At 68.0% G+C, this 57671-nt stretch carries 51 protein-coding genes and 1 pseudogene (1 of these 52 running past the window's edge); 23 read left to right on the plus strand and 29 right to left on the minus strand.

Going from position 1 to position 57671, the window contains the following annotated elements; all coding sequences use genetic code 11:
• A pseudogene (locus ACWEKS_RS32430) lies at positions 1-422 on the minus strand (hypothetical protein); the annotation flags it as partial.
• Positions 423-852: 430 nt separating this feature from the next.
• Between ACWEKS_RS32430 and ACWEKS_RS32435 the strand changes: the two are divergent.
• Positions 853-1380 (plus strand): nuclear transport factor 2 family protein, encoded by a 528-nt coding sequence (locus ACWEKS_RS32435; RefSeq protein ID WP_452343615.1) that lies wholly within the window; start codon positions 853-855, stop codon positions 1378-1380.
• Positions 1377-1973: a TetR/AcrR family transcriptional regulator gene (locus ACWEKS_RS32440; protein ID WP_452343616.1), complete on the plus strand. Its 597-nt coding sequence runs from the start codon at positions 1377-1379 to the stop codon at positions 1971-1973. The genes ACWEKS_RS32435 and ACWEKS_RS32440 overlap by 4 nt, the downstream gene beginning before the upstream one ends.
• A 455-nt stretch (positions 1974-2428) precedes the next feature.
• Here the strand turns inward: ACWEKS_RS32440 and ACWEKS_RS32445 are convergent, their stop codons facing one another.
• Positions 2429-3814, minus strand: coding sequence for an FAD-binding protein (locus tag ACWEKS_RS32445; protein WP_452343617.1), 1386 nt, complete (start codon positions 3812-3814; stop codon positions 2429-2431).
• Positions 3815-3973: 159 nt separating this feature from the next.
• Positions 3974-5008: a MerR family transcriptional regulator gene (locus ACWEKS_RS32450; protein WP_452343688.1), complete on the minus strand. Its 1035-nt coding sequence runs from the start codon at positions 5006-5008 to the stop codon at positions 3974-3976.
• 306 nt (positions 5009-5314) lie between these two features.
• On the opposite strand from ACWEKS_RS32450, the gene ACWEKS_RS32455 reads away from it, so the two are divergent.
• Positions 5315-5620, plus strand: a complete 306-nt coding sequence (locus ACWEKS_RS32455) for a hypothetical protein (protein ID WP_452343618.1) — start codon at positions 5315-5317, stop codon at positions 5618-5620.
• A gap of 73 nt (positions 5621-5693) precedes the next feature.
• Here the strand turns inward: ACWEKS_RS32455 and mraY are convergent, their stop codons facing one another.
• Positions 5694-6770, minus strand: a complete 1077-nt coding sequence (gene mraY, locus ACWEKS_RS32460; RefSeq protein ID WP_452343619.1) for a phospho-N-acetylmuramoyl-pentapeptide-transferase — start codon at positions 6768-6770, stop codon at positions 5694-5696.
• A gap of 337 nt (positions 6771-7107) precedes the next feature.
• On the opposite strand from mraY, the gene ACWEKS_RS32465 reads away from it, so the two are divergent.
• Complete coding sequence (locus ACWEKS_RS32465; protein ID WP_452343620.1) at positions 7108-7725, plus strand: hypothetical protein; 618 nt, start codon at positions 7108-7110, stop codon at positions 7723-7725.
• 179 nt (positions 7726-7904) lie between these two features.
• Here the strand turns inward: ACWEKS_RS32465 and ACWEKS_RS32470 are convergent, their stop codons facing one another.
• The 7 genes from ACWEKS_RS32470 to ACWEKS_RS32500 form a co-directional block, all read right to left on the minus strand.
• A complete protein-coding gene (locus tag ACWEKS_RS32470) occupies positions 7905-9350 on the minus strand; it encodes an amino acid permease (RefSeq protein WP_452343621.1) in 1446 nt (481 codons plus the stop codon).
• Between the two features lie 63 nt (positions 9351-9413).
• Positions 9414-10415: a proline racemase family protein gene (locus ACWEKS_RS32475; RefSeq protein WP_452343622.1), complete on the minus strand. Its 1002-nt coding sequence runs from the start codon at positions 10413-10415 to the stop codon at positions 9414-9416.
• Complete coding sequence (locus ACWEKS_RS32480) at positions 10415-11887, minus strand: FAD-dependent oxidoreductase (protein WP_452343623.1); 1473 nt, start codon at positions 11885-11887, stop codon at positions 10415-10417. The genes ACWEKS_RS32475 and ACWEKS_RS32480 overlap by 1 nt, the downstream gene beginning before the upstream one ends.
• A complete protein-coding gene (locus ACWEKS_RS32485) occupies positions 11884-12198 on the minus strand; it encodes a (2Fe-2S)-binding protein (protein WP_379394043.1) in 315 nt (104 codons plus the stop codon). The genes ACWEKS_RS32480 and ACWEKS_RS32485 overlap by 4 nt, the downstream gene beginning before the upstream one ends.
• Positions 12195-13385, minus strand: coding sequence for an NAD(P)/FAD-dependent oxidoreductase (locus tag ACWEKS_RS32490; protein WP_452343624.1), 1191 nt, complete (start codon positions 13383-13385; stop codon positions 12195-12197). Before ACWEKS_RS32490 ends, ACWEKS_RS32485 begins: the two co-directional genes overlap by 4 nt.
• Before the next feature lie 26 nt (positions 13386-13411).
• Positions 13412-14875 carry an aldehyde dehydrogenase family protein gene (locus ACWEKS_RS32495; protein WP_452343625.1) on the minus strand — a complete coding sequence of 488 codons (1464 nt, stop codon included), beginning with the start codon at positions 14873-14875 and terminating at the stop codon, positions 13412-13414.
• 42 nt (positions 14876-14917) lie between these two features.
• Positions 14918-15829, minus strand: coding sequence for a dihydrodipicolinate synthase family protein (locus tag ACWEKS_RS32500; RefSeq protein ID WP_452343626.1), 912 nt, complete (start codon positions 15827-15829; stop codon positions 14918-14920).
• A 171-nt stretch (positions 15830-16000) separates the two neighbouring features.
• Here ACWEKS_RS32500 and ACWEKS_RS32505 point away from each other — a divergent pair, with 171 nt between their 5' ends.
• The 3 genes from ACWEKS_RS32505 to ACWEKS_RS32515 all read left to right on the plus strand — a co-directional run bounded on the left by ACWEKS_RS32505 (position 16001) and on the right by ACWEKS_RS32515 (position 20977).
• Complete coding sequence (locus ACWEKS_RS32505; protein WP_452343627.1) at positions 16001-17362, plus strand: MFS transporter; 1362 nt, start codon at positions 16001-16003, stop codon at positions 17360-17362.
• 117 nt (positions 17363-17479) lie between these two features.
• Positions 17480-18142 (plus strand): GntR family transcriptional regulator, encoded by a 663-nt coding sequence (locus ACWEKS_RS32510; protein ID WP_452343628.1) that lies wholly within the window; start codon positions 17480-17482, stop codon positions 18140-18142.
• Between the two features lie 438 nt (positions 18143-18580).
• Positions 18581-20977, plus strand: coding sequence for an ATP-binding protein (locus ACWEKS_RS32515; protein ID WP_452343629.1), 2397 nt, complete (start codon positions 18581-18583; stop codon positions 20975-20977).
• A 207-nt stretch (positions 20978-21184) separates the two neighbouring features.
• On the opposite strand, the gene ACWEKS_RS32520 is transcribed toward ACWEKS_RS32515, so the two are convergent.
• Positions 21185-21829: a TetR/AcrR family transcriptional regulator gene (locus tag ACWEKS_RS32520; protein ID WP_452343630.1), complete on the minus strand. Its 645-nt coding sequence runs from the start codon at positions 21827-21829 to the stop codon at positions 21185-21187.
• Positions 21830-22071: 242 nt separating this feature from the next.
• On the opposite strand from ACWEKS_RS32520, the gene ACWEKS_RS32525 reads away from it, so the two are divergent.
• Positions 22072-22458, plus strand: coding sequence for a cupin (locus tag ACWEKS_RS32525; protein WP_452343631.1), 387 nt, complete (start codon positions 22072-22074; stop codon positions 22456-22458).
• A gap of 63 nt (positions 22459-22521) precedes the next feature.
• Here ACWEKS_RS32525 and ACWEKS_RS32530 read toward each other — a convergent pair whose 3' ends face one another.
• Entirely contained in the window at positions 22522-23658 is a 1137-nt protein-coding gene (locus ACWEKS_RS32530) for an NAD(P)/FAD-dependent oxidoreductase (RefSeq protein WP_452343632.1), read from the minus strand.
• Positions 23659-24170: 512 nt separating this feature from the next.
• Entirely contained in the window at positions 24171-24644 is a 474-nt protein-coding gene (locus ACWEKS_RS32535) for a hypothetical protein (protein ID WP_452343633.1), read from the minus strand.
• Between the two features lie 362 nt (positions 24645-25006).
• Here ACWEKS_RS32535 and ACWEKS_RS32540 point away from each other — a divergent pair, with 362 nt between their 5' ends.
• Positions 25007-25888 (plus strand): helix-turn-helix domain-containing protein, encoded by an 882-nt coding sequence (locus tag ACWEKS_RS32540; RefSeq protein WP_364607189.1) that lies wholly within the window; start codon positions 25007-25009, stop codon positions 25886-25888.
• Positions 25885-26097 (plus strand): DUF397 domain-containing protein, encoded by a 213-nt coding sequence (locus ACWEKS_RS32545; RefSeq protein WP_452343634.1) that lies wholly within the window; start codon positions 25885-25887, stop codon positions 26095-26097. The genes ACWEKS_RS32540 and ACWEKS_RS32545 overlap by 4 nt, the downstream gene beginning before the upstream one ends.
• A 69-nt stretch (positions 26098-26166) precedes the next feature.
• On the opposite strand, the gene ACWEKS_RS32550 is transcribed toward ACWEKS_RS32545, so the two are convergent.
• The 8 genes from ACWEKS_RS32550 to ACWEKS_RS32585 all read right to left on the minus strand — a co-directional run bounded on the left by ACWEKS_RS32550 (position 26167) and on the right by ACWEKS_RS32585 (position 32666).
• Positions 26167-26499: a hemophore-related protein gene (locus tag ACWEKS_RS32550; RefSeq protein ID WP_452343635.1), complete on the minus strand. Its 333-nt coding sequence runs from the start codon at positions 26497-26499 to the stop codon at positions 26167-26169.
• A 128-nt stretch (positions 26500-26627) separates the two neighbouring features.
• Complete coding sequence (locus ACWEKS_RS32555) at positions 26628-27989, minus strand: sensor histidine kinase (RefSeq protein ID WP_452343636.1); 1362 nt, start codon at positions 27987-27989, stop codon at positions 26628-26630.
• The gene (locus ACWEKS_RS32560; protein WP_364607201.1) at positions 27986-28657 is read right to left on the minus strand and encodes a response regulator transcription factor; all 672 of its coding nucleotides are present in this window, start codon (positions 28655-28657) and stop codon (positions 27986-27988) included. The genes ACWEKS_RS32555 and ACWEKS_RS32560 overlap by 4 nt, the downstream gene beginning before the upstream one ends.
• 59 nt (positions 28658-28716) lie before the next feature.
• Complete coding sequence (locus tag ACWEKS_RS32565; protein WP_364607204.1) at positions 28717-29139, minus strand: CBS domain-containing protein; 423 nt, start codon at positions 29137-29139, stop codon at positions 28717-28719.
• 50 nt (positions 29140-29189) lie between these two features.
• Positions 29190-29900 carry an ABC transporter permease gene (locus ACWEKS_RS32570; RefSeq protein ID WP_452343637.1) on the minus strand — a complete coding sequence of 237 codons (711 nt, stop codon included), beginning with the start codon at positions 29898-29900 and terminating at the stop codon, positions 29190-29192.
• A gap of 70 nt (positions 29901-29970) precedes the next feature.
• On the minus strand, positions 29971-30612 hold the full coding sequence (locus tag ACWEKS_RS32575; RefSeq protein WP_452343638.1) for an ABC transporter permease: 642 nt from the start codon (positions 30610-30612) through the stop codon (positions 29971-29973).
• On the minus strand, positions 30609-31754 hold the full coding sequence (locus ACWEKS_RS32580) for an ABC transporter ATP-binding protein (protein WP_452343639.1): 1146 nt from the start codon (positions 31752-31754) through the stop codon (positions 30609-30611). Before ACWEKS_RS32580 ends, ACWEKS_RS32575 begins: the two co-directional genes overlap by 4 nt.
• Before the next feature lie 15 nt (positions 31755-31769).
• The gene (locus tag ACWEKS_RS32585) at positions 31770-32666 is read right to left on the minus strand and encodes an ABC transporter substrate-binding protein (protein WP_452343689.1); all 897 of its coding nucleotides are present in this window, start codon (positions 32664-32666) and stop codon (positions 31770-31772) included.
• 356 nt (positions 32667-33022) lie between these two features.
• Here ACWEKS_RS32585 and ACWEKS_RS32590 point away from each other — a divergent pair, with 356 nt between their 5' ends.
• The 3 genes from ACWEKS_RS32590 (at position 33023) to ACWEKS_RS32600 (ending at position 35111) form a co-directional block, all read left to right on the plus strand.
• Positions 33023-33997 (plus strand): glycine betaine ABC transporter substrate-binding protein, encoded by a 975-nt coding sequence (locus ACWEKS_RS32590; RefSeq protein WP_452343640.1) that lies wholly within the window; start codon positions 33023-33025, stop codon positions 33995-33997.
• A 175-nt stretch (positions 33998-34172) separates the two neighbouring features.
• Entirely contained in the window at positions 34173-34835 is a 663-nt protein-coding gene (locus tag ACWEKS_RS32595) for a Crp/Fnr family transcriptional regulator (RefSeq protein ID WP_379394083.1), read from the plus strand.
• A 117-nt stretch (positions 34836-34952) separates the two neighbouring features.
• On the plus strand, positions 34953-35111 hold the full coding sequence (locus ACWEKS_RS32600) for a hypothetical protein (RefSeq protein ID WP_452343641.1): 159 nt from the start codon (positions 34953-34955) through the stop codon (positions 35109-35111).
• A gap of 17 nt (positions 35112-35128) precedes the next feature.
• Here the strand turns inward: ACWEKS_RS32600 and ACWEKS_RS32605 are convergent, their stop codons facing one another.
• Positions 35129-35755, minus strand: coding sequence for a TetR/AcrR family transcriptional regulator (locus ACWEKS_RS32605; RefSeq protein WP_452343642.1), 627 nt, complete (start codon positions 35753-35755; stop codon positions 35129-35131).
• A gap of 114 nt (positions 35756-35869) precedes the next feature.
• Here ACWEKS_RS32605 and ACWEKS_RS32610 point away from each other — a divergent pair, with 114 nt between their 5' ends.
• The 5 genes from ACWEKS_RS32610 (at position 35870) to ACWEKS_RS32630 (ending at position 42872) form a co-directional block, all read left to right on the plus strand.
• Positions 35870-37390, plus strand: a complete 1521-nt coding sequence (locus ACWEKS_RS32610; RefSeq protein ID WP_452343643.1) for a flavin-containing monooxygenase — start codon at positions 35870-35872, stop codon at positions 37388-37390.
• 32 nt (positions 37391-37422) lie between these two features.
• Entirely contained in the window at positions 37423-38253 is an 831-nt protein-coding gene (locus ACWEKS_RS32615; RefSeq protein ID WP_452343644.1) for an SDR family NAD(P)-dependent oxidoreductase, read from the plus strand.
• Between the two features lie 28 nt (positions 38254-38281).
• Complete coding sequence (locus ACWEKS_RS32620) at positions 38282-39196, plus strand: alpha/beta hydrolase (RefSeq protein ID WP_452343645.1); 915 nt, start codon at positions 38282-38284, stop codon at positions 39194-39196.
• Between the two features lie 112 nt (positions 39197-39308).
• Entirely contained in the window at positions 39309-41105 is a 1797-nt protein-coding gene (locus tag ACWEKS_RS32625; RefSeq protein WP_452343646.1) for an AMP-dependent synthetase/ligase, read from the plus strand.
• 300 nt (positions 41106-41405) lie between these two features.
• Positions 41406-42872: an MFS transporter gene (locus ACWEKS_RS32630; protein ID WP_452343647.1), complete on the plus strand. Its 1467-nt coding sequence runs from the start codon at positions 41406-41408 to the stop codon at positions 42870-42872.
• A gap of 75 nt (positions 42873-42947) precedes the next feature.
• Here ACWEKS_RS32630 and ACWEKS_RS32635 read toward each other — a convergent pair whose 3' ends face one another.
• A complete protein-coding gene (locus ACWEKS_RS32635) occupies positions 42948-43847 on the minus strand; it encodes an alpha/beta fold hydrolase (protein ID WP_452343648.1) in 900 nt (299 codons plus the stop codon).
• A gap of 88 nt (positions 43848-43935) precedes the next feature.
• Here ACWEKS_RS32635 and ACWEKS_RS32640 point away from each other — a divergent pair, with 88 nt between their 5' ends.
• Together ACWEKS_RS32640 and ACWEKS_RS32645 are read left to right on the plus strand one after the other, a co-directional pair.
• Positions 43936-44496, plus strand: coding sequence for a CGNR zinc finger domain-containing protein (locus ACWEKS_RS32640; protein ID WP_452343649.1), 561 nt, complete (start codon positions 43936-43938; stop codon positions 44494-44496).
• 48 nt (positions 44497-44544) lie between these two features.
• Entirely contained in the window at positions 44545-44823 is a 279-nt protein-coding gene (locus tag ACWEKS_RS32645; RefSeq protein WP_452343650.1) for a hypothetical protein, read from the plus strand.
• Between the two features lies 1 nt (position 44824).
• On the opposite strand, the gene ACWEKS_RS32650 is transcribed toward ACWEKS_RS32645, so the two are convergent.
• Positions 44825-45718, minus strand: a complete 894-nt coding sequence (locus ACWEKS_RS32650) for a LysR family transcriptional regulator (RefSeq protein WP_452343651.1) — start codon at positions 45716-45718, stop codon at positions 44825-44827.
• A 78-nt stretch (positions 45719-45796) separates the two neighbouring features.
• Between ACWEKS_RS32650 and ACWEKS_RS32655 the strand changes: the two genes are divergently transcribed.
• Complete coding sequence (locus tag ACWEKS_RS32655; RefSeq protein ID WP_452343652.1) at positions 45797-47194, plus strand: MFS transporter; 1398 nt, start codon at positions 45797-45799, stop codon at positions 47192-47194.
• 70 nt (positions 47195-47264) lie between these two features.
• A complete protein-coding gene (locus tag ACWEKS_RS32660) occupies positions 47265-48839 on the plus strand; it encodes a molybdopterin-dependent oxidoreductase (protein WP_452343653.1) in 1575 nt (524 codons plus the stop codon).
• A gap of 99 nt (positions 48840-48938) precedes the next feature.
• Here ACWEKS_RS32660 and ACWEKS_RS32665 read toward each other — a convergent pair whose 3' ends face one another.
• Entirely contained in the window at positions 48939-50432 is a 1494-nt protein-coding gene (locus ACWEKS_RS32665) for a DHA2 family efflux MFS transporter permease subunit (protein ID WP_452343654.1), read from the minus strand.
• 12 nt (positions 50433-50444) lie between these two features.
• Positions 50445-51071, minus strand: coding sequence for a PadR family transcriptional regulator (locus tag ACWEKS_RS32670; protein WP_452343655.1), 627 nt, complete (start codon positions 51069-51071; stop codon positions 50445-50447).
• Between the two features lie 247 nt (positions 51072-51318).
• Here ACWEKS_RS32670 and ACWEKS_RS32675 point away from each other — a divergent pair, with 247 nt between their 5' ends.
• Positions 51319-51441: a hypothetical protein gene (locus ACWEKS_RS32675; RefSeq protein ID WP_452343656.1), complete on the plus strand. Its 123-nt coding sequence runs from the start codon at positions 51319-51321 to the stop codon at positions 51439-51441.
• A 176-nt stretch (positions 51442-51617) separates the two neighbouring features.
• Here ACWEKS_RS32675 and ACWEKS_RS32680 read toward each other — a convergent pair whose 3' ends face one another.
• Positions 51618-55409 carry a multifunctional oxoglutarate decarboxylase/oxoglutarate dehydrogenase thiamine pyrophosphate-binding subunit/dihydrolipoyllysine-residue succinyltransferase subunit gene (locus ACWEKS_RS32680; protein ID WP_452343657.1) on the minus strand — a complete coding sequence of 1264 codons (3792 nt, stop codon included), beginning with the start codon at positions 55407-55409 and terminating at the stop codon, positions 51618-51620.
• Positions 55410-55521: 112 nt separating this feature from the next.
• Positions 55522-57671 carry the 3' portion of an ABC transporter ATP-binding protein gene (locus ACWEKS_RS32685; protein WP_452343658.1) on the minus strand. 1573 nt of this gene lie beyond the right edge of the window, so 2150 of the gene's 3723 nt are visible here — the last part of the coding sequence; the start codon falls outside the window, past its right edge; it ends in the stop codon at positions 55522-55524.

Below are 57671 nucleotides of genomic sequence, written 5' to 3' on the forward strand. Positions count from 1 at the left end.
GGGTCATTGCTCGCCGACGGATTGCCCCATCCGCCGTTCGCGGTCGGGGCGAGACTCTTGATCGCCGAGTTGGCGAGCCCGGAATTGAGGTCGAAACACAGCCCGTGGCCGCTGCCGTTGGGTGCCGGATTCGTGGTCACCGGCACGATCGTGGGCTGCGGCGTGTCGGTCGCGGCACTGGTGGCAGGTGCGGGCTGCGGCGAATTGGCGTCGCCCGCAGACGGATTGCCGTCCCGGCCGCCCGGGGCCTGGGCGGGCGGCGGCGCCGACTGGTTGCCCTGCGCCGGCACCGTCGTCGCTTGGGATGCGGCGACTGTCGTGCTCGCTGTTCCCGCCTGGGTCGACGAGCTGCCCGAGCATCCGCTCGCGGCGGCCACGAGGGCGGTGGCGAACGCGGCGAACAGCACTGGTCTGGCCTTCATATTTCTCCTCGCATCGATACGCCATCCCCGACTTCCATCCAAACGGAAGGACAAACTGGTCATCGGGTCCAGTCAGGCAGGCGTTATCGGAGCGCTTGTGGGCGGGATGCCCCAAAAACCAGGGGCGCGAACACAATTCACCCAGACGGCTGGTCCGGGTCCACCCTCCGGCCGCGATAACCGGCCGGGTTGGCCAACGCGAGTGCGGTGAAGGCTCCGATGTCGTCGCGCGCCAGGTGGATGTGGAACGAACCGAGATCGCCATGGGTCACCTGGTTCGTCGAACGCGACCTCACTTGGAGAGACAGCCGAACAACGACCTTCCGGCTGTTGCGGTCATCGCTCGACGTGGGGTGGACGGTTGACCTCTTCAGCCCATGGACTATATATTATGCCATATAACATAATACGTTGGACCGGAGGGGTTCTCGTGAAATCCACACCTGTCGACCATCGGCCCTTTCCTGATCGGGTGCGCGACCCGGGGCACTGGGTAGAGCTGTTCACCGCGGCCTTCGCCGCCGGTCGTTTCGATGCGGTGGCCGACCTGGCCCTGGTGACGCATCCGGATTACGTTGCGGTGCAGCCGGGAACTCCACCGGCGGTGGGGCCGGCGGGGCTGCTCGACTTCTTCGCGCGGGTCTACGCGTTGGCTCCGGACATGCGTGGAGAGGTCCTCGCGGCCAATGTGTTCGACGGCGGCGTGTACATCGAGGTGCGGCTCACCGGGACCGTCGGTGGCAGGCCGTTGACGTGGGATGCCTGCGACCGCTTCTGGTTCGAGGACGGTCTGGTGCGCGGCCGGGTGACCTACCTGGATCCTCTGCCTCTCTTCGCCGCGATCGCGTTGCGACCCCGGGGCTGGGGCCGCTGGTGGAGGTCGGGGCTCGGCTTTCCCGCGCGCGGCATCTCCGCACAGCTCGATCCCCGCCGGACCCTGACCACACGGCAGCGATGAGTCCACGCCGTTCCGATGCGCGCGAACGCATGCTGACCAGCGCCATCGCCCTGATCCGCCGCGCCGGTGCGTCGGGCACCAGTCTCGATGAGATCCTCGCCCACAGCGGCGCACCACGTGGCTCGCTGTACCACCACTTCCCTGGCGGACGTGACCAACTCATCGAGGAGGCGGTCGATATCGCCGGTGGCGGTATCGACCGAATCCTCGGCGATGTCGGCGAACGCAGCATGGTCGAGGTCTTCGATTCTTTCGCCGGCTCCTGGCGCGAAAGCCTGATCTCCGGCGAATTCCGTTCGGGCTGCCCCATATTGGCGGCCGCCATCGAATCCGCCGACCGCACACCGGGTGTGGTCGACGCAGCCGGCCGGGCCTTCACAGCCTGGCGCACCGCCTTGGAGTCGGTGCTGCGCGACCACGGCGCGGCACCGGCCACAGCCCGACGCTTGTCGAACCTAGCGGTGGCAGCGATCGAAGGCGCAGTGGTGCTCAGTCGCGTCGATGGGTCGATCGACCCGGTCGACGACGTGATCCACTCCCTACGCCCCCTGTTCATCGATGTAACCGAGCCCGACCAGCCGGGCCCGCGCTGACCGCGTGCTACCCGTCCAGGCCGTCGTCATCTGCTGGCGCCCGAATCGTCAAGCCCCGCACCGACCTTCCGCCAGGGTCGGTGGTCGTGATCGACGAACCCGGCGGCGCGACGTTGGCGCTGTGGCAGCGACAGAGGTGAGGCGGTCCCAGTCACTGCCCCGGCTCGCGCTCGGGTGAAGGAGCCGCGGGACCTTCTCGCCGGGTTGCCGCAGCCTCATGTCGCGTCCGATCGCCCTGCGCACAGTTCGGTAGCAAGCCAGCAGCTGCAGACCGCAGGAGTTGCGTCCGCACATCGGCATGATCGCGCACTGCCGGCGGGTCGTACGACGCTGTGCCCGTTGATCTCCGACACCACGCGCTGGCCGGTTCGGTCAGCGCGTCATGCGGTAGAAGAGGGCGTTTGGGCTAGGCGTTGCCTACCCGTATTTTCCTGGTGGGCAACACTTGCCGGTGATCAGTGGCCGGTGTGGGCGAGGTTGTCGTCGATGAGGTGCAGGCGGCGGGCGAGGTCGGAGACGAAGATCCGTTCGGGGTCGATACTGTCGCGGATACGCCGCCATTCCTCGAGCCGCGGGTACATCGCGCGGACCATTTCCGGGGTGGTGCGGGAGTCTTTGGCGAAGTACAAGCGTCCGCCTGCGTCGAGGACCCGCTGGTCGAGTTCGGCACAGAATTCGCCGAGTCCGGGTTTGAGTGGGAAGTCCAGGCTGAGCATGAACCCTGGGTGCGGCCACGACAGTGGGGCCGGGTTGGCGGCGCCCATGCGCTTGAACACGTTCAGGAACGACCGGTGGCCGGAGTGCGCGATCGCGCGCACCGCGGCCGCGAGCTGTGGTTCGGCGCCGAAGGGCATGGAGAACTGATATTGCAGGAACCCGCGGCGGCCGTAGGCGCGGTTCCATTCACCCAGCAGATCCAGGGGGTGATAGAACTGCGTGAGGTTCTGGATGCGCCCGCGCGCCTGCCTCGGATACACCCGGTGCGCGGCTTCGGCGGCGATGCGGATGGTGAGGTTGTTGACCATGCCGTTGGGAAAGACGTCGGGCACCGTGAGCAGTTGGGGTGCATCGAATTTCAGCGGGTCGCGGCGCAATTTGGGCGGGAGCTGATCCAGAGTGGCCAGGGAGCCGCGGCTGAAGCCCGCGCGGCCGAGTTTCGGGCCGGTGCTGATGGTGTCAGGGACCGACATCGAGTATTCGTAACCGTCGTCGGAGCCGCCGGTGAGCAGTTCCATGGTCTGTTCGAGATTGTCGGTGCGGTCGTTGTCGACGAGGAAGTACGCGGTTTCGGTGCGTTTCATCCGTACCCGGGCGCGCACGACGATGCCGGTCAGCCCCATGCCACCGACGGTGGCCCAGAACAGATCCGCGTCGGCTCCTGCGGGAGTGAGGGTGCGTAGCGTGCCGTCCGCGGTGAGCAGTTCCATCGAGAGGACATGGTTGCCGAAACTGCCATGGGAGTGATGGTTCTTGCCGTGGATGTCGGAGGCGATCGCGCCGCCCACGGTGACTTGACGGGTGCCGGGGAGGACCGGAACCCACAGGCCCTGGGGCAGAGCCGCTTTCATGAGGGTGTCGAGATTGACGCCGGCGTCGATGTCGACCACGCCGGTGTCGCGATCGATGTCGTGGATGCGGTCGAAGGCGGTCATGTCGACGACCAGGCCGCCGCCGTTCTGGGCGGGATCGCCGTAACTGCGACCGAGCCCCCGGGCGATGACCCCGCGCGGTCCGGCAGCGCCGACGGCTTTGGCGACCCTGTCGAGGTCGGGAGTGCAAAGTACCTGCGCCACAGACGATGCGGTACGGCCCCACCCCGACAGCGGGCGTTGATCGATCATCAGTCCCCCTTGGATGAAATTCACCTCGCCACGGTAGCCGCGTGGCGAACGATGCTGCCAACACCACTGATCGGCCACCGCTTGGACCGCTGGGGATCGAGCCGTAAGCGGCACGATAGTTGCGCTCGTCCTCGTGGCGAGTCGAGATGCGGGCTGGTGCTACAGCAGGTGTCGGAGCAGTTCGGCCCGTCGGCCGGCGCGACGTCGTGCGCTGTCGGGCTCGTTGCCGGAACCGCTCAGATCACCTGAGACAAGTGTGGATTGCCAAGCTGTTGGCCCGTTCACTGGGTCGGTGCAGCTGCTCAGGGCGTCGAACAGCCAGTGGTGGGCCTGCCCGACAGTGACGCGAGTTCCGAGGAATTGACCGGTGAGGGCCCAGTACCGTCGAATCCGACGGTCGCTGTCGGTCGCGTCGATCAGCAATTGCTCTCGGAAACGCGGAGTGTCGCGTTCACCGCGTGCACCGGCGTGAGCGCCGACGAATCGGTCGAGTTCACTGCCGCCGTGTGGCCGCACTCCTTCCATGACCAGTGACACCACATCCACCAGAATGTCGCCCACATCGGTGTACAAGCCGCGACGGTCACGGATCAGCTCCGGTTGGCCTCGCCAGAGTTGCTGTCGCACAACGCTGTCCATCGCGGGATCGCTGACGAGGGCCGCCAACTCGGCATACGCGACAACCTCCTCGACAGAGGGATCGTCCGGCGGTTCCGGGACATTCCAGTACATGTAGATATCGAAGTCGCGTTGCGGTATCGGTGCGAGGACACGCCGCCAGAATCGGAGGAGGTAGTCGTGTGCCGTATCGCCATCCTCTGCGGCGGCCAGCAATGCCATTCGCTGCGCCAGCTGCGTCGGTCCGGCTGCGCCCAGGGCCCGCAGCGATGCGCGCCGCCAGGCCAACGACCTGAATTCGGCATCGACTCGCGCGCTTTCGGCAGCGATCGCCTCAGCGATCGACCGCCGTGCGTGGAGCACATCGGAGATCGAACCCAGGCCGAGACCGAGCGCGCGCAGCCGTCGAACCAGCAGCAGCCGCTCAGTCGCGATCTGCGCATCGAACATCCGATGCCCACCTGAACTGCGGCACGATTCCAGAATGCCCTCGTCGCAATAGAACCGGATCGTGCGCACCGCAATCCCGGTCCTGCGTGCCAACTCCCCGATACTCACCACCATGCGCGGCTGCATACCGTCTCTCACGACGTGCTGAACCTCCACCCCGGTCGAGCATCCAGCGTAGCGTCCGGTCGTGGTTCGGCTCGGTCAAGTGACCCACCGCTGCTGCGGCTTCGGCCTAGAGGAAAGGGCCGTCATCTCAACGGGACCCGGTGTGGATCCCGGCGGACGTTCTCGAGCCACTACTGGGTCTCGTAGACGGCCGGTTGGCGCTAGCCGGTACAGCCCGCGCGGGACACGGTAGATGAGTGCGCTCGGGGTACCTTCGCTCCCAATACCCGGTTGATCTCGGCAAAGCTCGTCGTCGAGGATGGCTCGATGCTGGATATGCGGTTCGTGCGGCGGGTGGATGGGGTGACCTATGAGTTCGTCCGGGACGGGGACGCGTACGGATTTCCGTCGTACAAGCGGGTCGACCTCGACATCTGGTGTCGGCGGCTTCCCGATTTCGGATGGGTGGTGTGCACTGCGGAGGCGGCAGTGTCGAGTCGTCCATTCGATGATGCCGGGCGGGGTGACCTTCCGCCCGAAGGAGTGTGGGTGAGCTGCAAGGGCGATCGGTCGTACGTCTACGACCTGGTCCACACCGATGCTCCGGCAGTGGCGGATTCCGAACCTTCGTAGGGCAGCCGGTTCCGCATTGTGCCGGCGCCGTCGCAATGTCAGCTCACCCGTGGCCGGTCCGAACAGGTTTTCACTATCGGGTCGCCGCCAGGTGTTCTCCGTAGAACAGCATCAGGCCGGTAGCCGCGGAAATTGCTGTGAGCAGCCAGAATCGGATGGATACCGTGGTCTCGGGCCAGCTGCTGAGTTCGAAGTGGTGGTGCATCGGGGCTATGCGGAACAGCCGCCGGCGGGTGGTCCGGAAGACGACGATCTGCAACAGAACCGAGAGGATCTCGGCGCAGAACAATGCACCGATCACGACCATGAGCAGTTCGGTGCGGGTCGTGATGGACAGCCCGGCCAGCAGCCCACCCAACGCCAGCGATCCGGTATCGCCCATGAAGATCTTCGCCGGTGCCGCGTTCCACCAGAGGAAACCGACGCAGGCCCCGCCCGCCGCCGCGCTGACCAGGGCCAGATCGAGCGGGTCGCGAACCGTGTAGCACCCCACCCCGGGACGGGTGGTGCACGCGTTGGTGAACTGCCAGAACGTGATCAGCACATAGGCACCTAGAGTCAGGCCCATCGATCCCGCGGCCAGACCGTCGAGCCCGTCGGTGATGTTCACGGCATTCGACCACGCGACCACCATGATGCACACCGCCAGCAGGAACAACGCCGGGACGAACGACAGCCAGCCGACATCGCGCAGGATCGACAGGTGCCTGCTGGCCGGGGTCAGGCCGGTGCTATCGGGGAAACGCAGTGCCAGCACGCCGAAAATGATCGCGGCACCGAATTGGCCGACGTACTTGCCGCGGGCGGTCAGCCCGAGATTGCGCCGCTTGTAGAGTTTGATGAAATCGTCGAGAAATCCGACCAGGCCCAGCGCGGTAGCCAGACCCAGAACCAGCAGTCCGGAGGCCGTGACTCCGGATGCGTGATAGCGCAGGCCGATCAGATGCGAGCCCAAGTATCCCGCCCACATACCGATCACGATCGCGATCCCGCCCATGGTGGGCGTTCCGCGCTTGGCTTGGTGGCTGCTGGGTCCTTCGGCGCGGATCTCCTGACCGAGTTTCTTCCGGGTGAACAACCGGATCAACAGCGGCGTCAACGTGATCGACACTGCCAGAGCGATCATCGCCGCGAACAAGATCTGCCTCATCTGCCCCCCTGCGAGTCTTTCCATCGCGACCCGCCGCATCGACACAACGCGAACGGTCAGATGTTAGCCAAGCACACGACCGAGAGTGATCGCTGCCTGCGTGGCGGACGGCATTCGGCAGAAAGAGGATGTCGTGGGGCGCATTTGGTCTCGCTGCCGGTCGCGTCCGCTCTGTCCGATTCGGGCCGCGCGGAATGCGGCTTTTCGGCCGGTCGCATGGGAAATGGGAGTGCGGCGACTTCGAACTGCGTGTGGCGTACCACACACCATTGAATTCGACGTCTAAGGTTCTGACTCGGTCCGCCCATCAGGGGTAGCTGAGTGGAGGGTTCGACGAATGACGTTCGAGAAAATCACCGCTGCCGTTTTCATGGCAATCTCGGCCGTGGGTATCAGTGCGGCAACCGCCCATGCGGAGCCGGCCCTAACAGAACAGCCGACCGCGGTGACTGCGGAGGACACGACTTCCGGTGTGGATCATGGAATCAATTACCAGATCACCGTTTCGCCGGTCGACAGGGCAGTTGTCGCCACGGTCGAGAATGGCAAGTTCGAGGTCGCGCAGAATGGTGCGGTGGTGCTCGAGTCCGGCGACGGAGCGGCGGTGACCGAAGTGCCGCAATGGCTCGCCGTCGACGGGCGTTCGATCGCGATGGCACAGCAGATCGGTGCGGACGGCCGCACCCTGACGCTGACGCCGACTCCGACGGCGGAAGATATTGCGCAACTGAAGGACATCACCTCCTACGACCGGCTCAAGGAGCAGGTCAACAAGAACCTGCCCGGCATCGCCGTCGGCGCCATCGTGGGCGGCATCCTCGGGGCGATGATTCCCCTGATTTGGGGTCTCAGCATCCCCGTGGGTGCGCTGATCGGTGCGACCGTCGGCGGATACGTCATGGGCGGCCCGGACTTCATCGAGGCCGTACAGGGGTGGGTCACCAACCAGCCGTGATCACGGGCAGGTGAAATAGCGGCCGACTGGTCGATTCGGGCAGCCGCGGCCCCGAAGCGCTGGACGAACCCCCTCTGAGACATGTTGTCCCACAGGGAAATTCCACTGCGCGGAGTGGGCGGATCCACGAGTCGCCCACGGGCAGTTGTCCCGTGGGCGACGCTGTGCTGTGGCGGGGCTCAGTCCTCGATCGGCACAGGGGCGGTGCCGATCCCGGTTCGGTTCAGCGTCGAGTTGCGGTAGCCGAAGGTGGCGTAGAGGGCGAGACCGAGGAGCAGCCAGACGACGAAGCGGATCCAGGTGACGATGTCGAGGTGGCTGATGAGCCAGATCGAGAAGCCGATGCCGATGAGGGGGACGACCGGCACCCAGGGGGTGCGGAAGGTGCGGTCGGCGTCGGGGCGGGTGCGGCGCAGGCGCATGACGCCGAGCGCCACCACGATGAAGGCCATCAGGATGCCGACGTTGGTGAGTTCGGCGGCCTCGCGGATCGGGAGGAAGCCGGCGATGAGCGCGGAGACGATGCCGACCGGCCAGATGACGCGGGTGGGTACCTTGCGTTCGCTGGTCTTGCCGAAGTAGTTGGGCAGCAGGCCGTCTCGGCTCATGGCGAAGCCGACGCGGGTGACAGCGAGCATATTGGCGAACGCGGAGGTGGTGACGCCGACGACCGCGCCGACCGCGATGACCAGGCCCAGGATGCCCATGCCCACGGTGTCGAAGGCGCTGGAGAACGGCGCGGCCACATCGATTTCGGTGTAGTTCACCATGCCGACGATGACCAGGCACACCAGCAGGTAGACGACCGAGGCGATGCCGAGACTGATCAGGATGGCCTTGGGCAGCAGCTTCTTGCCGTCCTTGGATTCCTCGGCGGCCGCGCTCATGGCGTCGTAACCGTAGACCGCGAAGAACGCCAGTGCCGCACCGGAGACCGCGCCGCCGACCCCGAACGGGAAGAACGGCGTGTAGTTGCCGGCCTTGATGTGGAATGCGCCGGCGACGACGACAATGGCCACGATCAACACCTTCACCGCCACCAATCCCGTTTGCACACGGGCGGATTCACGGGTGCCACGCGAGAGCAGATAGGCCAGCAACAGGCAGAGAACGACCGCGAACAGGTCGATCTTGTGGCCCTCGCCGGTGCCGGGCGCGCCGAGCGCCCAGGTCGGCAGATCGAATCCGATGTAGTGGGTGATGTAGTTCAGGTAGCCCGAGACCGCGATCGCCACCACCGACACGATGGCGGTGTACTCGAGCAGCAGATCCCAGCCGATCATGAATCCGATGATCTCGCCCAGCGCCACATACGAATACGTGTAGGCCGAACCGGCTTTCGGCACCATGCCCGCGAATTCGGCGTAGCAGAGTCCCGCCGCGCCGGAGGCCACGACCGCGATGGCGAAGGAGATCAGCACGGCCGGACCCGCCACCTGGTTGGCCACCACACCGGCCAGGGAGAACACTCCCGCGCCGACCAGGCCGCCCAGGCTCAGCGCGACCAGTTGCCACAGGCCCATGCTCTTGGTGAAATCGCCGGAATCGGCATCGGTGACAGGCATTCGCCGCATGACTCCGGCGAGGGTGATGGGCGGGCGTGGGCGGCGGGTGACGACAGACATTGTCGCGCCTTTCAGGTGGTGATTCTTCAACTAGGGGTGGTGGACGGCGGGGAGTCGAGAGCCTCAGAAGACGAAACCCTCGGGGAACGGATCAGCCGGGTCGAGCAGGTAATTGGCCGTGCCGGTCAACCACGCACGACCGGTGATCTCCGGCACCACGGCGGGATGTCCGGCGACGTCGACGGTCTCGATCGCGCGGGCGTGGAAGGTGGTGCCGATGAACGAGTCATTGCGCAGCACTTGTCCATCGGAGAGCAGACCGCGGGCGTGCTGGCGGGCCAGCAGCGCGGAGGTGCCGGTGCCGCAGGGCGAGCGGTCGAACCAGCCCGGGTGGATGGCCATGGCATTGCGGGTGTGCGCGGGTTCGGAGGCCGGATCCAGGAACAGGACGTGTTTGCATCCGCCGATCCGCTCGTCCTCCAGATGCACCGGACGCTGGAATTCATTGACGGCGGCCATGATTCGCAGCCCCGCGTCGAGGATCCGATCCTGTTGGGTGCGGTCGAACGGTATCCCGAGCTTGCCGAGATCGACGATGGCGTAGAAGTTTCCACCGTAGGCCATGTCGTAGCGGACGGTGCCGATCCCGGGTACCTGCACCTCGTTGTCGAGGCTGTCGCAGTAGGCCGGGACATTACGCAGCGCCACCGAATCGGCGTGGCCCGCAGTGATGTTCACGGTCGCGACGACGCGTCCGGCGGGAGTGTCCAGGCGGATCTCCGTGACCGGTTCGGTCACCGCCACCATGCCGGCCTCCACCAGCGCGGTCGCCACGCCGATGGTCCCGTGCCCGCACATCGGCAGCAGCCCGCTCACCTCGATGAACAGCACCCCGTAGTGCCCGTCGGCGGTGGTGGCCGGTTGCAGGATGGCCCCGCTCATAGACGCGTGCCCGCGCGGCTCGTTGACCAGGAATTTCCGCAGGCCGTCCAGATTCTCGAGGAAGTAGTCGCGCCGATCGGCCATCGTGTCACCCGGAATCGGACGGACCCCGCCGGTGACCACCCGGGTGGGCATACCCTCGGTGTGAGTGTCGATGGCGGAGATGATTCTGCTGCTGTGCATCAGGATTGCCCTTCGGTGTCGAGTTCGGCGAGTTCGCGCAATCGCACGACGGCGGCCAGCGGACGCCGGGCGGAGGTGGGGGCGGCCAGGCCGAGGGGAGCGAGATCCGCTGTGCCGTAGCGGCATTGGCCGTCAGCGTCCGCGTCGTCGGCACCGGCGGACTGTGCGGCGCGCAGGGCGGCGACGGCGGTCCCGCAGATGCGGCCCTGGCACGGCCCGAGCCCGGCGCGGGTGGCCAGTTTGGCGGCCCGGTAGCTCTCGCCCGCAGCGCCCGCCCAGGCCGTGGTCAGCTCCTCCCGGGTGGTGTTCTCGCACCGGCAGATCACGGTGTCGGGGCGGGACCAGGCCACCGCCTCGGTGCCGATCGGGTGCGCGGCGGCGAGCCGGGCGATGAACCGCCGGGCGGTGCGGTGGCGGGTGCGCAGGCCGCGCTCGGCGCTCGGATCGCCACCCGCGGCCACGATCCCGGCGACGACGCCCTCGACCGCCGCGACCTGCGCCCCACCGATTCCGGTGAGTTCACCTGCCGCCCAGACCATGTCGGCGCTCGTCCGCTGATCCCGGTCGACGCTGACGAACCCGTCGGGCGTCAGGCGCGCGCCCGCGGCCACCGCGAGTTCGTGCTGCGGGGTGAAGCCGTGCGAGACCGCGACCGCGTCCACCGCGATGGTCGTATGGCTGCCCGGCACCGGTGCCCAGTGTTCGTCGAGCCGGGCCACGGTCGCCTCTTCGACCCGGCCGTCGCCCGCGACCGCGACCACCGCGGTCGAGGTGCGCACCGGAATTCGATGGCGCAGACCGGAACCCGCGTACTCGATCAGTTCGGCCGCCTTGCCGGCACTGTGCCGCAGCTCCCACGGCCGGGCGACCCAGTGCCGCAGGATCGCCCGGGCCGGATTGGCCTCGAGCACCGCCCGGACCCGCGCGCCGCCATCGGCCAGGGAGTGAGCGACCGGGAGCAGGAACGGCCCGGTGCCCGACACCAGCACGGACCGCCCGATGAGCAGCCGCTGGGTTTTCGCGAGGGTCTGCGCGGCCCCGCCGGTGTAGACGCCGGGCAGATCCCAGCCGGGGAAGGGGCACACGCGGTCGTAGGCTCCGGTCGCGATGATCAGCGCGTCCCCGCGCACCGCCCGATGCGTACGGCGATCACCCTCGACGCCGATGAGCAATCGCACTGTGGGACAACCGCCCTCGGGGTGCCGTTCGAGGTGGTACACCGCCGCCCGCGCCAGATACTCGCAGCCCGGATGCTCGGCCAGGAGCCGGGCCCGGCGCTCGGCGGCCGCGTACCCGTGCCCGATGGCCAGCGGCCGGCGGACTCCGTAGGCCGCCGGTATGCGGCGGTGGTACTGGCCGCCGAGCGCCTCGTTGGAGTCGATCAGCGTCACCGACGCGCCGTGCCGCAGCGCCGCTTCCGCGGCCGCCGTGCCCGCCGGACCACCACCGATGACCACCACATGCCGGTTCATCGCTCGCTCCCGCCCGCTCGGCTCTGACTGGTGACGGTGTCGCCGTCGCGCGCCGGGCGGCGGCACAGGCGCACGTCCGGCACGCCGTTGACGGTCGCCACGCAGTCGAAGCAGACGCCGATACCGCAGAACACGCCGCGGCCACCGCCGTCGCGCGCGGTGCGCCAGTGTGTGCGCCCGGCGGCGAGCAGCACGGTGGCCAGGGTCTGACCGTGCACACCCGCCACCTCGACGCCGTCGGCGCGGATGGTCAGCGGCCGGTCGGCACGGCCGAGGCGGTCGCGGTCCGGGGGAATCAGATTGGGGCTCATGGTGAGACGTACTCCGTGCTCGAGGTGATGACCGCCGGTCGGTCGACGGTGAAGGCCGCGATGTCGACCTCGCCGGGCCGGCCGGTGAGGGCGGCGGCGACCAGCTGCGCGGTGCCGAGCGCGAGCCCGATGCCCGCGCCCTCGTGGCCGGTCGCGTGCCACAGTCCGGGCAGGCGCGGATCCGGGCCGATCACCGGGAGGTGGTCGTCGACGTAGGGACGGAAACCGCCGTAGGCGCGCATGATCGCGACGTCCGCGAGCATCGGGAACAGGCGCAGTGCCTTGCGTGCGATGGCGGCGAGACTGTCGGGGCGGATCCGGTCGTCGAATCCGGCCTGCCGCCGCGACGATCCGATCAGCAGCGGGCCACCCCGGGTGGACTCCACCACGGCCGAGGATTGCAGCGCGGTATCCGAACTGCCCACCGCGCCGACGTAATCCGCGTCGTAGACCTTGTGGAAGACGGTCGGCGGGAGCGGAGCGGTGATCAGCACATCGCCGCGGCGCGGTTTGACCGCGATCGGCGCGCCCAGCACCGCCGCCACCGGACCCGACCACGGCCCGGCGGCATTGATCACCACATCGGCGAACCGGTCGCCGCGCGTGGTCCGCACGCCCAGCAGCCGATCGCCGTTGACGATCGGACCGGTGACAGTGCACCGGGTTTCGACGATCGCCCCGCCCGCGGTCGCGGCGGCGAGCAGTGCCGAGGCCGCGCCGGCCGGCTGGACCTGCGCGTCGTCGGGGTAGTGGACCGCGCCGCTCACCTCGGTGGTGAGGGCCGGCTCGGCCGCCGCGAGTGCGGCCGCGTCGAGATCGGCGCAGTACACACCGACCGCGCGCTGGCTGCCGGCGAAGGCGGCGAGTGCCGACGCACCCGCGTCGGTGGTCGCAACGACGATGCCACCCTTGGGTTCCCACTCGACGGCCGCGACCGCACCGGGCAGCCGTTCGGCGATGCGCGCGAGCGTCTCGGGCCACAGCCGCCGCGACAGTCGCGCCAGCTCCAGCTCCGGACCGGGGCCCTTGTCCGAGACCAGCACGTTGCCCTCGCCGTGCGCCGTGGTCCCGGACGCCACCTCGCCCGCCTCACAGATCCGCACCGACAGGCCCGCCACGGCGAGCCCGTCGGCGAGCGCGCAGCCGATCATGCCGCCGCCGATGATCAGCACATCGGTCCCCCTCACGGACGATGTGCCGGACGTGTCGAATGTCATTGCGCCCGTGCCCCGTTCACCGACCGAGGCACACCCAGCGGATTGTCGTCGCGCAATTCCGGCGGCAACAGCTCCGGCGGCACCGACTGGAACACCACCGGACGCAGGAACCGGGCGACCGAGGCGGTGCCCACCGAGGTCGCCGCGGGCGCGGTGGTCGCCGGATATGGACCGCCGTGCTGCTGCGCGTAGGTCACCGACAGGCCGGTGGGCCAGCTGTTCCACAACACCCGGCCCGCCGCGCCCGCCGCCTCGGCGAGCAGGGCGCGAGCGGTGCCGTCGGCCTGGACGCCGAAGACCGAGACCGTCAGCTGCCCGCTCACCGCGCGGGCCAGCTCGAGCAGTTCGGCGGTCTCCCGATAGGTCACCACCAGTGCTGCGGGGCCGAACATCTCGTGTATCAGCGTGTCCGGATCGGTGAGCACGTCCTGGGCGGTGGTGGTCAGCAGCAGGGTGCGCCCCGCCGCGCCGCCGCTCAGGATCCGCACCCGCGGGTGCGTGCGCAATTGTTCGACGGCCCCGACGAATCCGGCCTCGATTGCGGCATTGAGCATGTCACCGGTCGGCTCGGGTGCCGACCGGGCCAGTTCGGCGAGCAGCGGCGACCCGTCCGGGACCGCGATGATCCCCGGCTTGGTGCACAGCTGCCCGGCACTGGCCGACAGTGTGCCCAGCAGTCCGGCCGCGATCTCAGCGGCCTGTGATTCCGCGGCCGCAGCGGTGACGAAAACCGGGTTGACGGAACCCAATTCACCGTAGAAGGGAATCGGCACCGGTCGCGCGGCCGCGATGTCGAACAGTGCGCGCCCGCCCCGGGTGGAGCCGGTGAACGCGGCCGCGGCGACGGCGGTATGGGTCAGCACCCGCACACCCGCGTCGACACCGAACACCAGGCCGAAAGTTCCGCTCGGAGAGTGGTTTTCGGTCAGCGCCTCGGTGACGATCGCGCCGACCGCGCGTGAGAGCAATGGATGGCCCGGGCTGGCCTTGACGATGACCGGGCACCCGGCGGCCAGCGCGGCGGCCGTATCGCCACCCGCGACGGAGAAGGCGAAGGGGAAATTGCTCGCCGCGAAATTGACGACCGGGCCGAGCGGAATATTCATCCGGCGCAGATCCGGGCGCGGCGCACCCATCGGCCACTCGTTGTCGGCGGTGTCGATGCGTACGTCGAGGTAGCCGCCGTCGCGCACGGTCTCGGCGAACAGGCGCAGCTGAAACGTGGTGCGCCGCAACTCGCCGGTCAGCCGCGCCTCGGTCAACCGGGTTTCGTTCCGCGCCATGGCGATGAGCTCCGCGGCGCGGCTGTCGAGCCGGTCGGCGAGGTCGGTCAGCGCCCGGGCGCGACCGGCCGCACCCAGCGCCGCCCACGCCGGGGCGGCCGCGGCCGCGGCGGCGACCGTGGCGTCGGCCTCGGCCGCCGTGGTGTCGGCGATCGATCCGGCTGTCGTGTCGATCATCGTGTTGTCCTCGTTTCCCGAATTCGCCTGTTCGCCTGTGGATTACCGGTAGCCCTTGGCCAGCACCGCCGCGGTGTCGGCGGTGATCTGGGCGGTCAGCCCGGGGGCGAGCGGAATCCGCGGCGGCCGGCACGCGCCGCCGGGTCGCCCGGCCAGGTCCATCGACAGCTTGATGGCGTGGACGAATTCGGTTTTGGAGTCCCAGCGCAGCAGCGGATGCAGTTCCCGGTACAGCGGTAGGGCCTTGTCCAGATCGCGGTTGACCGCCGCGTTGTACAGCTCCACGGTCACCTGCGGAATGGCGTTGGGATAGCCGGCCACCCAGCCGACCGCGCCCGCGATGCCCAGTTCCAGCACCACGTCGTCGGAACCGATCAGCACGTCGAGTTCCGGTGCCAGTTCCTTGATTTCGTAGAAGCGCCGGACATCGCCGGTGAACTCCTTGACGCCGACGATCAGCCCCTCGGCGTGCAGTTCGGCCAGCAGGTCCGGGGTGAGGTCGATGCGGGTGTCGATCGGATTGTTGTAGGCCACGACGGGCAGACCGACCGCGGCCACCGTCCGATAGTGATCGAGGACGACCTCGCGATTGCCCCGATAGATGTTGGGCGGCAACAGCATGACGCACTGGGCGCCGGCCTCGGCGGCCTGCTCGGCCCATTTACGCGCTTGCAGCGCGCCGTAGGCGGCGATGCCGGGCATGACCGTGAAGCCTTGCGGCGCGACCTCGATGGCGGTGGTTACCACCCGGGCGCGTTCGGTGTCGTCGAGGGTCTGGTACTCCCCGAGCGAGCCGTTGGGGCTCACGCCGTGGCAGCCGTTGGCCGCCAGCCACCGTACGTGCTCGGCGTAGGCGTCGTAGTCGACCGAGAGATCCTCGGTGAACGGCAGGGTGGTCGCGACGATCACCCCGTGCCAGGGCTTGTTCGCCGGCGACGTGGTGGTTTCGGACATGTGAGCCTCCATCGGGTGAGAGTCCGGGGAGAGCGCCCCGGCCGCCTGTCACTATGTGACGTGTGACATTGCACAGACCGTAAGCGATGGTGTCATACCCGGTCAACCACTTGCGTGATCGGGGTCACCACCCTATGGTGCAATGTCACACATCACAGGTGAAGGTGGCGTATGACCGCAGTTGACGACTCCGCGACAGCACGGCAATCCGATCCAGGCACGACTACCCCACCGAGCACACTGCGCCGGATCGTGGCCGCGGCCATGGTCGGCGCGGTCGCCGAGTGGTACGAATTCTTCCTCTACGGCACCGCATCCGCGCTGGTCTTCGGGGAGGTGTTCTTCCGCTCCAGCGGCAATGCCGTCGACGGGATCATCGCCGCCTTCGCGCTCTATGCCGTCGGGTTCCTGGCCCGGCCCTTCGGCGGAATCCTGTTCGGGCACTTCGGAGATCGCGTCGGACGCAAGGCCTTGCTGCAGCTGAGCCTGGTCGTGGTGGGCATCACCACGTTTCTGATGGGCTGCCTGCCCACCTTCGCCGCCATCGGCTACTGGGCCCCGGCGCTGCTGGTGACGCTGCGCCTGATCCAGGGCTTCGCGTTCGGCGGCGAATGGGGCGGGGCGGTGCTCTTGGTCAGCGAGCACAGCCCCGACCATCGGCGTGGGTTCTGGGCGAGCTGGCCGCAGTCGGGCGTGCCGCTGGGCAATGTCCTGGCGACCGTGGTCATGCTGGTGCTGTCGGCGAATCTGTCCGACGCGCAGTTTCTTTCGTGGGGCTGGCGGATCGGCTTCTGGCTGTCGGCCGTCGTCGTGCTGATCGGCTACTGGGTGCGCTCCAGCGTCGATGACGCACCGATCTTCCGCGAGGCGCAGCAGCGGTCGGACGCCGACCGACGCCACGCGCTCGGCATCGTCGAAGTACTGCGCCATCACTGGCGACAGGTGCTGATCGGGATCGGCGCGCGCTTCGCCGAGAACATCCTCTACTACCTCGTGGTGACCTTCTCGATCACTTACCTCAAACTCGCCGTGCACGTGGACACCGCGCCGATCCTGGCGCTCATGCTGGTGGCGCACCTGTTGCACTTCTTCATGATTCCGGCGGCGGGCCTGCTGTCGGATGTGATCGGGCGGCGGCCGGTCTATCTCACCGGGGCCGTGCTCACCGCCGGCTGGGGTTTCCTGGCCTTCCCAATGATGGACACCGGGAACTACGCCGTCATCATCGTGGCCATCACCCTCGGTCTGGCCGTCGAATCCCTCACCTACGCACCGTATTCCGCGCTCATGACCGAGATGTTCCCGACGCATGTGCGATATACGGCCCTGTCGTTCTGCTATCAGGTCGCGCCGATCCTGGCCGGATCGCTGGCCCCGCTGATCGCCATCAGCCTCTTCGACCGCTTCCACAGTTCGGTGCCGATCTCGCTGTATCTGATTGTGGCCGCGGCGATCTCGGTGCTGGCGGTCGGGCTGGCGAAGGAGACCGCAGGCACGTCGCTGCGGTCGGTCGATGCCGAGGCCGCGCGATGAGGACGCGTGCGCCGACCGCGGGCCGGGTATCGCGGGGCGACGGCTATGACACGTGACATGGCATAGAATGTCGTGAACCGATCGAATCCATCGATCACGGGCAGGGGAGCCGACCACGTGAGTATCGACCAGTTCACCCAGGTGGAGAAGGTCAGCCTGCGCGAGAAGGTCTCGCGGGCACTGCGCGCGGCCATCATCGCCGGTGAAATGGAGCCCGGCGTGGTATATTCCGCACCCACGCTCGGCGCGCGGTTCGGGGTGTCGGCCACCCCGGTCCGCGAGGCCATGCAGGATCTGGCCCGGGAGAACCTGATCTCGATTGTGCCCAACAAGGGATTCCGGGTCACCGAGGTGGCCGAGAAGGACCTCGACGACATCACCCGCATCCGGCTGCTGCTGGAACCGCCGGTGGTCCGCGAGGTCACCCCGCTGATTCCCGAATCGGATATACCGCACCTGCGCGCCCTCGCCGAGAAGATCGTCGAAGGCGCCGAAAGCGGAGACCTGGTGGAATACACGGCGGCCGACCAGATCTTCCATCTGACCCTGCTCGGCTACGCCGACAACCCGCGCCTCAACGACCTGGTCTCCGATCTGCGCGACCACACCCGCCTGTTCGGCCTCGGCTCCCTGGCCCAGAAAGGCGAACTGGTCGACGTCGCCCGCGAGCATCTCACCATCGTCGACCTACTCGAATCCCGCGATCAGGACGCCGTCGAACACTTCCTGCGCGACCACATCCAGCAGGCTCGCGGCCGCTGGGCGAAGCCCCAGGAGTAGCCGACCGGGCTTTCGGTTGCTCGGCGCCCCCGGATCTTGCCGCAAGCGATAGAATGCGCGCGCACGTGAGTCCCGACCGGCACGAGAACCGCTGACCGCCAACGGATCTTCTCGAGCCAATCAACGGATCTTCTCGAGCTGATAAGGACCTTCAGGGCCGTTGTGCGGAACACGGCCATGCCGACGTCGGTGGCCACCGCGCCGTCTGCCGGTCGTGGTCGCAATGTACCCGGGCGGTGCTGAGAACCTCGGATATCGACGCCATGGGATTGCTGCCCGGTGTTCGCGGTCGGCGCGGAGGCGTCCGTGGATAGCCGTGCCGCAACCTTCGAATAGCTGGATGTCCGCTGGTTATGGGCGATAGGCTGGGCACCGTCGAAAGGGTGAGTTGATCATGTCCGGTGCTCACAGCGATACCGAGAGGATTGCACGCGGCTCATGATCGACGACGCCGCGAACCGTACCCGCCGTGACGTGAGCATGACGGTAGCGGAGGAGTTGCGTGCGGCCCGAACCTCGTCGCGAACCATAGGACGCAGCGGCAACGTGCTGCCCGAGTTGACCAGCTTCGTGAACAGGCGCGCCGAGCTGACCGAGCTCAAGCACCTCCTGACCGTGTCGAGGCTGGTGACGCTGGCCGGGATGGGCGGCGTGGGCAAGACGCGGCTGGCGCTGCAGGCGGCCGCGGCTGTTCGAGGCGATTTCGCCGATGGGGTCTGGGCGATCGATCTGGCCGACGTGCGTGATCCGTCGCTGGTGGCTCCCATCGTCGCTGCCTCGCTCGGCGTGCGGGTCGATTCGGCCCGGCCGGTCCATGACACCCTGGTCGAGTTTCTGCGATCCCGGGAAACCCTGCTCCTCGTGGACAATTGCGAGCAGGTTACCGAGCCGATGGCAAGCCTGGCCCAGACGTTGTTGTCGGCGTGTCCGGGATTGCGGATCCTGGTCACCAGCCGCGAGCCGCTGGATATCGGCGGAGAAGCGGTGCGGCGGTTGTTGCCGCTGAGCGTTCCTGCCGCCGGCCGTGAGCCGACGTTGCGCGAGCTGCGCAAATACGATGCGGTGATGCTGTTCGGCGATCGCGCCGCGGCGGTCGTGCCCGGATTCGCGCTGACCGAGGAGAACAAGGCCGCGGTGGTCGGGATCTGTTCCCGGCTGGACGGGTTGCCACTGGCGATCGAGCTCGCGGCGGCTCGGATGCGCACCATGTCGCCGGACCAGATCCTGCAGCGGCTCACCGACCGGTTCGCGCTGCTCACCCGGGGCCACCGCACCGCGCCGACACGGCAGCAGACCCTGCGGTGGTGCATCGACTGGAGCTATCAGCTGTGCAGCCCGGCCGAGCAGGAGCTGTGGGCCCGGTTGTCGGTGTTCGCCGGTGGTTTCGAACTCGACGCCGTCGAGGCGGTGTGCGGTACCGATATCGAGGCGGCAGAGCTGCTCGATGTGCTGTCCTGGCTGGTGGACAAATCGGTTGTGATCAGGGAAGAACCCGCGGGTGCGGTCCGCTTCCGGATGCTCGACACCGTACGGGCCTACGGGCAGGACAAGCTGCGGGAGGCCGGCGCGGACGAGGATCTGCGGCGTCGGCACCGGGACTGGTACCGACGGCTGGTGCTCGATGCCGAGGCCGACTTGATCAGCGACCGGCAACTCGACTGGATGGCCCGGCTCGACCGTGAGCAGGGGAACATCCGTGCGGTGCTCGAATTCTGCATGTCCGACCAGACCGAGCAGTCGGCCGAAGCGGGGTTGCGCATCACCGCCGCCTCCTTCGTGTTCTGGAGTTTCCGTGGCTTGTTCGGTGAAGGCCGCCGCTGGCTCGACCGCGCCCTGGCCCATCCCTGCGCGCGTTCGACAACCGACCAGGTCCGGGCGCTGCACGCCAGCGTCTTCATGGCCACGCGGCAATGGGACCTCCAGACGGCAGCCACCCTGCTCGAGCAGGGGCGGGTGCTCGCCGAGCGCGATCCCACGCCTATGAATCAGGCGCTGATGGCCTTCGCTGAGGGTGATCTGGCTCTCTATCTCAATGAGCCCGCGCGCGCGGTGTCGTGTATCGATCGAGCCATCGAGGTGCTGAGCTCCGACCCGCGAGGATGTCTGCACGTTGTCGCGCTGCTGTTGCTCGGTGTGGCGTACGCGCAGCAGGGCGACACCGGACGGGCGGCCGAATGCCATCAGCGGATCCTGGCCATCACCGAGGCGTGCGGCGAGTCGTTGTTCCGGTCGACCGTTCTGGGGATGACCGGGATCGCGGCGTGGCAGCAGGGTGAGAGCTCCCGCGCACAGGATTTGCTGCGGGAATCGCTGCGGCTCAACCAGTGCATGCGCAGCCTTCTCGTCGCGGCGCTCGATCTCGAAGTGCTCGCATGGATCGCGGCCGGCACCGACGACCAGCGATCCGCCGTGCTGATGGGCGCCGCGGCGAACATGATGCAGACCGCCCCGGGCGCGGCGATCTACTTCCCGCAGATGGTCGAGGCCCACCTCGACTGCGAGCGTGTCGTGCGCCGCGCGCTCGGTGGAGCGCGCTTCGATGCGGCGTGGCGACGCGGCCATGCAATGAGAATCAACGCCGTGGTCGCCTACGCGCTGAACGAAGAACAACCGGCCGGCACCCCGTCCGCCGGCGGGACGACACTGACCAAACGTGAGCGCCAAGTGGCGGACCTGGTCGCCGACGGGCTCACCAACAAGCAGATAGCATCCCGCCTGGTGATCTCCCAGCGCACCGCGGATGCCCACGTCGAGCACATCCTGACCAAGCTCGGGTTCACCTCTCGCGCCCAGATCGCGGCGTGGATCGTGGACGCGGCCCGGCAGGAGAGCTGATCGCGTCCCCGCTGCTGAGGCGCGCCGGGTCCGAGCGGCCGACAAGACGCGCTGCATTCGGCTGGTAAGAGACTGGTGTCAGGATCGGATCCCGGCCAGGACCTGATCCAGGTCCCGGCGGGCCCGATCGGGCGAGATGATCTGGGCTCGTTGATTTTTGGAGCGCTCGCGCTGGCTGGTTCGGTCTGCGCGGTGTGCGGTGCGGGTTCAGGTGGGCTGTCCGAGCAGACCCGCGACCAGGGCGCGCAGGCCCTGCTCGTAGGTGTCCCTGGCGGCGAGTTCCGCGTAGCGTTCGCCGAGTGCGGCCAAGCGCGGCAGGGTTTCCGGGTCCAGTTCGGCGAACACCTTGTCGCGGAAGGTGATCCGGTCCGTGTCACGGCCGGCTGTGGAGGCGCGGACGATCAGGTTCCCCGCGGTGTAGTACCAGATCGTTCGATAGGCGTATACCGCGTCGTCGGCGCTGAGGCCGCAGGTCATGGCGGCGTCGACGATCGTCTCGCTGTACCAGAGCGCTGCGGGGGCGAAGAACTCGTCGCCGGTGAGGACCTCGACGATCCAGGGCACCTCGGCCAGGGTGGCGTGCATGGCCAGCGCGGTGACCACGACGCGGTCCCGCGGGTCGACGGGCAGTTCGGGGCGGCGCATTCCTGCGGCGATGTCCTCGAGGACGAGCAGGAGCAGTTCCTGCTTGTCGCGTACATGCCGGTATACGGCCATCGGGGTCGCGCCCAGTTCGGTCGCGAGGCGGCGCATGGTCAGCGTCTCGACGCCCTGTGCCTCGACGAGGTCGCGCGCCGCGGACACGATCTGAGCGCGCGACAGGCGGGAGGGGCGTCCGGTGCGAGTGCTCACTCGATCATCTTGGCACGAGGGTATCGACAGGTAGAGCATGCGTCGGGTACTTTGTGTACGTGTATACAAAGTACCCGGATCTACTGCGCCGGGTGTGATCGTCATGGCACGGTTCATGTTGGCGTTCGGGATGGCCTCGCAGGCAGGTGGATTGGCTGCCCCGGCCACCCTCGCCCTGCTGGGCACACTGTTGCCAACTGCCGACTCCCGTGGCCGACCAACTCGAAAGAAGGGAAACACCAATGGAATCCGGCGTCGTCAACTTGTTCGAGCACGGAGCGCGACTACTCGCCGACGGGCGACTGCTGACCGAGCAACGCCGCATGCAGGGCGATATGGACGGCTGGACAGTAGCCATGTTCCACGCCGAGACCGATGCGGATGTCCACGGCGACCTGTGGGAGATGCATCCCGCGGGTGACGAACTGGTGAGCGTGCTGGCCGGCAGCATCCGAATGTATCTCCGGCCCGAGACCGTCGGCGCGGCAGAGGATCTCGTCCGTTTGACAGCCGGCCGGGCCTACGTCGTACCGCGCGGCCGCTGGCACCGTCTGGAACTGGACGAGCCGAGCGACCTGATGTCGATTGGGCCGCGTCGCGGTACCCAATTGGAGCGCCGCGCGGTGTGACGACTCATAGTGCGTTCGCTGCCGGGTGCCGTTGCCTCTTCGGGCCCCGCCGGTCGCAGCATCTCAGGACCCGAACCAGCGCCGCCGACGGTCTGCTGCGAACTCCGCTTTCTCCCTGGCGAATTCGACGGACGGTCCGAGGAACGGAGCCACCGGGGCCGGGCCGGACAGGAAGTCCGCTTCCACCTTTCCGACGAGGCCGCCGCCGAACTCGATGTGGCACGTGCCCTGTCCCAGGTATCTGCCGCCGTGCGGGCTGTCGTGCAGGCGGGCGATGATGTCCGCCGCGACGGTCCGCGCCGCCGTCTCGGCGAACACGCCCGCCCGGGGCACGGGGGCGTCCGCACAGTCGCCCAGCGCGTACACCCCCGGGTACGGGGTCGCGAGGGTGGCCGCGTCGACATGGATCCAGCCGTCCACCCCGCCCTCCGTCAGTCCGGAGGCCTGCACGACATCCGGAACCCGGTGGCGGGGGACCCCGACGAACAGGTCATAGGCGAGGTCGCCGTCGCGCGTCGACGCGGTGTGCGTGGCCGGATCCAGGGCGCGCACCCGCGTTCCGGTCGTGTACTCGATGTCGCGATCCGCGAGTGCGCCGACGATCGCGGTGTTGGAGCTGGGGGACACCGGGATGGGGGAGTCCATCGGGGTGACCAGTCGCATGCGGGTCGCACTGCGCAGGTTGCGTCGCACGAGTTCTTCGTGGAGCAGCAGTGCACCTTCGTACGGTGCCGGTGGGCACTTGAACGGGACGCTGAGGATCGACAGCAGGACAGTGCCGCCGGTGAAGGCGTCGAGGCGTTGGCGTAGCCGGTGGACCCCCTCGAGCGAGTAGTACTCGTGACCGTCCTCGACGAATCCGGGGGTGGCACCGCAGTCGTACTCCGCACCCAGTGCGACGACGAGCGTGTCCGGCGCGTACCCGCCACTGTCGGTGGTGACCTTTCGGATGGCGGGGTCGATCGCGGTGACCGTTTCGCGGCGGAACTCCACGGCCGGAAGGTTGAGAGTGTCGTACGGAATCCGGACGTCGTCGACAGTGCGGCCCCGGAACAGCACGTCCAACTTGGAGAAACCGAATACGAATCCGTCGGCGCGGTCGAGGAGTGTCACCCGGACCTCGTCCGGGACGGACCGGGACAGGCTGGCGGCGAGTTCGAGCCCACCGAATCCCGCACCCAGGATCAGAACGGTGTGCATCGTTCGAGTATGCGCCTGAGGGTGCACGGTGGACAGGGCCTGCCGAAGGCACAACAGCGGTCCCGGGATACGAATCATGGAGCGGAAAGCGCGGGAACTACAAGCGGACAAGAAATCGTAGTGCGCTCATTTTCGTGGGGCGGTAGCTCTATCCGCAGGGGTAGGGGGTTGCCGCCGCCTCCGTAGGCCCGGCCGAACAAGACGTTGATTTCGCCGTGGATGCCGTTGCCCGAGCTTTGTATGCCGAAGGTGGAACGGTTCTGGGGTGGCGGTCGGGTGGGTTGTCATGTTGTGGTCGTGAGTTGGGTCGCCAATCGGGCGGCCTCGCGTCTCGAGGCTGCGGCGACGCGCTTTTCGCCTTCGATGCGGGCTCGGATTGCGGCGACCGAGCGGTGGTCGGGGATGCGGGGGCTGGGGAGGTATCGTCGGCCGGTCTGCGCGAGATGCCATGCGAGGAACATGAAAGTTGTTGCGGTGGTGACTATTTCGGTGAGCATGAGGTCCTCTCGTGGCTAGGCGGGGTAGGTGCGGGGGATATCGCGGAGGACGATGCGGATCGCGCGCAGGACCGCCGTCATGGGCTGGAGCCGCTCCGAGTGCGGGTATCTGAACCAGTGGGGCTCGGGTCCGCTGGGCGGGAGCGTGGAGGGGAGGGTGATTTGCCTTCCCGGAGGCAGGAACTCGCATTGCGCGCGGCGGCGGAGATCGGCGGCGCAGCCGGTCATGTCGAGCGGGCTCGGGGCGGCCAGGAGGATCAGGCCGCCGCTGCCGGTGCCCTCGTCCAGGATCGGCGTGACCTTCTTGCTCCAGAACAGCTCATCGTCGATCAGCGCCGCCAGGCCGCTCGGCGCATTGATCGCGCTGACATCGCTGGTGGACAGCGTGATTCGGGTGCCCGATATCCGACAGGGCAGACCGTAGAGCTCCCGGTACAGCCACACCCGCCGTTCGACCGGAGTCTCACCGGTCATGCGTTGCACCGGCATGGTGAATTCCTTCCCGTGTCAGGTACTTTCGGGCGCTCTCCGCGCGCGGGCACGGCGGCTCGCAGTTGGCGTGGATCGCGCTGATGCCTTCGGCTCGCGCCCGGGTGATGGGGTGAATTGAACCGTTCTGGCAGTCGTCGTCGACCCAGGATCTCGTGTGCTCGGGCTCCTTGCTCGGTTGCTGGGTTGCCATGCATCAAGTGCATCGAGGCGACGAGGACTTGGGAAGTGAAAAGCGGGAATCCGGATTTTCTCACTGTTTCACCAGGATTCGACCCTCAGAGCGTGAGATGATTTTCCCGCTCCGGGAATCATCGCCGTCTCGGAGCGGGAAACATGATGACCCGAGAACGGGAAATTCCATGTCCGAAAGCGAAAGCACTCTCACCCGCCGCCAGCTCGGCCGGTACCTGAAGTCGGCCCGCGAGGAGGCGGGGTTCACTTTGGAACAGGCTGGCAGACAGATGGATTGGAGCAAGAGCAAGCTGCAGCGACATGAGGCCGGAGAGGTCGCGAAGATCCGCCGTCCCGATCTGGACCTCCTGATCCGGCTGTACCAGATAGACGATCGCCAGGCCGCGCACCTGAGGGGCCTCGCGGAAACCGCTGCCGGGAAATCATGGTGGCACGAGTTCAGCCGCGTTCTTCCGGAGGACTTCCGCATCTATGTGGATATGGAATCCGCTGCCACGATGCTGACGACCTACCAGCCCGACCTCATCCCCGGACTCCTCCAAACGCGTCCCTACGCACGCGTGCTGGCCTACACCGCTAACCCTGAGGACGGAGAAGCCGCTCTCGCAGGGCGATTGGAGTTGAAGGCGAGGCGGCAGCGCCTCCTCACGCACAACCTCAAGAAGCCTCAGCTGAACATGGTGCTCGGAGAAACTGCGTTGCGCAGAGTGATCGGCGGGCCGAAGATAATGGCAGACCAACTCAAACGTCTCGCCGAGGCAAGTACTTTGCCGAATGTGACCCTCCGCATCCTTCCGTTCTCCGCCGGGATGCCGACCGGTGATCAGACCGGACCATTCGTGATCATCGATTTCGGACCGGATGGACGTGGCCAGCCCATCGCGCCGACCACGATCTACAGCGAGGGCTACTCGAGCGACATGTACTCGGAGAAGCACGATGTCGTCGACCGCTACATCGAGGCGTACAGAGTCCTCCAGCGGGCTGCGCTGGATGAGTCGAGCAGCAGAGATCTGGTGCGCGAGATAGCAAGGGAGTACAACGCGTGAACTACGAACTCAACGGCGCACGTTGGTTCAAGAGCAGCAGAAGCGGCGGCAGTAAGGAGTGCGTCGAGGCCGCGTTTCTGGTCGGGGGCCGGGTCGGTGTCCGTGACTCCAAGAATCCCGGTGGGCCGGCTCATGTCTTCACCGCCGGTCAGTGGGATGCGTTCGTGGGCGCGGTCATGGCGGGGAAGTTCGATCTGTCCCGCGTTTGATCGATCGGAAGCGCGCCGAAATACGCACGGGGCCCGGTCATTTCGACCGGGCCCGTACGTGGTGACCGCTTACTTGTGGCGTCCGCAGGCCTTGTGGTAGTCGATCACGGCCTGGCGGGCGGCCTTGAGGTCCTGCGCCTCCTGCGGGTTGGCCTGCCGCCACGCCTGCCGTTCGGCGCGGCGCTGGTCCTTGGGCAGGCTCTTCACCTTGGCGATCTCGGCGGCCACATCCGGGTGCTGCGCCAGGTAGGCGGCCACCTTGGGGGCGGCGTCCGCGCGGGCCGCGGCGGCGGCCTGCGGGCTGCACTGCGGCGTGTCCGCGGAGGCGGTGCCCGGCACGGCCAGGGCGATGGCGGCCGCTCCGGCGGCGCCGACCAGGGCCGCGGCAAGGGTGCGTTTCATTCTCACTCCAGGTTCGTGGGTTGTGGTCCCCACCGAATCTGCCCGCGAAAGCTGAAGGCGGCCTGAATCGGCCGGCCATCTTCAGGTGATCTTCAGCCACACCCTGGCAACCTCGGCAACCCCGGTGATCACGGGCGAGCCGGCGGTGCGCTGCGGGGCAGGCGGAGGACGAAGACGGCTCCGGTCGTGCCGGGGGCGGGGTCGGCACAGGTCAGGTCGCCGCCGTGCGCCCGGGCCAGGCCGCGCGCGATGGCCAGGCCCAGACCCGATCCGTCCGGGCGATGGTGGCGGGCATCGTCGAGACGGACCAGGCGGTCGAAGATACGCTCGCGATCCCCGGCCGGAATGCCGGGGCCGCTGTCGGAGACGACGACGTCGACGGCATCGGCATACGCGCGCAGCTCGACGGTGACGCAGCCGTCGTCCTTCATGGCCTGGCAGGCATTGCTGCACAGGTTGGTCAGAATCTGGGTGATGCGCTCGGGATCGGCGGGCACCGTGGCCGCCTCGCCCGTGAGCCGGAATTCGGTATGCGGGTGCAGCATTCGCATGCGGTCCAGATGTGTGGCGGTCAGCTCGTACAGGTCCACCGGTTCGAGCCGGAGCTGCAGGCCGGCGTCGATGCGGGCCAGGTCCAGCAGGTCGTCGACCAGGCGGCCCGCGCGCTGGGTCTCGCGGACCAGGAGCAGCAGCATGCGCTGGCGGTCCTCGGGATCGGTGTCCGCGGGCTGCTGGAACACCGCCTCGGCCAGCGAGCGCACGCCGGTGATGGGGGTGCGCAGTTCGTGGGCGGCGTCGCCGACGAACACCCGGATGCGCTGTTCGGAGGCGCGGGCGCGGGCCTCGGCGGCGGCGGTATCGCGCAGCGCGCCCTCCAGGGCATCGAGCATCTCGTCGAAAGCGGCTGCGGTGCGGCCCAATTCGGTATCGGTGCGGGATGGTTCGAGGCGGCGGCCGAGGTGGCCGTGCGCGATATCGCGGGCCAGCCGGGTCATGGCGTCCAGGGGCGCGAGCGCACGGCGCACCCCGAGCCAGAGCCCGAGCGCGATCACCGCGATGGCCCCGGTGGTGGCCAGGGCCAGCAGCAGTCCCAGCCGCGACTGCACCCGGGCGATCAGCGGCGTGTCCACCTGCAGGGTGAGCCGGCTGTCGTTGAGCGTCCCGGGCCCGGTGAGTTTGATGAGGCGGGTCTTGGTGGTGCTGTCCTCCGCCAGCCGGTGGTCGAGGCTGCCGAAGGTGCGTCCGTCGGGCAGCACCAGCCGGACCCGCACCGAATGCGTGTCCACCCGGGTGATCAGGTTCTCCGGCGAAACCCCTTCCTGCGCGAGCTGCCTGGCCAGCTGGGCACGGTCGGTGAGCACGGTGTTCTCGCTGCGGGTCACCACCACCCCGAACAGCGCGTGCACGCTCAGCGCGACCAGCACCAGGACGATGCCGGAAACCAGTGCGGCCGTGAGGGTTACGCGGCTGCGCAGCGAGACCGTCCTCACCGCGGCACCCGCAGCGTGTAGCCGAGGCCGCGCACGGTGTGCACCACCCGCTCACCGTGTTCCTCGAGTTTGCGGCGCAGCGCGCTCACGTGCACCTCGACCAGGTTGGGGTCGTAGTCCTCGTATCCCCAGACGGCCGTGAGGATCTGGGTCTTGGTGAGCACCCGGTCCCGCTGCGCGGCCAGGTAGGCCAGCAGCTTGAATTCGGTGGCGGTGAGGGTGAGCTCGTGCCCGGCCCGCCGTGCGCCGCCGGCGTCCACGTCCACCTCGAGGTCGCCGATCACGATGCGGCTCTGGAGTTTTCCCATCCGCCGCAGCAGCGCGTCCACCCGCGCCACCAGTTCGACGAGGTCGAAGGGTTTCACCACGTAGTCGTCGGAGCCGGCGCGCAGTCCGCGCACCCGGTCCTCGACGCCGTCGCGGGCGGTGAGCATGACCACCCCCGCCGCCGAGCGGGCCCGCACCGATTCCAGCAGGGCGAAGCCGTCGCGGCCGGGCAGCATCACATCGAGGACCACGACATCGGGCCGGAACTGGGCCAGGTCCTGTTCCAGCAGGCCGCCGTCCGCACGGGTGAGCACCTCGTGCCCGGCGGCGGACAGTCCGGCTCCTACCGCGGCCCGAATAGCCTCGGCGTCTTCGATGACAAGAATGCGTCCCGGTTGCACCCGGCAATTCTCAGGCCTGCGCCTGTGAATCCGCTGCGAACCGGGACGCCTCCCTGGTTCTAGTGCGGGACAGCCACGGCGGTGATGAATTCCGCCAGCTGCTTGTCGGTGATGTTCTTCGCGAGGTCGGACTCACAGATCATGCCGACCAATTGATTGCCCTTGCGCATGTCGAGCACCGGCATGCGCTTGATCTGGTTCTGCTCCATGACGTCCAGGACGGTACTCATATCCGTGTCGACATCGACCGACCACACGCGGCCCTGGGCCAGGTCACCGGCCCGGACCCGGCTGGGGTCGTGTCCCATGGCGACGCAGTGCACGACGATGTCACGGTCGGTGAGCATGCCGATCAGCGTGTCGCCCTCACAGATGGGGAGCGCGCCGACGTCCATGTTGCGCATCAGCTGAGCGGCGCGATCCAGGGTTTCATCAGCGGGGATGCATTCCGCACTCCGGTGCATGATGTCGCGAGCCTTCACTGCAACCTCCTGTCTCGGGATGGGTGTGCCAGGAGACATCGTGACCCCGATCACACCGGAAGGTCAATGCGCACGTTTCGGAAGCGACCCGTGACCCGGCGCAACCGGCCGGTTCCCGGCACGCTCAGCCACACCACGAACGCCAGCAGACCGTCCAGAATCAGCGCCAGCGCGGCCACCAGGATCGCGCCCACGAGCACCTTGTCGTAGCGGTAGAGGCTGATGCCGTCGAAGATGTAGCGGCCCAGCCCGCCCAGGTTCACGTACGCGGCGATGGTCGCGGTCGCCACCACCTGCAGGGTGGCCGCGCGCAGGCCGCTGAGCAGCACCGGCATGGCATTGGGCAGCTCGACCCGCAGCAGCACCCGGGGCTCGCTCATGCCCACGGCCCACGAGGCGTCGACCACGATCGGGTCCACATTCGCGATGCCCGCGTACGCGCCCGCCAGCAGCGGCGGAATGCCGACGGTGAGCAGCGCCAGCAGCGGCGGGGTCAGGCCCAGACCCATCAGCAGCACCACGAAGGTCAGCACGCCCAGGGTCGGCAGCGCGCGCATGGAGTTGGCGAAGCCGACGATGACGGCCGACCCGCGGCGGGTGTGCCCGATCAGCAGGCCGATCGGCACCGCGATCACGGCCGACAGGCCCACGGCCAGCAGGCTGTACCAGAGGTGCTCGAGAATGCGGCGCCCGATGCCGGCCGGGCCGGACCAGTTCGCGCCGTCGGTGAGGAAGTGCCAGGCATCCAGGAAGAGGTTCATGCTGACTCCATTCGGCATGGGCGGGGCTGCTGCGTGGTTACCCGAGCTGCCTCCTCCGCGGCCTGACCGCTCATGCCGCACGCCCTTTCAGCCACGGTGTCGCCACCCGGCCGAGCAGATACAGCAGGCGATCCACGATCAGGGCCAGCACCAGCACCACGATGATGCCCGCGACGATCTCGTCGGGATAGTCGCGCTGATAGCCCTGGGTGAAGAGCTTGCCGAGCCCGCCGACGCCGATCAGCGCGCCGACGGTCACCATCGAGATATTGGTGACGGCCACGACCCGCAGGTTGGCCATGAAAACCGGTAGGGCGAGCGGGAAGTCGACGGTGAGCACCCGCCGCCAGCGCGGGTAGCCGATGGCGTCGGCGGCGTCGAGGGTGTCGGCGGGCACCGAATCCAGGGCGGTGGGGACCGCCGTGATGAGCAGCGCCACCGAGTAGATGGTCAGCGCGATAACCACATTCAGCGGATCGATGACGCCGAGGCCCAGCAGCGGCGGCAGAATGACGAACAGCGCCAGCGACGGAATCGTGTACGCGACACTGGCCACCGTGGTGGTGACCCGCCGCAGCCAGCGCGCCCGATGCGCCAGCGCGCCCGCCGGGATCGCGATCACCAGGCCCAGCAGCAGCGGCAGCAGGGCCAGATACAGATGGGTGCGGGCGTATCCGGCGATCTCGTCGAAATTGTCGATCAGGTACCTCACCGGGGCTCCTCGAAGAAGACCCGATTGCGTTCGGCCTCCTCGGCGGTGCGCTGCCGGTGCAGCTGCTCCAGCACGTCGCGCGCGTAGATCGCGCCCACCGCCGCCCCGGAATCATCCACCGCCACACCGATTTCCGACGGCGAGGAGATGGCGGAGTCGAGCGCCTGGCGCAGATCGCCGTCCTGCGGGAAGAGCGAGCCGCCCGCGGCCATGCTGTCGGTCAGCGCGTGCCCGGCGCGCACGCCCTCCACGCCGGTGGTGTCGATCCAGCCCATGGGCCGCTTGGCCCGATCGATGACCAGCCGCCATTCGCCCAGCGCCAGCCGGACGCCGGGCACCTCGTCCGGCGTGACCGTCGAGAGTTCGTGCAGCGGAACGGTATCGGCGGTCCGGAAGGACAGCTCCCGGTAGCCGCGGTCGCGGCCCACGAAGCCGGCCACGAAATCGGTGGCGGGCTGGGCGAGTACGGTCCGCGGCATATCGTGCTGCTGGAGGTGGCCGCCGGGGCCGAAGACGGCGATGTGGTCGCCGAGCTTGATGGCCTCGTCGATGTCATGGGTGACGAAGACGATGGTCTTGTGCAGTTCGGCCTGCAGCCGCAGCATCTCGTTCTGGAGTTCGGTGCGCACCACCGGGTCGACGGCGCTGAAGGGTTCGTCCATCAGCAGGATCGGCGGGTCCGCGGCCAGCGCCCGGGCCACGCCCACACGCTGCTGCTGGCCACCCGACAGCTGCGCCGGATAGCGTTGCGCCAGGCCGCGATCCAGGCCGACCCGATCCATCACCTCGAGCGCCGCCCGGCGGGCCGCGCGACGGGACTGCCCGCGCAGCACCGGCACGGTGGCCACATTGTCGACCACGGTGCGGTGCGGCAGCAGGCCCGCGTTCTGGATCACGTAGCCGATGCCGAGCCGCAGCTCGACCGGATTGCTGCGCGAGATGTCCTGCCCGCCAACGGTGATGGTGCCCGTGGTGGGGCCGATCATGCGGTTGATCATGCGCATGGAGGTGGTCTTGCCGCAGCCGGACGGCCCGACGAACACGGTGAACGACCCGGATTCGATGCGCAGGTCGAGGTCGTGGACGGCGGTGGTGCCGTCCGGATACGTCTTGCTGACGCCGGTGAATTCGATGTCGGACACCGTGTTCGGCCCTCCCTAGGCGATCGGCTTGTCCAGCCCCTGCGCGGCCACCCACTGCTTGGCGGCGGCGGCCGGTTCGGTCTTGCTGCTGCCGGAGACGGCGGTATTGAGCGAGATGAGTTCGGCGGTGGTCAGTTTCGCCGAGACCGCGTCGAGCACCTTCGTCAGCTTGTCGCTCTTCTTGGCGGTGTTGTAGAGCGGCGCCACGTTCTGCGGCGGGAAGTTGTGCTTCGGGTCGGTCAGCACCACCAGGTTGTTGGCGGCGATGGCGGGGGAGGTGGTGAAGATGTCGGCCGCGGTGACCTGGCCCTCGGTCAGGGCCTTCACGGTGGCGGGGCCGCCGCCGTCGGCGATCGGCACGAAGTTCGCGGCCGCGATGTCCAGGCCGTAGTTCTTCTTCAGGCCGGGCAGGCCGCCGGGGCGCTCGGAGAACTCCGCGGGCGCGGCCAGTTTCACCTCGGCCGAGTGCGCGGCCAGGTCGGCGATGCTCGTCAGGTTCCACTTGTCGGCGGTGGCCTTGGTGACCACGACGGCGTCGGAGTCCTCACCGGGCGCGGGGGTGCCGATGGCGAGCTGATCGCCGAGGGCCTTCGCCAGTGCCGCGTTCACCTCGTCCGGGGTGGTGGCGGTGCTCGACTTGTCCAGGTACTGCAGCAGATTGCCGGTGTAGTCCGGGATGAGAGTGATGGCGCACTGCTTCAGCGCGGGGACGTAGGCTTCGCGGCTGCCGATATTGAGCTTGGTGTCGATGCCGAAACCATTGGTACGCAAGGCTTCCGCGTAGACATCGGCCACCGTCTCGGATTCCGGGAAATTGGCCGAGCCGACCGTCACCTTGTTGGCGTCGCTGCCGCAGTCGCCGCCACCGCCGAGCGGATTGGACTTGGAGCCGCCACAGGCGGACAGCGCCATGGCCGCGGCCAGCGCCACCGACGCGGCCAGAATTCGGAGTACGGTCCGGGCGGTGCGCCTGCCGTCGGCGCGGGTGGTGATGAGCGAGTGCACTGTCGTCCTTCCGAGCGGGGTGCCTGCGCGGGCGGGGCGGATTCCACCCCTGAAACAGACTCAACTGTCCATATTGCCCGGCTGTTCCTGCGAACGTCGCCTACCTGTGGTCGGTTTCGGCATTTGGCGGATATGGTCGAGCCATCCTGCCGGGTCGTTTCCAGCGGCGGAACCTCTCGGCTCGAGCTGCGCGGAACTCCGCCGTGCGCTCATGCGCGGGTCGGTTTCGCACGGGGGAGGGGTGGGGCGGCAGACTGTTGCGCGTGTCCGGCACAGACTCCTCCGCACCGCGCGCCCTCGGCCGTCGCGCCCGCTCGCTCCGCCTCGCGCGGCGGCCCCGCCTCGGGTCGGCGCTGCTGGTCGTCGCGGTCGCCGCGGCCGCGGTGGCCTGCGGCAGCTCGGGCACCGGACCGGTATTGACGGTGGGAGCGGGGAATTCGGCGGAATCGATGATGATCGCCGAGATCTACGCGGGCGCGCTGGCCCGCACCGGACTGCGCACCCGGGTCGAGGATCGGATCGGACAGCGCACCGATCTGCTCGCGGCCCTCGACGCCGACCGGATCGCGCTGTTCGGCGATATCAGCGGAGATCTGCTGACCGCCCTGGACTCCACCGCGACCGCCACCAAACCGGACGAGGTGAATGCTGCTCTGTCCAAGGCGCTTCCGGAGGGCGTCGTCGACTCCGATGCCGCCGACGGCACCGACCTGCGCCCCACCGTGGTCGCCGCCGCCGCCCGCCCCGACGGCCTGCCGTCCTCGCTGCGGGACCTGGGCTCGCGTTGCGCCGAACTCACCATCGGCATCGACACCGGCGCGCCGCTGGACGCCCTGCGTGCCCCGCTCGACCCGCAACGCGACGTCCTGGACCCGCTGCGCACCGTCTACCACTGCGCGATCACCCACCCGGTCACCTTCGACACCGACACCGACCTGCGAAAAGCCCTCTCCGACGGGGAAATCCAGCTGGCCGTCCTGCCCGGCCCGCCCGCCTTGCTCCCCGATGGCGGCGCCGACCTCGCCCCACTCGCCGACCCCGACTACGCCTTCCGCGCCGCCATGGTCCTCCCGGTCATCCGCAAATCCGCCCTGACCGACCAGCAAGTCCGCAAACTCAACTACGTCGCCGGCGAACTCACCACCACCGACCTGGCCGACATGATCCACCAGGTCCGCGACCAGGGCGCGGTCCCCGCCGCCGTCGCCCGGGTCTGGCTCGACGCGCACGCGCTGTGACCCCCGTCCGGTCGTGAATCCGTAACACCTCGGCGTCCGCTGCGTCGCAACCGGTTTCGCTCGCCTACCGTGGATGGATCGGGGCAGCTTCCACGGCGGTACGGAACCGGATACGACTGTGAACCCACCAGGCGGCGGGCATCTGGGCGATTGGCCCTGGCCTACGGGGACTTTCATGGAACGGCTGTGTGCGCGCAGCCGCCAGGACCTGCTCCAGCTCGGCGTGCAGACCTACTGCCCGCCGGGCACCGTGCTCATGCGCCAGGGCGAACCCGGCACCACGGTGTACCTGCTGCGCTCGCGGGATCGCACGCTGTCGGCGTGCGTGAAGATCACCGCGGCCGACGGCAAGCTCTTCGCGATCCGGGTCAGCGGCGACGTGATCGGCGAACTGGGTGCGCTGGTACCGGATTCGCCACGGTCCAATACCGCGACAGTGTGCACCGCCACCATCGCGCACCGCATTCCGGGATCGGTGTTCATGGCGTTCCTGGAATCCCATCCGGACGGTTCGCTGGTGCTGTGCCGCTCGCTGGCGGATCGGCTGGCCTGGTCCGATCAGCGCCGCCTGGACTTCGGCGGCTGCCACGTGCACATCCGGCTCGCCCGCCTGCTGGTCGAATTCGTCGAATCCTGTGGGCGGCCCGCGGAAGCGGGGTGGGAGATCACCGTGCGACTGTCCTACGAGGAGCTCGGCAATCTCGTCGGCGCGGGTGTGGACGCGGTCGGGCTGGCCATGCGCGAGATGCGGGAGGCCGACCTGGTGCGCCTGAACAACCGGCACGTCCACGTCCGGGACCTCGAAAAACTGCGTCGATTCGCGGAATTGGATGAGTGATTTCCGAAATCCTGCTGAGAGACCTGATTTTTCAGGCGTTCGTACACCCGCACCGTGTCACCCTCGAGGAGTCTCCCCATCATGGATCTGGGGCAAAACCCTCGGGAGGTGTGACCGATGTCGGCACCCGAAATACCGTCCGGATGTGCAGCGGTCGACGAGCTCTATCGCGCACTGACCCTTGTCCACAGCTCAGTGGCGGCCGCGCTCATCGTCGCTGCCGTGACGGGGCGGTGGCCGGACCGGGACGAGCCGGCCACCGTGTTCGCGGTCTGAGTTCGTCAGTTCCCGCGTCACTGTCGCAGGGCCGCAGCGAGATCCGCGTTGAGGGCCAGGGCCGGGAGGGAGGCGACGAGCATGTCGACCAGGGACTCCCGGGTGATGGGTTCCTCGCGGAGCCAGGTCAGGGTGGTTTCCTCGACGAAGGCGATCCAGCCGCGAACGGCCAGGCCCAGGCGGGGGCGGTCGGGGTCCTCGGCGGGGATGGGGGCCTCGGCGATGATGCGGTCCACCAGGGCCATGCGGGTGGCGTCGACCAGGGCGACCAGTTCGGGGCTGGCGCTGGCCGGGCCGCGGAGCAGGGCCAGGTAGGACGTGCGGTTCTCGGTGACGTAGTCGATGTAGCGCTCGACCGAGTCACGGAGCATGTCGAACAGCGCCAGCGTCGGGTCGGGCGAGGTGCGTTCCAGCAGTTCGGCATTGGCGTGCTGGATGATCGCCAGGTGGAAATCCTGCTTGGTGGGGAAGTAGTGGAACAGTAGGCCGCGCGAGATGCCGGCCTGCTCGGCGATCTCGCCGATGGAGATGTCGTCCAGGGCACGCTCACCCAGCATGCGGGCGCCGAGTGTGATCAACTGCTCGCGACGTTCGGCGGGGCTCAGACGCACGCGTTTGCCCCGGCTGTCCGGTCTGCTGCTCACGGCGCGCTCCTTGGTCATCGGTCCAACGTCAGGCCATCTTGTCATGTCCCAGGCCTTACTGAACGTGAGTCAATACTGTTGACTCCCGCTCAATAAGACCCTACGCTCGGATACATGAGTCGCAAGGTTACAGACAAAGCTGTCGGCAACCGGTCGGTCCGGCACTCCCGCGTGATCATCGTCGGCAGCGGGTTCTCGGGCCTGGGCCTGGCCATCCGGCTGAGCCAGCAGGGGCGCACCGACTACCTCGTGCTGGAGCGTGGCAGCGATGTCGGCGGCACCTGGCGCGACAACACCTACCCGGGCGCGGCCTGCGACGTGCCCTCCCAGCTGTACTCCTACTCGTTCGCGCTCAACCCGGACTGGTCCCGCTCGTTCTCCAAGCAGCCGGAGATCCAGCGCTACATCCAGGGCGTCGCCGACAAGTACGGCGTGCGCGACCGGCACATCTTCGACTGCGAGATGACCGGCGCCCGGTGGAACGCCGAAGACGCCCGCTGGGAGCTCCAGACCAGCCAGGGCCCCTTCACCGCCGACATCCTGGTCTCCGCCGTCGGCGCGCTCTGCGAGCCCAACCTGCCGGACATCAAGGGCATCAACGACTTCCAGGGCGAGATCTTCCACTCCGCCCGCTGGAACCACGACTCCGACCTGACCGGCAAGCGCGTCGCCGTCATCGGCACCGGCGCCTCCGCCATCCAGATCGTCCCCAGCATCGCCCGCCAGGTCGCGCACCTGGACGTCTACCAGCGCACCGCGCCCTGGCTGCTGCCCCGCGTGGACCGCGAGTACCTGGCCCCGGAGAAGTTCGCGCTCAAGCACATTCCCGCGCTGCGCAGCCTCTACCGCGCCGGGATCTACGCCGCCCGCGAGACCCAGGTGGTCGGGCTGGCCAAGTTCCCGCCCGCCATGCTCGGCCTCGAGGCCGTCGCCCGCGCCAAGCTGTTCGCCGAGGTGCGCGATCCGGAGCTGCGCCGCAAGGTCACCCCGAACTTCCGCATCGGCTGCAAGCGCATGCTGATCTCCAACGAGTACTACCCGGCGCTGAGCCGCGACAATGTCGACGTGGTGACCGACGGGATCAAGGAGATCCGTCCGGGCTCCATCGTCACCAAGGACGGCGCCGAGCGCGAGGTCGACGCCATCGTCGTGGCCACCGGCTTCCACGTCACCGACTCGCCGGTCTACGACACCGTCACCGGCCGCGACGGCCGCACGCTCTCCGAGGTCTTCGACGCCATCGGCCAGCAGGGCTACAAGGGCTCGGCCATCAACAACTACCCCAACATGTTCTTCATGCTGGGCCCGAACGTGGGCCTGGGGCACACCTCGATGGTGTTCATGCTGGAGTCGCAGATCAACTACATCTCCGACGCCATCGCGCAGTTCGACAAGCTGCGCCTGCGTACCGTCGAGGTCCGCAAGGACGCGCAGGACGAATACAACGCCGGCCTGCAGCGCAAACTGGAAGGTGCGGTGTGGAGCACCGGCGGCTGCGCCTCCTGGTATCTCGACAAGCACGGCAACAACACCACACTGTGGCCGGATTTCACCTTCCGGTTCCGCACTCTGCTCGAGCACTTCGATGTCTCGGCGTACGACACGACCACCGAGCCTGTCGCACAGGCCGACTAGTCACCCAACCCAGACAACCGAAGGCGATAACCGTGAGCAATGACGCTTACTTCAAGGACAAGGTCTGCGTGATCACCGGCGCGGGTTCCGGCATCGGCCGCGCCCTGGCGGAGAACCTGGCCCGGCGTGGCGCGCACCTGGCGCTGTCCGACATCGATGCCGAGGGCCTCGCCGAAACCGTGCGACGCTGCGAGAAATACGGCGTCGAGATCAAATCCGACCGGCTCAATGTGGCCGAGCGAGAGGCCGTGCTGCTCTACGCCGACGAGGTGAAGAAGCACTTCGGCAAGGTCAACCAGATCTACAACAATGCCGGTATCGCCCACCACGGCGATGTGCTCGACACCGCCTTCAAGGACATCGAGCGCATCATGGACGTCGACTTCTGGGGCGTCGTCAACGGCACCAAGGCGTTCCTGCCGTTCCTCATCGAATCCGGCGACGGCCACGTGGTGAACGTGTCCAGCCTCTTCGGCCTGATCGCGGTCCCCGGCCAGAGTGCCTACAACTCGGCCAAATTCGCGGTCCGCGGCTTCACCGAGGCGCTGCGCCAGGAAATGCTCATCAACGGCACCCCGGTCAAGGTGACCTGCGTGCACCCCGGCGGCATCAAGACCGCCGTCGCCCGCAATGCCACCGTCGCCGAGGGCCTCAACCAGAAGAACGTGGCCGCCCTCTTCGACAGCAAGCTGGCCCTGCACACCCCCGAGATGGCCGCGCAGACCATTACCGAGGCCGTCCGCAAGGGCCACGGCCGGGTGCTCATCGGCTGGGAGGCCAAGGCGCTCGACCTGTTCGTGCGCACCACCGCCTCGTACTACCAGCGCATCTCCGCCGTGGTGCAGAAGCGCTTCCTGCCGTAAGCCAGAGACGAATAAAGGACGCTCGGTCATGCCCGATGTGACACTGCCGTTGCCCATCGTCCGCGCCGCGTTGAGTCCGCTCTTCCGGATCGTGCTCAACCGCCGGCTGCCCTTCGGCGTCCAACGGGCGCTGATGGATTGGGGCTCGGTGGCGCAGCGCGCGCCGCGGGGCACCCACGTGGAGCACGTCGAACTCGGTGGCCGCCCGGCCGAACGCGTGACGGTCGGGCCGGTCTCCGACAACGCCACCGTGCTGTACCTGCACGGCGGCGGTTACACCGTCTGCTCGCCGGCCACACACCGGTCGCTGGCGGCCTATCTGGCGCGGGAAACCGGTTGCGCCGTCCAGGTTCTGGACTACCGGCTGGCTCCCGAGCATCCGTTCCCGGCGGCGCTCGATGATGCCGAGGCGGCCTTCCTGGACCTGGTGGCCGCCGGCTACCGGCCGGAACGCATTGCGGTGGCCGGTGATTCGGCCGGCGGCGGGCTCTCGCTGGCGCTGGCGCTGCGGCTGCGCGACCGGCACCGGCTGGTTCCGGCCGCACTCGGCCTGATCGCGCCCTGGGCCGACCCGAACGAGCTACCGGTCCGGGACCGCGATCTGGTCATCAACAAGCCGTGGTCGCGGGCCTGTGCCGCCGCCTATCTGGGTGCGGGCGACTGCACCGACTCCGGGTACGCGCCGCTGCTTGCCGACCTGTCCGGGCTGCCGTCCACCTATGTCCAGGCCGACGTGGACGAACTGCTGCACGCCCAGTGCACGCGGCTGGTCGCGCAGCTGCGGGCGGCCGGGGTGCCGGCCGAGTTCACCGAGACCCGCGGACTGTGGCACGTCGCCCAGTTGCAGGCGAGTCTCGTGGCCCCCGCCGCGGCCGTGACCGCCGAGCTCGGGCAGTTCCTCCGGCATGCTCTTCGACCAGCACAGAGCCGGTCAATAGGATAGGGAAAAGACATAACGCGGGACCGTCCGATAACCGGTTCGGGCGGTCCGCCGGGAGTTACCCCTGAGCGTGGCGTAGATTACCCGCCAGTAAACCCACTGTGGAAGGGCAGCGATGCGAGAGTTCGAAGTCCCGGCTACCTACACCATTCCGGAGAACGCCAACATGTCGGACGGCGCGTTCCGGCATGCGGAGAAGACCCCCAACCTGGTCGTCTTCAACACCCCGGACGGCAAGGGCGGCTGGAACGACGTCACGGCGGCGACGTTCGCGAAGACCGTCACCGAGGTGGCCAAGGGCCTGGTGGCCTCCGGCGTCGAGCTCGGTGACCGCGTCGCCATCATGGCCCAGACCAGCTACGAGTGGGTCGTGCTCGACTTCGCCATCTGGGCGGCCGGCGGCTGCACCGTCGCCATCTACGACTCCTCCTCCGCCGAGCAGGCGCGCTGGATCCTCGAGGACTCGGCCACCAAGCTCACCGTGGTCCAGAACGACAAGCACCGCGCCACCATCGCGGAAATCGAAGGCGGACTGGGCAATCTGAAGGAAGTCCTGCAGATCGACAAGGGCGCCATCGCCGACCTCGTCGCCCGCGGCGCCGACCTCGACGACGCCGTCGTGCACGAGCGCCGCGCCCAGGTGAAGGCCGCCTCCCCGGCGACCCTCATCTACACCTCCGGCACCACCGGCCGGCCCAAGGGCGTCATGCTCTCGCACGCCAACCTGTACGCCGAGTCGGCCGCCGACCGCTCCGCCATGAGCGAGTTCCTGCTGCCCGGCCGCAAGTCGCTGCTGTTCCTGCCGCTGGCCCACGTCTTCGCCCGCGCGGTCGCACTGGCCGCCTTCGACGCCGGTGTCACCGTGGCCCACACCGCCGACTGGTCCACCCTGGTCGAGCAGTTCGGGCAGTACAAGCCGAACTTCATCCTCTCGGTGCCGCGCGTCTTCGAGAAGGTGTTCAACGGCGCCAAGCAGAAGGCGCACGACGGCGGCAAGGGCAAGATCTTCGACTACGCCACCGAGATCGCCATCCAGTACAGCCGGTCGCTGGAGAACGGCGGCCCGAACATCGTGCTCAAGCTGCAGCACATGGTGTTGGACAAGCTGGTCTTCGCCAAGCTGCGCGAGGCCATGGGCGGTCAGTGCGAGTCCGCCGTCTCCGGCGGCGGCCCGCTCGGCGCGCGCCTGGGCCACTACTTCCGCGGCGCCGGCGTCACCATCTACGAGGGCTACGGTCTCACCGAGTCCACCGCCGCCGTCAGCGTGAACACCCCCAAGTTCATCAAGGTCGGTTCGGTCGGCCGCCCGCTGCCGGGCCACGGCGCCAAGGTCGCCGAGGACGGCGAGTTGCTCATCCGCGGCCCGGTCGTGTTCGGCGGCTACTGGAACAACCCCGAGGCCAGCGCCGACGCCTTCGACGCCGACGGCTGGTTCAAGACCGGCGACCTCGGCGCCATCGACGAGCAGGGCTTCGTCTCGATCACCGGCCGCAAGAAGGAAATCCTGGTGACCGCCGGCGGCAAGAACGTCTCCCCGGCCATGCTCGAGGACTCGCTGCGCCAGAACGCACTGATCAGCCAGGTCATGGTGGTCGGCGACGGCCAGCCCTTCATCGGCGCGCTCGTCACCCTCGACCCGGAAGCCCTGCCGGCGTGGAAGGCGCGCAACGGGATTCCCGCCGACACCCCGATCGAGCACGTCATCGAGAACCCGGCCCTGGTCGGCGAGATCAATGACGCGGTCGCGGCCACCAACAAGCTGGTGTCGCACGCCGAGGCGATCAAGAAGGTCCGCATCCTGCCGGTCGACTGGACCCAGGAGGGCGGCGAGCTCACTCCCAAGCTGTCGCTCAAGCGTGCCGTCGTCATGAAGCAGTACGCGGCCGACGTGGACGCGATCTACAACTCCTGATCGGCTCCGGAGACATCCGGAAAGGCAAGGGGCCCGCGGATTTCCGCGGGCCCCTTCGCGTTCCCGGGCAACGGCCCCGGGTGCACCGGTGAATAACGAATCCTCGTGATGTGGCGGCCCGGTGTTTACCGGAAGCATTGATGCCATGAGCGACAACGGGATCGTCCACACCGCCTCGTGATCCCGGCTCGCGGGTCCGGCCTCCTGCTGCCGGTCCCGGGTCGCTTCGGCATATCCTCGAAACTAGTTGCTTGGAAACTAGTGTTGTGGATACTATTGCTCCATCGAAAGGAGCCCCCAATGTCCACCGCCACCGCCCTCACACCGCCCGTCACGGCCATATCCACACCAATCGCCGCACCCGCCCGCCGGTGGCTGGGGCTGTCCGCGATCATCGGCGCGACGCTGATGAACATGCTCGACACCAATGTCGTGAACGTCGCGCTGCCGATGATCCGGCGCGATCTGGGCGGCAGCTACGCCACGATGCAGTGGATCGCCGCGGCCTACACGCTGGTACTGGCGGTCGGGCTGCTGACCGGTGGACGGCTCGGCGACCTGTTCGGGCGCCGGCGGATGTTCCTCTGCGGCACAGTCGGATTCGTGCTCGCCTCGGTGGCCTGCTCGCTGGCTGCGTCGCCGGAGGCGCTGATCGGTGGGCGGGTCGCGCAGGCCGCGGCGGCCGCGGTGATGGTGCCGCAGTGCCTGGGGATGATCCGGGATCTGTTCCCGGACACCGCTGATCAGCCCAGGGCATGGGCGGCGTTCGGCACCACCCTCGGCGTCGCCAGCATTCTCGGGCCGATCGTCGCCGGGCTGCTCATCAAGGTGGATCTGCTCGGCACCGGCTGGCGGTCGATCTTCTGGATCAATGTGCCGCTCGGGCTCTTCGCCCTGATCGCGGGTATCGCGGCGCTGCCCCGGCGCGGCGGGGACCGCACCGGTGGCCTCGATCTGCTCGGTGTCGTCCTGGCCGGTTCGGGTGTCGGGCTGCTGATCTATCCGCTCATGCAGGGTCGTGAGCACGGCTGGCCGGTCTGGAGCCTGATCATGCCGGTGATCGGTGTCGCGGTGCTCGGGATCTTCGTTGCGCAGCAGCGGTTCCGCACCGCCGCCGGCCGCACCCCGCTGGTGCGGCTGAGCGTGTTCGGGCGCCGGTCCTACAGCGCCGGAGTGCTTTTCGAGACCGTGTTCTTCATCGGCATCATCGGCTTCTCGCTCGGCCTGGGCCTGATGCTGCAGCTCGGCTTCGGCTACAGCCCGATCGGCGCGAGCATCGCCATGGCGGCCTGGGCCCTCGGCTCCTTCTTCGGTTCCGCCATCGGCGCGGAGGCGCCGAAGCTGGGACGCAAGGTGCTGCACCTGGGCGTCGGCATCATGACCGCCGGACTGGCCGGCCTGTACGCGGTGCTGCACCTGGTCGGCACCGGCCTGAACGCCTGGGAGCTGGCGGGTCCGCTGCTGGTGGTCGGATTCGGTATGGGCATGGTGTTCGTCCCGATGTTCAGCATCATCATCGGCGAGATCGAAGACGACGAGGTCGGCTCGGCCTCGGGCCTGCTGGAATCGGTGCAGCAGCTGGCCGGCGCGCTCGGCGTCGCGGTGCTGGGCACCGTGTTCTTCAACCGCTTCACCCACTTCGGCGGCACCCCGCGCGGCAATGCGCTGATCGGCATGGAGCACGTCACGCTCGTCGGCATCGGGCTCGGCGTCACGGCCTTCTGCCTGGCCTTCCTGCTCCCGCACGCGCCCCGCGAGGTCCACTGATCCACGCCGCCACCATCATTCGACAGGCCCCGCCCGCGCGGGGCCTGTCGTCGTGGCGGGGCGAGGTTCCTTGCCTCACCGTGCGGGTGTGGGTAGGTGGTCGAGGAAATCGGCGATGAGCCCGGCGATTTCGGAGACATGGGTCTCCAGGGCGAAGTGCCCCGTATCGAACAGGTGGAGTTCGGCATCGGGGAGGTCGGCCAGGTAGGCGTGCGCGCCCGGGGCGGGGAAGAAGGGGTCGTTCGCGCCCCACGTGATGAGGGTGGGGGGAGTGTAGGTGCGCAGCCAGGACTGCCATTCGGGGTAGCGGGCCACATTCGACTTGTAGTCGAAGGCCAGAGCCGCCTGGGCTTCCTTGCGGCCGGGGAGATCGAGGTAGTGCTGGTCCAGGGTCCAGGCATCGGGGTCCAGCAGGGCCGGGTCGGGGACTCCGGTCTCGTATTGGCCGCGGGTGCCTTCGAGGGTGAGCAGGCCGCGGATGACCTCCTCGTCGCCCTCATGGTCGGGGCGCAGGGCCACGAAACCCTGTGCGGCCTCGGACAAACCGGCTTCGTAGGCATTGCCGTTCTGGACGATGAGACCGGTGATCCACTCCGGATGCCGGGTGGCCAGGCGCAGGCCGATGGGCGCCCCGAAGTCGAAGATGTACATGGCGAAGCTGGTCAGGCCCAGCCGCTGGACGAATCTCTCGGTGATGTCGGCCAGGTGGTCGAAGCTGTAGTCGAAATCCGCGGGAGCGATGGTGTTTCCGAAGCCGGGATAGTCGGGAGCGATGAGGCGGTAGCGGTCGCCCAGGGCGTCGATGAGGCGGCGGAACTGGTGGGACGCGGTGGGAAAACCGTGCAGTAGCAACAGGACCGGGGCGTCCGCGCGGGCGGGCGCCGACTCCCGGTAGAAGACCTCGACGCCATCGACCTCGACGCGGCCGTGCCGGACGGTGGAGAGCGGGTGCAGGACCTGGGTGGATGCGTTCATGGCTTCACATGCTTTCTGGCGGCGATGTTGCATTAGTTCTACGCCGATTCCGGCTAATGTGTCAACGGCTCGAGGTAGCATTAGCGGCGTGGCTGATCTCGAACCGTTGATCGGTGAACCCCTCGCACTGGACCTGGTGAACACTCGGCCCACCGGTGCCGACCTGCTGGAAACCCCTGAGCAGCTGGCGGATTGGCTGCGCCTGGAGGCCGATCGCCTACCCGAGCCGCCGCCCCCGCGCCTCACCGGGGCCGACCTGGCCGCCGTCCACGCGGTGCGCGACCACACCGCCGCAGCGCTGGACGCGATGCTGCACGGCCGCCGGCCGCCGGCCGCCGCACTGCGCGGCCTCGCCGAGGCGCAATCGGCCGCGCCCGCCATTCGCCGCCTGGACTGGAACGGCGATGCCGTCACCGAAACCGTGGCGCGTCTCGGCGATCCGGGCGCCCGGCTGGCCGCGCACCTGGCCGATGCCGCCGCGACCCTGCTCACCGATCCGGCCATCGATCGCCTGCGGCAGTGCGGTGCGGAGGACTGCGTCATGCTCTTCCTGCCCGCGCATCCGCGCCGCCAGTGGTGCTCGCCCGAGCGGTGCGGCAATCGCGTCCGGGTCGCCCGCTACTACCAGCGCCACCGGGCCACCGACTGATCCACCGAATTCCCCGCCGGTTCACCCGAACTTCCCGGGCGGGAGCCGATGGTCGCCAATGCCCAGCTGTCGCTGAGCGAGACCAATATCCTCATGGTCTCCGACTGCCCGCCCGGCAGCGAGATCGACAACGCCAAGCCGGGTTTCACCGTGCAGGTCGAGGTCGAGTCGGCCGCCGAGGCCGAGCGGCTGTTCAACGAGCTCGCGCCGGGTGGATCCGTTTCCATGCCGCTGGGCCGGGTGCAGTGGGCCGAGGCGTTCGCCATGGTCACCGACAAGTTCTCGGTGCCGTGGATGATCAACTACACCGGTCGCGCGCAGAGGTGATTCACTCCGGCGCGCCGGGCCGGACCCGTGCGAAACTCTCGGCCGCAAGTTCGCGAAAACGTCTGGCGGCCAACGACAGATAGGCGTCTTCGCGCCACGCCAGGTGCAGGGTACGGCGGCAGTAGACGTCGTCGAGGTGCAGCCAGGCCACCGGCGGGCCGGGATAGTTGCGCGCCAGGGCGGGGAGCAGTCCGACGCCGAATCCGGTGGCGATCAGGGCGCGCACCGCCGACGGGTCATCGCCCTCGCACACGATCATCGGACGCAGTCCGGCGCGAGCGAAGACACGATCGAGTACGGTGCGCTGCCAGTATTCGGGCGAGGTCGTGATGAAGGGTTCGCTCGCGAGCTCGGTGATCGAGACCCGTTCCCGGCCCGCGAGCCGGTGGTTCGGCGAAACGGCCAGCAACACCTCCTCATCGAGCAGCTCCTGTTCAGCCAGGCCGGGGCTGTCCGGCGGGTACGAGATCACCCCGAGATCGATCTCACCGGCGATCAGCCGATCAGTCACCTCAGCGGTGGTGCCGGAGAACAACTGCACGCGCGCACCGGGATACGCCTGTACGAAATCCGCGATCACGTGCTGGAGGACCTTCAGATTCTCCGCTCCGATCAGGGCCGCGCCCCGGTCGAGCCCGGCCAGATCGGCCACTTCCCGACGTGCACCCTCCAGTTCGTCCAGGGCGCGCTCCACCCGCGCGAGGAACGCCGCACCGAAGCGGTTCAGCCGTAGCCGTCGCCCCTGCCGATCGAAAAGCGGCACGCCCAGCTCATTTTCGAGCCGAGTGATGGTCCGGCTCAGTGATGGCTGCGCCACCCGCAGTTCCTCCGCCACCCGGCTGATGTTCTCGGTGCGGGCCACCATTCGGAAATAGCGCAGCTGCAGCAGATCCATGCTCATAACTCTAAAGGCATTACCGTATAGCAATTTTGGTCGTGGAAGGTATCAGTTGGCGGCTCTACCGTTCGAGACATGACCGCGTTGCAAGTCTCCGCCCGCCCCGAATCCCCTGCTGCCACAACAAATCCCTGGGTCACACTGGTTGCCGTCACTGGTGGTCAGTTCCTTGCCGTCCTGTCCACCACCGTCATCAGCGTGGCCCTGCCGACCATTGGCCGCGACCTGCACGCAGATGTCACTGCCACCGAATGGATCGTCAATGCCTATGTCCTGGTCTATGCCAGCCTGCTGATGCTCAGTGGCGGGCTCGGTGACCGCTACGGCCGCAAGGGCGTCTTCCTTCTGGGCATGCTGACCTTCGCACTCGGCGCACTGATCGGCGGTCTGGCCTCGAATATTCCGATGCTGTTGGCAGGCCGCGTCATTCAGGGCATCGGCCCCGCACTGCTGGTGCCGACCAGCCTCGCGGTGGTGCGCGGTGCCTTCCCGGACGAGCGTGAGCGGGCGGTCGCGATCGGGGCCTGGTCGACATCGTCCGGCCTGGCGCTGGCGGTGGGCCCGATTCTGGGCGGGATCGTCGTCACTGGACTGGGCTGGCGCTGGGTGCTGCTGCTGAACGTGCCGTTGGTCGCCGTCTTCGCCGCGATTGCCGCGCTGGTCGTCCCGCGTCTGCCACGCACCTCGGCCACCGGGCGGTTCGATTGGCAGGGTGCGGTATTGACCACGGTGTCCATTGCCGCACTGTCGTTCGGATTGATCGAGGGCAGGCAGCAGGGGTGGGCCTCCGCGGCCATCTTGGCCGCGTTTGGGCTGGCCATCGCCGCTGCGGTCGCGTTCGTGGGCTGGGAGCGGCGACACAATGATCCGCTGGTGGATCTCTCCCTGTTCGGCCATCGTGGCTTCACCGCGGCGAATCTGGCCGGCGCCATCGCGTTCTTCGCCTTTGTCGGGCTAATCGTGTACTTGAGCGCGTATTTCCAGCAGGTGCAGGGACATTCGGCAATCCGGGCCGGACTCGATGTCTGCGCCGTCGGCATCGCATTTGCCACCGCCACGCCGATCTCCGGTCGCGTGGTCGCCCGCTTCGGCCCGCGGGGGCCGATGGTGACCGGGCTGGCCATCGCTGGTCTCGCCACCCTGGGCTTGCTGAGTATGGATCGCGCCACCGGCATCGGGTCGATCTGGTGGCTGCTAGCGCTCGGCGGCTTCGGCCTCGGGCTGTGCCTGACCCCGATGACCGCGACCGTGCTGGCCGCGGTGCACCCGCACCGGGCCGGGATGGCCTCCTCGGTGCACAATGCGATGCGGCAGCTCGGCCAGGTGCTCGGGGTCGCGGTGCTGGGCACCCTGGTCTACTCCGGGTCGGTGCCGGGCATGGCCGGGCTGCATCACGCCTTTCTGGTGGCGGGCAGCAGTCTGTTGATCATGGCCGTGATCGCCGCCGTGGCGCTGCGTACCGAGACTCGCTGATCCAGGGCGTCACGCTTCCGTAATCCTTCGAGCCGTTCCACGAGCCGACCCGCGCAGTAGGGTCGGTTTCGTGGTGGATCGCGGATTACGGACGGCCGGCGGAATTGTCGCCGGCGGCGTCACCCTGGGGGTGGCGGAGCTGGTGTCCGTGCTGGTCAGCCCCGACAGCACGCCCTTGCAGGCGGTCGGAGCGTGGATCGTCGACCATACGCCGGACGGGTTCCGGGAGTGGATCATCGGCCTGGTCGGCACCAATGACAAAGTGCTGCTGTTCGTGTGCATGGGTGTGGTCGCGGTGGTGCTGGCCGCGGTCGCCGGGATCGTGGAGCGGGAGCGGCGGCCGCTCGGGTCGATCCTGTTCGCGATCTTCGGGCTGCTGTCCACCATCGCCGCGCTCGGTCGCCCCACTGCGACCTGGACCTGGGCCTTCCCTTCGATTCTCGGCATGGTCGCCGGAATCCTGGTGCTGCGCAGCCTGATCGGCCGGGTCGCCCGGTTCGGCGAATTCGCCGCGGCCGCCGCGGACGCGGAAGCGGCCGAGCCGCAGCGGCTTTCGCCTGCCGAGCTGGCGGTGGAGCGGCGGCTGGTGGTGCGCGGGATCGTGATCACGGGCGTGGCCGCGGCGGTCGGCGGTATCGCGGGACGGATCATCGGGCTGCGGTCGCGGGATGTGTCGGCCGAGCGCGCGGATGTGCAGCTGCCCACGCCCACCGGCGCGGAGCCGTCCATCGAGCCCGGCGCGGACCTGCAGATTTCGGGCCTGACGCCGTATCTCACCTCGAACGCCGACTTCTATCGCATCGACACCGCACTCACCGTGCCGCAGGTCAGCAAGGACGACTGGTCACTGCGCATCCACGGCATGGTCGATCGCGAGATCCGTTTGAGCTACTCCGATCTCGCCGCCAAGACCCCCATCGAACGGCTGGTCACGCTGGCCTGCGTGTCCAATCCGGTCGGCGGCGATCTGATCGGCAATGCCCGCTGGCTCGGCTATCGGCTCGACGAGCTGATCGCCGCCGCCGGACCGCACCCCGACGCCGACATGGTGCTCTCGCACAGCGTCGACGGCTTCACCGTCGGCAGCCCGCTCGCCGTGCTGACGGACGGCCGCGACGCCATGCTGGCCGTCGGCATGAACGGCGAACCGCTGCCCACCGCGCACGGCTATCCCGCGCGGCTGGTGGTGCCCGGGCTGTACGGCTACGTGTCGGCCACCAAATGGGTGACCGAGCTGGAGATCACCAGATTCGATCGTGCCGAGGCGTTCTGGACCAAGCGCGGCTGGTCGGCCAAGGGCCCGATCAAGACCGAATGCCGCATCGACACCCCCCGCGGGCGCGGCACCATCGCCCCGGGCAAGGTCACCATCGCGGGCGTGGCGTGGGCGCAGCATCGCGGCATTCGCGGAGTGGAAGTCCGCATCGATCAAGGGGATTGGCGGCCCGCCCGGCTGGCGGTGGCCCCGTCCATCGACACCTGGGTGCAGTGGGCCTACGACTGGGACGCGACCGGCAGCACCGGCGTGCACACGGTATGGGCGCGCGCGACCGACGGCACCGGAGAGACCCAGACCGACAGGGAACAGGACGTCGTGCCCGACGGCGCGACCGGATATCCCTCGCTCACCGTGCGAATCGGCTGAGGGCACAGCGGAATCCGGCGAGCCTGCCGCTGCGGCCGCACGGACCGCGCTGCCCGCCGGGAAAGCCCCGGCGGGCAGCGCTTTTCGAATGTCAGCGGATCAGTGCACCCCGATATCGGCCTTCGCCATATCGTCACGCTCATCGCCCGCCGCCTTGCCGTGCCCGATGAACAGCGCCGAGGCGGCGACGCCGATCAACAGGATCAGGGCGGGCAGGTAGATGGACTGGCTCAGCGCGGTGCTGAGCTTCTCCAGGATGGGACCTCGGACCTCGGCCGGCAGGCTGCTCAGGCTCTTGCCGCCGCCCTCGCCGATCGGGCCGCTGGGCAGGCCCTGCGCCGAGATGCGAGCCGAGAGCAGTGCGCCGATCGTGGCCGAACCGAGCACCGAACCGATCTGACGGGTGGTGTTGTACACGCCCGCGCCCGCACCGGCCTGCTGCACCGGCAGGTTGTGGGTGGCGGTGGTGGCCAGCGGCGCCCAGATGCAGGCATTGGCGATACCGGAGATGCCGCCGACGATCATGAACAGCGGGATCGAGCCGTCCGGCTTCATCAGGAGGCCGAACCCGAACAGGGTCGCCGCGAAGAGCGCGAAACCGATGGTCGGAATGACGCGCGGCGCGACCTTGTCCGAGATCTTGCCGATGATCGGCGCGAACACACCGGTCAGAATCGCCATGGGCGCGAACACCAGTGCCGAGCGCGTCGGCGTCATGTCGTGTACCTGCTGCAGATAGAAGTAGGCGGGCACGAACACGCTGGTCACCGCCGCGCCCATGGCCGCGATGGCCAGGTTGGACAGCGCGAAGTTGCGGTCCTTGAACAGGCTCAGCGGCACCAGCGGCTCACCGGTATTGCGAGCCTGGTTGACGATGAACAGCGCCAGCACCGCCGCGCCGGCGATGATCATGGCCCAGATCCAGGCGTCCCAGTGGTGGCTGTTGCCCTCCTGGATGCCGAACACCAGCAGGAACATGCCGACGCCCGAGAGCACCACGCCGACCAGGTCGAACTTGTGCTCGTTGGTGGGCAGCGACGGCACCAGCCAGCAGGCCAGGGCGAAGGCGATGATGCCGATCGGCACGTTCACGTAGAAGATCCACTGCCAGCCCTGCCAGTCCACCAGCACGCCGCCCAGGATCGGGCCGACCAGGGTGGCCAGACCGGCCACGCCGCCCCACAGGCCCATGGCCGCGCCGCGCTTGTCCGGCGGGAAGGTGCGGGTGATGACCGCCATGGTCTGCGGCGTCATGAGCGCCGCGCCCAGGCCCTGCACGGCACGGGCCGCGATCAGCATGTTGATGCTCGTCGACTCGGCACACCACAGCGAGGCCAGGGTGAACACGGCCAGGCCGCCGAGATAGATGTTCTTGGGGCCGAAACGATCTCCGAGCCGGCCGGTGACCAGCAGCGGCACCGCGTAGGCCAGCAGGTAGGCGGAGGTGACCCAGATGACCTGGGAGACATCGGCCTGCAGGTCCTTCATGATCGCCGGATTGGCCACCGCGACGATGGTCATGTCCAGCAGGATCATGAAGAACCCGACGACCAGCGCGTATAGCGCCAGCCACGGATTGCGTTGAGTGGACACGGATTCGGATTCCTATCTCAGGGTGTGGTTCGTGATGTCGATGCGTTCGCCGGACTCGTCGAAGGTCTCCCATTCGATGTCGCCGCTCTCGATCTCGGCGATGAATCCACGCAGCCATTCGACCTCGGCGGTGTTCTGTGCGCGTATGTAGTCCACGCGGGCCCAGTACCGCCGCGGAATATCGGAGGCGGCGGCCAGGTCGTGGATCGTGTCGAGCTCGGCGAGCCGGGCGTCGATCGAGGCGACGCGTTCGCGGAGGGCATCGATGACCTCGTCCAGGGGTAAGTTGTGCGCTTCGGCCAATCCGGTCACGAAGACCGGGTACTCCCGGGCCGGCTCGCGCAGCAGGTCCCGGATCCGGGTGCGCAGCGCCTCGCGCCCGGCGGTGCGAATGCGGTAGGTGGTTCGTTCCGGCCGGTTGCCGGCCCGGTCCGTGCTCTCGGCGGCCAGTAGTTCCTGGTCGGCCAGCCGGGCCACGGTGTGGTAGAGCGAGCCCGGTTTGATCTTCACGAACTCGTCTTCATGTCGGCTCAAGAGCAGTTGATACATCTCGTACGGGTGCATCGGACGTTCCTCCAGCAGCGCGAGGACCAGCATCGCCAAGGGCGTGAGTGCCGGTGTCGACTGCTTCCGGGTCACCTGGACCTCCCGTTCCCGGTGACGCTATCGCGGGTCACCGACATCCTCCGTGCCAAATATTCCACGTGGAATATACGACGCGGAACATGCTGAGGGCAACCCCGCCTCCGTCACCCGCCCCTCCCTGTGACGACCATCACGACTGTGGCGAAATGCCTTGTCGCAGGCCATTTCCCGACAGGCCACAAGTAATTCCGGCCGGTAGCATCAACTTTCGTTACGGAAGTAGCAGAAAGAGGTACACGCAATGTCCGATCAGGAATCGACCCAGGACGCAGCCGCCCAGGGCATCGCCGCCATGATGGCGGTCTGGGACCTCGAGGGCGCCAACGATTCCGCCAAGGGTGAAGCGGACGCGCAGGACAAGTAAGCGCTCTGGCAACGGAAGAGCAGCGAGCCCCGGCGCTGAAAGCGCCGGGGCTCCTGTCTATTCATACGTAACAACTGATTTCGGGAGGCGAGGGTAACTCCCCGGGCCCCCCGAAATCGGTTCGGCACGTGACCGCCGGCACGCATGCACGGCGGTCAACGGCTCCTAGCCGGGCGCTAAAGTCCCGGGGAGGCGGTAAAAGCCTCGTCGATGATCTCCTGCTGCTCCACCGCGTGCACCTTGGACGAACCCGAGGACGGGGCCGACATGGCGCGACGCGAGATGCGGCGCAGCTTGCCGAAGCGGGCGGGCAGGATTTCCGGCAGATTCAGGCCGAAGAACGGCCACGCGCCCTGGTTGGCCGGCTCCTCCTGGACCCACGCCAGATCAACGGCGTTGGGGTACTGCTCCAGCGCCTCGTTCAGGCGGAACTTCGGAATCGGGTACAGCTGCTCGACGCGCACGATGGCCACGTCGTCGCGGTTGTGCTTCTTCTTCTCGGCCACCAGCTCGTAGTAGATCTTGCCGGAGGTGAGCAGCACGCGCTTGACCTTGGTGCGGTCGCCGTCGCCCGACTCGTAGGTGGGCTCCTCGAGCACGGTGCGGAACTTGTTGTCCGTGAAGTCCTCGACCTCGGAGATCACGGCCTTGTTGCGCAGCATGGACTTCGGGGTGAAGACCACCAGCGGGCGGCGGATGCCGTCCAGGGCGTGGCGGCGCAGCAGGTGGAAGTAGTTCGACGGGGTGGACGGGACGGCCACCGTCATCGAGCCCTCGGCACACAGCTGCAGGAAGCGCTCGATACGACCCGAGGTGTGGTCCGGGCCCTGGCCCTCGTGACCGTGCGGCAGCAGCAGCACGACCTCGGAGAGCTGACCCCACTTGGCCTCACCGGAGGAGATGAACTCGTCGATGATGGACTGCGCGCCGTTGACGAAGTCACCGAACTGCGCCTCCCACAGGACGAGTGCGTCCGGGTTGCCCAGCGAGTAGCCGTACTCGAAACCGACAGCGGCGTACTCGGACAGCGCCGAGTCGTGCACCGCGAACCAGCCCGGGTTCTTCGACCCGATGTTGTGCAGCGGGGTGTACTCGTCGCCGTTCTTGCGGTCGATGATCACCGAGTGCCGCTGCGAGAAGGTGCCGCGGCGGGAGTCCTGACCGGTCAGGCGGACGGCCTTGCCCTCGTCGATGAGCGTGCCGAAGGCCAGCAGCTCGGCCATGGCCCAGTCGACCTTGCCCTCGTAGGCCATCTCGCGGCGCTTCTCCAGCACCGGCTTGACGCGCGGGTGCACGCTGAAGCCCTCGGGCACGTTCACGAACGCGTCGCCGATGCGCTGCAGCACCGTCTTGTCCACGGAGGTCACCAGGTTCGGCGGCAGCTGCTGCTCGTCCTCGACCGACTCCGACGGCTCCGGCGGGAACTTCTCCAGCTCGCGCACCTCGTTGAAGATCCGCTCCAGCTGACCCTGGTAGTCACGCAGGGCGTCTTCGGCTTCCTTCATGGAGATGTCGCCACGGCCGATCAGGCTCTCGGTGTACGCCTTGCGGACCGAGCGCTTGGTGTCGATCACGTCGTACATGCCCGGCTGGGTCATCGACGGGTCGTCGCCCTCGTTGTGGCCGCGACGGCGGTAGCAGATCATGTCGATGACCACGTCGCGGTTGAACTTCTGCCGGTAGTCGACGGCCAGGTTGGCCACCCACACACAGGCTTCCGGGTCGTCGCCGTTCACGTGGAAGATCGGGGCGCCGATGAACTTCGCGATGTCGGTGGAGTATTCGGTGGAGCGCGAGTACTCCGGCGCGGTGGTGAAACCGATCTGGTTGTTCACCACGATGTGCACGGTGCCACCGGTGCGGTAGCCGCGCAGACCCGACAGGTTCAGGGTCTCGGCTACCACGCCCTGGCCGGCGAAGGCCGCGTCACCGTGCAGCATGAGCGGCACGACCGAGAACGACCGCGCCTCTTCACCCTTGGTGACGATGTCTTCCTTGGTGAGCAGGTCCTGCTTGGCGCGGACCAGACCTTCCAGCACCGGGTCGACGGCCTCGAGGTGCGAGGGGTTGGCGGTCAGCGAGACCTCGATCTCGTTGTCGCCGAACATCTGCAGGTAGGTGCCACGCGCGCCGAGGTGGTACTTCACGTCGCCGGAGCCGTGGGTGGCGGCCGGGTTCATGTTGCCCTCGAACTCGGTGAAGATCTTCGAGTAGGGCTTGCCGACGATATTGGCCAGCACGTTCAGGCGGCCGCGGTGCGGCATACCGATGATGACCTCGTCGAGGGCGTACTCGGCGCACTGGTCGATGACGGCGTCCATCATCGGGATGACCGACTCGGCGCCTTCCAGCGAGAAGCGCTTCTGGCCCACGTACTTGGTCTGCAGGAAGGTCTCGAACGCCTCGGCCGCATTGAGCCGGGACATGATGTACTTCTGCTCGGCCACAGTGGGTTTCGCGTGCTTCTGCTCCACGCGTTCCTGAATCCACTTGAGCTGCTCGGGATCCAGGATGTGGGTGTACTCCACACCCACGTGGCGGGCGTAGGCGTCGCGCAGGATGGACAGCACGTCGCGCAGCTTCATGCGCTCCTGGCCGTGGAAGCCCGCGACATTGAATTCGCGGTCCAGGTCCCACAGGGTCAGGCCGTGCTGGGTGACATCCAGGTCAGGGTGCGAGCGGAACTTGTCCTTCACCAGCCGCAGCGGGTCGGTGTCGGCCATCAGGTGGCCGCGGCTGCGGTAGGCGTTGATCATCTCCTGCACGCGGGTCGACTTGTCGATGCCGCGTTCCTGAATGTCCTTGCGCCAGCGCACCGGCTCGTAGGGGACACCCATGCCGTGGAAGATCTCGTCGTAGAACTCGTCGGAGATCAGCAGGTTGTGCACGGTCCGCAGGAAGTCGCCGGACTCCGCGCCCTGGATGATGCGGTGGTCGTAGGTCGAGGTCAGGGTCATCAGCTTGCCGATACCCATCTCGGCCAGCTGCTGGTCGCCCATGCCCTGGAACTCGGCCGGGTACTCCATGGCGCCCGCGCCGATGATCGCGCCCTGGCCCAGCATCAGACGCGGCACCGAGTGGTTGGTGCCGATGGTGCCGGGGTTGGTCAGCGAGATGGTGACACCGGCGAAGTCGTCGTTGGTCAGCTTGCCGTCGCGGGCGCGGCGCACGACGTCCTCGTACGCGCTGTGGAACTGCGCGAAGGTCATGCCCTCGGTGTTCTTGATGGCCGCGACCGCCAGCGCACGGCTGCCGTCCTTGCCCGGAAGGTCGATGGCCAGACCGAGATTGGTGTGCGCGGGGGTGACCGCGTTCGGCTTCCCGTCGACCTCGGCGAAGTGCCGGTTCATGTTCGGGAAGGCCTTGATGGCCTGCACGATGGCGTAACCCAGCAGGTGGGTGAAGGAGATCTTGCCACCGCGGGTACGGGCCAGGTGGTTGTTGATGACCAGGCGGTTGTCGATCATCAGCTTGGCCGGGATGGCACGCACCGAGGTCGCGGTGGGGATGGCCAGCGACGCCGACATGTTCTTGACGACGGCCGCGGCGGGACCGCGCAGCACCTTGGTCTCGTCCTCGGCGGTGGGCTTGGGGCCGCCCGAGGTCGGGGCCGCGTTGGAGCTGGGGGCGGGAGTGGTCTGGGGGGTGCGCACCTGGGCGGGGGCCGGAGCCGGGGCGGGGGCGGCCGGGGCGGGGGTGGCGACGGGGGTGGAATTCACGGCGGGGGCGCTCTGGGCGGGTCCGGGGGCAGTAGGCACTGCGGCGGGTGCCGGAGCGACGGCGGCGGCCGCCTGGCTGTTGTTACCAATCTCGGCAGTGTTCTCCGGCGTGTAGTCCGCCAGGAACTCGTGCCAGCTCTCATCGACGGACGAGGGGTCTTGCTTGTACTTCTGGTACATCTCGTCGACAAGCCACTGGTTCTGTCCGAACTGGTCTGTTGAGCTGCTCACAGCAGGTGTTCGCCTCATTTCGTTCTTCGCGCTGCGACGTTTGTGACGTGCCCGGCACGGGTAATCGGCGGATGCGCGCCGATGCGCCCCCACTGAGGATATGCCCACCCCTGTTCGCCGTCGGGCATGGCTACCACCGAGCGGACACATTCTCTGATGACGACTCGTCCTCGCCCGAGAATATTCCTTCCGTCGCCTGCGCCGCAGCCCACAAGCGCGAGTACGGGCCGGTTGCCGCGAGGAGTTCGTCGTGGGTGCCGATTTCGCTGATCCGACCGTTCTGCACGACGGCGATCCGATCGGCCTGCGCGGCGGTCGCCAGCCGGTGCGCGACGATGACCGAGGTGCGGCCGCGCGTCACCGATTCGTTCGCGACCAGCACCGATGCCTCGGCGGCTGGATCCAGCACGGCCGTGGCCTCGTCGAGCAGCAGCAGATCGGGGCGGACCAGTTCGGCGCGGGCCAGGGCGATGAGCTGCCGCTGACCGGCGGAGAGCCCGCGTCCGCGTTCGCCGACCGGCTGCCGCATGCCCTGGGGCAGGGCGGAGATGGTGTCCAGCGCCCCGACCGCGGCCGCGGCCGCCTCGATTTCCCCGGGACTCGCAAAAGGTTTGCCAAATGCAATGTTGCTGGCGATGTCGCCGGTGAACAGGTGAGCTTCCTGAGGGACCACACCGAGCCGCGAGCGGAACTCGGCGAGCCGATAGTCGCGAATATCCACGCCGTCCACGCGAATTGCGCCGGTGCCGTCCGGATCATGGCCGCTGTCATGCATATCCGCTATGGAGAACGGCGTAACACTGCCGGAAAGTTCGTGATTCCCGTCACCCGGTGTCCGGGGCATGTCATAGAGCCGGGCGAGCAGCTTCACGATGGTCGACTTGCCCGCGCCGGTCTCGCCGACCAGCGCCAGGCTGCCGCCCGCCGGGATGGTCAGGCTGACGCCCTCGAGCGCGGGCCGCACCGCGCCCGGGTACTGGAAGCGGACATTGTCGAAGACGACCTCCCCGCGCAGCCGCCCGTCGATGGGCGCCGCGTCCGCGGGATCCGGCGCGATGGAGGACCGGGTCCGCAGCAATTCACCGATGCGCCGCAACCCGACTCGCGCCTGCTGATACCCGTCGAACAGCTGCGACAGCTGCATGATCGGCCCGAACAGCAGCTGCAGATAGAGCACGAACGCCACCAGCGTGCCCGGTGTGGTGGACCCGTGCGCGACCGCCCTCGCCCCGGTGAAGACCACCGACGCCAAGGCCAGATCCGCCCACATGCCGACGAAGGCGAAGAAGGTGGCGATGGCCCGCTGGGCCCGCATCCGGCTGACCCGGAAATTGTCGGAGTACCCGGCGAACCGGCGTGCGGAGATGGCCTCGTGCCGATTGGCCTGCACCACCCGCAGACCCGCGACATTCTCGGCGAAGTCGGCGTTCACCGTCGCCGAATGTTCGCGCGCGGCACTGTAGGCGGAATCGGAGACCTTGCGGAACCACCAGGTGGCCAGGAGCAGCGGCGGCAGCGTCACGAACACGACCAGCGCCAGCTGGAAGTCGATCACCAGCAGTGCCACCGCGATGCCGGCCACCGTCAGCAGCGCGACGAGCGCGTCCGGCAGACCGGTCTGCATGAAGGTGGACAGGGCGTCGATGTCGGTCGTCATCCGGGTCATGATGCGGCCGGACAGTTCTCGCTCGTAGAAGTCGAGCCCGAGTCGCTGCAGGTGGGCATAGCTGCGGACCCGCAGCCCGAAGAGCACGCGCTCCCCGGCCCGGTTGCTCCACAGCAGTGAGGTCGAGGCGACCAGCCAGCCGAGCCCGACCAGCACGGCTCCGATCACGGTGGCCTGCACCAGCGCCCAGCCGTCATGCTTGCCGACGCCCGAGTCCACCGCGTACCGCACCACGGACGGGAAGCCCACGCCCACCACCGCGTTCAGCGCGAGCAGCACCATGGTGCCGGCGACCAGCCACTTCACCAGCCGCAGCGCATGACTCAGCCGGAAGCCCGGGTCGGGCCGGCGCAGCTCGGCCGCGTCCAGCCCCGGCCGCTCGGTGGCCGGCGGCAGCTTCCCCAGCACCCGCCGCACTTCCGCCGGTGTGTCCCGATCGACCGAGTGTCGGCTTCCGGCGGCCGTTTCCGCGGTCACGTCCCGTGCGTCCGCGGTCACCGATACCTGCTCGTCGCCGGATTCCGGTGCGGGCAGCCGGATCACGCGGTCGGCGTGGGCGAGGGTGGATTCGCGGTGGGCCAGGATGACGGTGGTGCGTCCGGAATCGGCGGGGA

Source organism: Nocardia sp. NPDC004711 (genome assembly GCF_053601595.1).

Coding starts and splice junctions, on each gene's coding strand:
- ACWEKS_RS32440 (WP_452343616.1), top strand. CDS start 1,377: ATGAGTCCACGCCGTTCCGATGCGCGCGAACGCATGCTGACCAGCGCC.
- ACWEKS_RS32445 (WP_452343617.1), bottom strand. CDS start 3,814: ATGATCGATCAACGCCCGCTGTCGGGGTGGGGCCGTACCGCATCGTCT.
- ACWEKS_RS32450 (WP_452343688.1), bottom strand. CDS start 5,008: ATGCAGCCGCGCATGGTGGTGAGTATCGGGGAGTTGGCACGCAGGACC.
- ACWEKS_RS32455 (WP_452343618.1), top strand. CDS start 5,315: ATGCTGGATATGCGGTTCGTGCGGCGGGTGGATGGGGTGACCTATGAG.
- mraY (WP_452343619.1), bottom strand. CDS start 6,770: ATGAGGCAGATCTTGTTCGCGGCGATGATCGCTCTGGCAGTGTCGATC.
- ACWEKS_RS32465 (WP_452343620.1), top strand. CDS start 7,108: ATGACGTTCGAGAAAATCACCGCTGCCGTTTTCATGGCAATCTCGGCC.
- ACWEKS_RS32470 (WP_452343621.1), bottom strand. CDS start 9,350: ATGTCTGTCGTCACCCGCCGCCCACGCCCGCCCATCACCCTCGCCGGA.
- ACWEKS_RS32475 (WP_452343622.1), bottom strand. CDS start 10,415: ATGCACAGCAGCAGAATCATCTCCGCCATCGACACTCACACCGAGGGT.
- ACWEKS_RS32480 (WP_452343623.1), bottom strand. CDS start 11,887: ATGAACCGGCATGTGGTGGTCATCGGTGGTGGTCCGGCGGGCACGGCG.
- ACWEKS_RS32485 (WP_379394043.1), bottom strand. CDS start 12,198: ATGAGCCCCAATCTGATTCCCCCGGACCGCGACCGCCTCGGCCGTGCC.
- ACWEKS_RS32495 (WP_452343625.1), bottom strand. CDS start 14,875: ATGATCGACACGACAGCCGGATCGATCGCCGACACCACGGCGGCCGAG.
- ACWEKS_RS32500 (WP_452343626.1), bottom strand. CDS start 15,829: ATGTCCGAAACCACCACGTCGCCGGCGAACAAGCCCTGGCACGGGGTG.
- ACWEKS_RS32505 (WP_452343627.1), top strand. CDS start 16,001: ATGACCGCAGTTGACGACTCCGCGACAGCACGGCAATCCGATCCAGGC.
- ACWEKS_RS32515 (WP_452343629.1), top strand. CDS start 18,581: ATGATCGACGACGCCGCGAACCGTACCCGCCGTGACGTGAGCATGACG.
- ACWEKS_RS32525 (WP_452343631.1), top strand. CDS start 22,072: ATGGAATCCGGCGTCGTCAACTTGTTCGAGCACGGAGCGCGACTACTC.
- ACWEKS_RS32530 (WP_452343632.1), bottom strand. CDS start 23,658: ATGCACACCGTTCTGATCCTGGGTGCGGGATTCGGTGGGCTCGAACTC.
- ACWEKS_RS32535 (WP_452343633.1), bottom strand. CDS start 24,644: ATGCCGGTGCAACGCATGACCGGTGAGACTCCGGTCGAACGGCGGGTG.
- ACWEKS_RS32540 (WP_364607189.1), top strand. CDS start 25,007: ATGTCCGAAAGCGAAAGCACTCTCACCCGCCGCCAGCTCGGCCGGTAC.
- ACWEKS_RS32550 (WP_452343635.1), bottom strand. CDS start 26,499: ATGAAACGCACCCTTGCCGCGGCCCTGGTCGGCGCCGCCGGAGCGGCC.
- ACWEKS_RS32570 (WP_452343637.1), bottom strand. CDS start 29,900: ATGAACCTCTTCCTGGATGCCTGGCACTTCCTCACCGACGGCGCGAAC.
- ACWEKS_RS32585 (WP_452343689.1), bottom strand. CDS start 32,666: ATGGCGCTGTCCGCCTGTGGCGGCTCCAAGTCCAATCCGCTCGGCGGT.
- ACWEKS_RS32595 (WP_379394083.1), top strand. CDS start 34,173: ATGGAACGGCTGTGTGCGCGCAGCCGCCAGGACCTGCTCCAGCTCGGC.
- ACWEKS_RS32600 (WP_452343641.1), top strand. CDS start 34,953: ATGTCGGCACCCGAAATACCGTCCGGATGTGCAGCGGTCGACGAGCTC.
- ACWEKS_RS32610 (WP_452343643.1), top strand. CDS start 35,870: ATGAGTCGCAAGGTTACAGACAAAGCTGTCGGCAACCGGTCGGTCCGG.
- ACWEKS_RS32620 (WP_452343645.1), top strand. CDS start 38,282: ATGCCCGATGTGACACTGCCGTTGCCCATCGTCCGCGCCGCGTTGAGT.
- ACWEKS_RS32625 (WP_452343646.1), top strand. CDS start 39,309: ATGCGAGAGTTCGAAGTCCCGGCTACCTACACCATTCCGGAGAACGCC.
- ACWEKS_RS32630 (WP_452343647.1), top strand. CDS start 41,406: ATGTCCACCGCCACCGCCCTCACACCGCCCGTCACGGCCATATCCACA.
- ACWEKS_RS32635 (WP_452343648.1), bottom strand. CDS start 43,847: ATGAACGCATCCACCCAGGTCCTGCACCCGCTCTCCACCGTCCGGCAC.
- ACWEKS_RS32645 (WP_452343650.1), top strand. CDS start 44,545: ATGGTCGCCAATGCCCAGCTGTCGCTGAGCGAGACCAATATCCTCATG.
- ACWEKS_RS32650 (WP_452343651.1), bottom strand. CDS start 45,718: ATGGATCTGCTGCAGCTGCGCTATTTCCGAATGGTGGCCCGCACCGAG.
- ACWEKS_RS32655 (WP_452343652.1), top strand. CDS start 45,797: ATGACCGCGTTGCAAGTCTCCGCCCGCCCCGAATCCCCTGCTGCCACA.
- ACWEKS_RS32675 (WP_452343656.1), top strand. CDS start 51,319: ATGTCCGATCAGGAATCGACCCAGGACGCAGCCGCCCAGGGCATCGCC.
- ACWEKS_RS32680 (WP_452343657.1), bottom strand. CDS start 55,409: ATGAGGCGAACACCTGCTGTGAGCAGCTCAACAGACCAGTTCGGACAG.